The 57,671-nt window shown below is 41.6% G+C and carries 42 protein-coding genes (1 of these 42 cut by a window edge); 18 read left to right on the top strand and 24 right to left on the bottom strand.

Annotation, left to right across the window (positions count from 1 at the left end; genetic code table 11):
- A protein-coding gene (locus tag GSQ74_RS22555; RefSeq protein ID WP_158996444.1) for a vitamin B12-dependent ribonucleotide reductase crosses the window boundary here: on the top strand, positions 1-2,330 show its 3' portion. 988 nt of this gene lie to the left of the window's left edge; only the last 2,330 of its 3,318 coding nucleotides appear in the window; its start codon lies beyond the left edge, outside the window; the stop codon is at positions 2,328-2,330.
- A 122-nt stretch (positions 2,331-2,452) separates the two neighbouring features.
- Here the strand turns inward: GSQ74_RS22555 and GSQ74_RS22550 are convergent, their stop codons facing one another.
- The gene (locus tag GSQ74_RS22550; protein ID WP_158996443.1) at positions 2,453-3,166 is read right to left on the bottom strand and encodes a hypothetical protein; all 714 of its coding nucleotides are present in this window, start codon (positions 3,164-3,166) and stop codon (positions 2,453-2,455) included.
- A 130-nt stretch (positions 3,167-3,296) separates the two neighbouring features.
- Between GSQ74_RS22550 and GSQ74_RS22545 the strand changes: the two genes are divergently transcribed.
- Positions 3,297-4,484: a class I SAM-dependent rRNA methyltransferase gene (locus tag GSQ74_RS22545; RefSeq protein WP_158996442.1), complete on the top strand. Its 1,188-nt coding sequence runs from the start codon at positions 3,297-3,299 to the stop codon at positions 4,482-4,484.
- Between the two features lie 85 nt (positions 4,485-4,569).
- Here the strand turns inward: GSQ74_RS22545 and GSQ74_RS22540 are convergent, their stop codons facing one another.
- The 6 genes from GSQ74_RS22540 to GSQ74_RS22515 all read right to left on the bottom strand — a co-directional run bounded on the left by GSQ74_RS22540 (position 4,570) and on the right by GSQ74_RS22515 (position 11,419).
- Positions 4,570-5,868: a hypothetical protein gene (locus GSQ74_RS22540; protein WP_158996441.1), complete on the bottom strand. Its 1,299-nt coding sequence runs from the start codon at positions 5,866-5,868 to the stop codon at positions 4,570-4,572.
- Positions 5,849-6,403 (bottom strand): hypothetical protein, encoded by a 555-nt coding sequence (locus GSQ74_RS22535; RefSeq protein WP_158996440.1) that lies wholly within the window; start codon positions 6,401-6,403, stop codon positions 5,849-5,851. The genes GSQ74_RS22540 and GSQ74_RS22535 overlap by 20 nt, the downstream gene beginning before the upstream one ends.
- Positions 6,400-6,960 (bottom strand): RNA polymerase sigma factor, encoded by a 561-nt coding sequence (locus GSQ74_RS22530; RefSeq protein WP_158996439.1) that lies wholly within the window; start codon positions 6,958-6,960, stop codon positions 6,400-6,402. The genes GSQ74_RS22535 and GSQ74_RS22530 overlap by 4 nt, the downstream gene beginning before the upstream one ends.
- 347 nt (positions 6,961-7,307) lie before the next feature.
- Positions 7,308-7,826 (bottom strand): AAA family ATPase, encoded by a 519-nt coding sequence (locus tag GSQ74_RS22525; RefSeq protein WP_158996438.1) that lies wholly within the window; start codon positions 7,824-7,826, stop codon positions 7,308-7,310.
- Positions 7,826-9,694 carry a M61 family metallopeptidase gene (locus GSQ74_RS22520; RefSeq protein WP_158996437.1) on the bottom strand — a complete coding sequence of 623 codons (1,869 nt, stop codon included), beginning with the start codon at positions 9,692-9,694 and terminating at the stop codon, positions 7,826-7,828. The genes GSQ74_RS22525 and GSQ74_RS22520 overlap by 1 nt, the downstream gene beginning before the upstream one ends.
- Positions 9,695-9,787: 93 nt before the next feature.
- Complete coding sequence (locus GSQ74_RS22515; RefSeq protein ID WP_158996436.1) at positions 9,788-11,419, bottom strand: ABC transporter substrate-binding protein; 1,632 nt, start codon at positions 11,417-11,419, stop codon at positions 9,788-9,790.
- Positions 11,420-11,609: 190 nt separating this feature from the next.
- Between GSQ74_RS22515 and GSQ74_RS22510 the strand changes: the two genes are divergently transcribed.
- The 3 genes from GSQ74_RS22510 to GSQ74_RS22500 all read left to right on the top strand — a co-directional run bounded on the left by GSQ74_RS22510 (position 11,610) and on the right by GSQ74_RS22500 (position 15,070).
- Positions 11,610-12,239: a hypothetical protein gene (locus GSQ74_RS22510; protein WP_158996435.1), complete on the top strand. Its 630-nt coding sequence runs from the start codon at positions 11,610-11,612 to the stop codon at positions 12,237-12,239.
- A gap of 204 nt (positions 12,240-12,443) precedes the next feature.
- Entirely contained in the window at positions 12,444-14,336 is a 1,893-nt protein-coding gene (locus GSQ74_RS22505; RefSeq protein ID WP_158996434.1) for a DNA topoisomerase IV subunit B, read from the top strand.
- Between the two features lie 242 nt (positions 14,337-14,578).
- Positions 14,579-15,070 (top strand): cytidine deaminase, encoded by a 492-nt coding sequence (locus GSQ74_RS22500; protein ID WP_158996433.1) that lies wholly within the window; start codon positions 14,579-14,581, stop codon positions 15,068-15,070.
- A 337-nt stretch (positions 15,071-15,407) separates the two neighbouring features.
- Here GSQ74_RS22500 and GSQ74_RS22495 read toward each other — a convergent pair whose 3' ends face one another.
- Positions 15,408-17,888, bottom strand: coding sequence for an OstA-like protein (locus tag GSQ74_RS22495; RefSeq protein ID WP_158996432.1), 2,481 nt, complete (start codon positions 17,886-17,888; stop codon positions 15,408-15,410).
- 51 nt (positions 17,889-17,939) lie between these two features.
- Between GSQ74_RS22495 and tilS the strand changes: the two genes are divergently transcribed.
- The 7 genes from tilS (at position 17,940) to GSQ74_RS22460 (ending at position 25,610) form a co-directional block, all read left to right on the top strand.
- Complete coding sequence (tilS, locus tag GSQ74_RS22490; protein ID WP_158996431.1) at positions 17,940-19,271, top strand: tRNA lysidine(34) synthetase TilS; 1,332 nt, start codon at positions 17,940-17,942, stop codon at positions 19,269-19,271.
- A complete protein-coding gene (locus GSQ74_RS22485; RefSeq protein WP_158996430.1) occupies positions 19,268-19,750 on the top strand; it encodes a hypothetical protein in 483 nt (160 codons plus the stop codon). Before tilS ends, GSQ74_RS22485 begins: the two co-directional genes overlap by 4 nt.
- A 75-nt stretch (positions 19,751-19,825) precedes the next feature.
- Positions 19,826-20,083, top strand: a complete 258-nt coding sequence (locus tag GSQ74_RS22480) for a helix-turn-helix domain-containing protein (RefSeq protein WP_158996429.1) — start codon at positions 19,826-19,828, stop codon at positions 20,081-20,083.
- 27 nt (positions 20,084-20,110) lie between these two features.
- Entirely contained in the window at positions 20,111-20,767 is a 657-nt protein-coding gene (locus GSQ74_RS22475) for an HD domain-containing protein (protein ID WP_371724814.1), read from the top strand.
- 52 nt (positions 20,768-20,819) lie between these two features.
- Positions 20,820-21,254, top strand: a complete 435-nt coding sequence (locus GSQ74_RS22470) for a Fur family transcriptional regulator (protein ID WP_254060953.1) — start codon at positions 20,820-20,822, stop codon at positions 21,252-21,254.
- A gap of 162 nt (positions 21,255-21,416) precedes the next feature.
- Positions 21,417-24,122, top strand: coding sequence for a magnesium-translocating P-type ATPase (mgtA, locus tag GSQ74_RS22465; RefSeq protein WP_158996428.1), 2,706 nt, complete (start codon positions 21,417-21,419; stop codon positions 24,120-24,122).
- A gap of 177 nt (positions 24,123-24,299) precedes the next feature.
- Positions 24,300-25,610, top strand: a complete 1,311-nt coding sequence (locus GSQ74_RS22460) for a carbohydrate porin (RefSeq protein ID WP_158996427.1) — start codon at positions 24,300-24,302, stop codon at positions 25,608-25,610.
- Here GSQ74_RS22460 and GSQ74_RS22455 read toward each other — a convergent pair.
- Both GSQ74_RS22455 and GSQ74_RS22450 read right to left on the bottom strand, forming a co-directional pair.
- Positions 25,607-26,185 (bottom strand): non-canonical purine NTP diphosphatase, encoded by a 579-nt coding sequence (locus GSQ74_RS22455; protein ID WP_158996426.1) that lies wholly within the window; start codon positions 26,183-26,185, stop codon positions 25,607-25,609. The genes GSQ74_RS22460 and GSQ74_RS22455 overlap by 4 nt on opposite strands.
- A 43-nt stretch (positions 26,186-26,228) precedes the next feature.
- Positions 26,229-26,762, bottom strand: a complete 534-nt coding sequence (locus tag GSQ74_RS22450; RefSeq protein ID WP_158996425.1) for a hypothetical protein — start codon at positions 26,760-26,762, stop codon at positions 26,229-26,231.
- 166 nt (positions 26,763-26,928) lie between these two features.
- Here GSQ74_RS22450 and GSQ74_RS22445 point away from each other — a divergent pair, with 166 nt between their 5' ends.
- Together GSQ74_RS22445 and GSQ74_RS22440 are read left to right on the top strand one after the other, a co-directional pair.
- Positions 26,929-28,344: a peptidylprolyl isomerase gene (locus GSQ74_RS22445; RefSeq protein WP_158996424.1), complete on the top strand. Its 1,416-nt coding sequence runs from the start codon at positions 26,929-26,931 to the stop codon at positions 28,342-28,344.
- A 5-nt stretch (positions 28,345-28,349) separates the two neighbouring features.
- Positions 28,350-29,312 (top strand): MoxR family ATPase, encoded by a 963-nt coding sequence (locus tag GSQ74_RS22440; protein WP_158996423.1) that lies wholly within the window; start codon positions 28,350-28,352, stop codon positions 29,310-29,312.
- A gap of 195 nt (positions 29,313-29,507) precedes the next feature.
- On the opposite strand, the gene GSQ74_RS22435 is transcribed toward GSQ74_RS22440, so the two are convergent.
- From GSQ74_RS22435 to mutL, 6 genes are all read right to left on the bottom strand, one after another.
- Entirely contained in the window at positions 29,508-30,380 is an 873-nt protein-coding gene (locus tag GSQ74_RS22435) for a hypothetical protein (RefSeq protein WP_158996422.1), read from the bottom strand.
- Between the two features lie 71 nt (positions 30,381-30,451).
- Positions 30,452-31,912, bottom strand: coding sequence for a cysteine--tRNA ligase (cysS, locus tag GSQ74_RS22430; RefSeq protein WP_158996421.1), 1,461 nt, complete (start codon positions 31,910-31,912; stop codon positions 30,452-30,454).
- Positions 31,913-32,043: 131 nt separating this feature from the next.
- On the bottom strand, positions 32,044-33,156 hold the full coding sequence (locus GSQ74_RS22425; RefSeq protein ID WP_158996420.1) for an endonuclease/exonuclease/phosphatase family protein: 1,113 nt from the start codon (positions 33,154-33,156) through the stop codon (positions 32,044-32,046).
- Positions 33,146-34,021, bottom strand: coding sequence for a rhomboid family intramembrane serine protease (locus tag GSQ74_RS22420; protein WP_158996419.1), 876 nt, complete (start codon positions 34,019-34,021; stop codon positions 33,146-33,148). The genes GSQ74_RS22425 and GSQ74_RS22420 overlap by 11 nt, the downstream gene beginning before the upstream one ends.
- 26 nt (positions 34,022-34,047) lie before the next feature.
- Entirely contained in the window at positions 34,048-34,776 is a 729-nt protein-coding gene (locus tag GSQ74_RS22415) for a rhomboid family intramembrane serine protease (RefSeq protein ID WP_158996418.1), read from the bottom strand.
- A 32-nt stretch (positions 34,777-34,808) separates the two neighbouring features.
- Positions 34,809-36,668 (bottom strand): DNA mismatch repair endonuclease MutL, encoded by a 1,860-nt coding sequence (gene mutL, locus GSQ74_RS22410; protein ID WP_158996417.1) that lies wholly within the window; start codon positions 36,666-36,668, stop codon positions 34,809-34,811.
- A gap of 150 nt (positions 36,669-36,818) precedes the next feature.
- Here mutL and GSQ74_RS22405 point away from each other — a divergent pair, with 150 nt between their 5' ends.
- Together GSQ74_RS22405 and GSQ74_RS22400 are read left to right on the top strand one after the other, a co-directional pair.
- Positions 36,819-38,453: an amidohydrolase gene (locus GSQ74_RS22405; RefSeq protein WP_158996416.1), complete on the top strand. Its 1,635-nt coding sequence runs from the start codon at positions 36,819-36,821 to the stop codon at positions 38,451-38,453.
- Positions 38,440-40,254 (top strand): serine hydrolase, encoded by a 1,815-nt coding sequence (locus tag GSQ74_RS22400; protein WP_158996415.1) that lies wholly within the window; start codon positions 38,440-38,442, stop codon positions 40,252-40,254. Before GSQ74_RS22405 ends, GSQ74_RS22400 begins: the two co-directional genes overlap by 14 nt.
- Positions 40,255-40,276: 22 nt before the next feature.
- Here the strand turns inward: GSQ74_RS22400 and GSQ74_RS22395 are convergent, their stop codons facing one another.
- Both GSQ74_RS22395 and GSQ74_RS22390 read right to left on the bottom strand, forming a co-directional pair.
- Positions 40,277-41,506: a peroxiredoxin gene (locus GSQ74_RS22395; protein WP_158996414.1), complete on the bottom strand. Its 1,230-nt coding sequence runs from the start codon at positions 41,504-41,506 to the stop codon at positions 40,277-40,279.
- Between the two features lie 141 nt (positions 41,507-41,647).
- Positions 41,648-42,787, bottom strand: a complete 1,140-nt coding sequence (locus GSQ74_RS22390) for an acyl-CoA dehydrogenase (RefSeq protein ID WP_158996413.1) — start codon at positions 42,785-42,787, stop codon at positions 41,648-41,650.
- A 529-nt stretch (positions 42,788-43,316) separates the two neighbouring features.
- Here GSQ74_RS22390 and pnuC point away from each other — a divergent pair.
- Entirely contained in the window at positions 43,317-43,946 is a 630-nt protein-coding gene (gene pnuC, locus GSQ74_RS22385) for a nicotinamide riboside transporter PnuC (RefSeq protein WP_158996412.1), read from the top strand.
- A 54-nt stretch (positions 43,947-44,000) separates the two neighbouring features.
- Here pnuC and GSQ74_RS22380 read toward each other — a convergent pair whose 3' ends face one another.
- The 6 genes from GSQ74_RS22380 to GSQ74_RS22355 form a co-directional block, all read right to left on the bottom strand.
- Positions 44,001-46,559 carry a hypothetical protein gene (locus GSQ74_RS22380; protein WP_158996411.1) on the bottom strand — a complete coding sequence of 853 codons (2,559 nt, stop codon included), beginning with the start codon at positions 46,557-46,559 and terminating at the stop codon, positions 44,001-44,003.
- Between the two features lie 222 nt (positions 46,560-46,781).
- Positions 46,782-47,042 (bottom strand): hypothetical protein, encoded by a 261-nt coding sequence (locus tag GSQ74_RS22375; protein WP_158996410.1) that lies wholly within the window; start codon positions 47,040-47,042, stop codon positions 46,782-46,784.
- A gap of 261 nt (positions 47,043-47,303) precedes the next feature.
- A complete protein-coding gene (locus tag GSQ74_RS22370) occupies positions 47,304-47,975 on the bottom strand; it encodes a response regulator transcription factor (RefSeq protein WP_158996409.1) in 672 nt (223 codons plus the stop codon).
- A 3-nt stretch (positions 47,976-47,978) separates the two neighbouring features.
- Positions 47,979-48,770 carry a sensor histidine kinase gene (locus GSQ74_RS22365; RefSeq protein WP_158996408.1) on the bottom strand — a complete coding sequence of 264 codons (792 nt, stop codon included), beginning with the start codon at positions 48,768-48,770 and terminating at the stop codon, positions 47,979-47,981.
- A complete protein-coding gene (locus tag GSQ74_RS22360) occupies positions 48,758-49,396 on the bottom strand; it encodes a hypothetical protein (RefSeq protein WP_158996407.1) in 639 nt (212 codons plus the stop codon). Before GSQ74_RS22360 ends, GSQ74_RS22365 begins: the two co-directional genes overlap by 13 nt.
- A gap of 67 nt (positions 49,397-49,463) precedes the next feature.
- Positions 49,464-49,859 carry a hypothetical protein gene (locus GSQ74_RS22355; RefSeq protein ID WP_158996406.1) on the bottom strand — a complete coding sequence of 132 codons (396 nt, stop codon included), beginning with the start codon at positions 49,857-49,859 and terminating at the stop codon, positions 49,464-49,466.
- 285 nt (positions 49,860-50,144) lie between these two features.
- On the opposite strand from GSQ74_RS22355, the gene GSQ74_RS22350 reads away from it, so the two are divergent.
- Positions 50,145-57,671 (top strand): hypothetical protein (locus GSQ74_RS22350; RefSeq protein ID WP_216846800.1); only part of this gene is annotated, 7,527 nt, incomplete at its 3' end.

Below are 57,671 nucleotides of genomic sequence, written 5' to 3'. Positions count from 1 at the left end.
CCTTGAAAGAAGGCAAAAATTGGGAGTTGACCAGCCGAATGACTGGCAAACCTATCAAATCTATCTCTTCACAAAAATTATGGGATGATATCGCTTTCGCGGCATGGGCTTGCGCCGATCCGGGTGTGCAATATGATAGCACCATCAACGAGTGGCATACCTGCCCCGAAGGCGGCCGAATCAATGCCTCAAATCCTTGCTCAGAATATATGTTCCTGGATAATACGGCTTGTAATTTAGCATCCATCAACCTGGCACATTACTTCGATCCAAAAACACGTGCGTTTGATGTAAAGGGTTTTGAACACACTTGCCGTATCTGGACCATCGTTCTGGAAATATCTGTTTTGATGGCACAATTCCCTTCAAAAGAAGTTGCTCAGCTGTCCTACGATTACCGCACCCTTGGTTTAGGCTACGCCAACTTAGGTTCTGCCTTAATGGTGAACGGTATCCCATACGATAGCGATAAAGCCCGCGCAATTGGCGGCGCTATCACCGCGATCATGACTGGTACTGCCTATGCAGCATCCGCCGAGATGGCACGTGAGTTAGGCGCATTTAGCGAATACAAAAATAATAAGCAACATATGCTGCGTGTAATGCGCAATCACCGTTACGCTGCATATAACTCTACCGGAAACTACGAAGGCTTAGAAATTTTCCCTCCGGGAATCGATCAAAAACAATGTCCGGATTACCTGCTTTCTGCCGCTTGCAATGCGTGGGACAAAGCAGTTGAAATGGGCGAACAGTATGGTTACCGCAATGCCCAAACCACCGTTATTGCGCCAACCGGCACCATTGGTTTGGTAATGGATTGCGATACTACCGGTATCGAGCCTGACTTTGCTTTAGTGAAATTTAAAAAGCTATCAGGTGGTGGTTACTTCAAGATTATTAACCAGGCAGTTCCTGAGGCCTTAAGCAACCTGGGCTACCAGGATCATGAAGTTAAGGCTATTGTAAATTACGCCAAAGGAGCAGCTACCTTAGCAGGAGCTCCGCACATTAACGTAGATACCCTAAAAGCAAAAGGCTTTACCCAAGATGAGTTAGAGAAATTAGATAAAGGATTAGTTTCCGCATTCGAGATTAGCTTCGCGTTCAACATCTGGAGCCTCGGCGAAGAATGCTTAAAACGCTTAGGTATCACTGCCGAGCAATACAATGCACCTGACTTTAACGTACTGCGTACTTTAGGCTTTAGCCGCAAACAGATCAACGAAGCCAATGAGTATATCTGCGGCACGATGACGCTTGAAGGCGCCCCATATTTAAAAGAAGAACATTATCCGATATTCGATTGCGCCAATAAATGCGGTGCAAAAGGCGAGCGTTATATCCACGCACATGGCCACATTAAAATGATGGCAGCTGCACAGCCGTTTTTGTCAGGCGCTATCTCAAAAACAATCAATTTGCCAAATGAGGCTAAGGTTGATGAGATAAAAGATTGTTACGAATTATCATGGCAATTAGGCTTAAAGGCCAATGCACTTTACCGTGATGGTTGTAAATTATCACAGCCATTATCTACCAAATCCGACGCTAAAGAAGAAGCCGAAGAAAAGCTGGATACCGTTGAAGAAGTTTTAGGAGAAGCTGCTAATGTAAAACTAAGCGACTTAACGCCCGAGCAAGTATTAGAAGCCGCCATGGCCATTATGGAGCGCTCAAAAGACACCAGCTTTATGCGCCAGCTATCTCGCGTGGTACAAAAGAAGAGCCTGCCATACAAACGCCGTGGATTTACCCAAAAAGCAACTATTGACGGCCAAACGGTGTTTGTTCGCACAGGTGAATATGAGGACGGAACTTTAGGCGAAATATTTGTGGATATGCACAAAGAGGGCGCGACCTTCCGCTCGTTGATGAACTGCTTCGCTATCGCGGTATCAGTAGGTCTGCAATACGGTGTTCCTTTAGAAGAATATGTGGAAAAATTCACCTTTACTCGCTTTGAACCGGCAGGTATGGTGATGGGGCACCCGAATATTAAAAGCTCAACATCAATCATCGACTTTATATTCAGACTATTAGGCTACGAATACCAAAACCGCACCGATCTGGTACATATAATTACCGAGCAAAACGCGGTAACCGGTAATCCTCAAATGCAGGATAGCGATGTTAACCCTGATGAAACCAACGTTTATGCCCCGGTAAAAAACGATAGTGGCGTAACCAAAAAACAAGCCATGACAGTGGATCTAAGCATGGGTGTACAAAGCGATGCGCCGAGTTGTAATGTTTGCGGACATACTACGATAAGATCGGGTACCTGCTACAAATGTTTAAACTGCGGTAACTCTATGGGTTGCAGTTAATCACGAATTTATACAACTAATATTCAGGTTCTCAACCACCTGGATATAGTGTTCAGTTTATATGTTAATTATTTGAGCCCTGCCCGGTTGCCATCGGAGCAGGGCTTTTTTGTGAAGATGATCTAATTCCCTATTCCTGCAAATATACCGGCTTCCATAAAAAAGCGGTTCAGCGGCGGGATGCTATTAATAGTTACACTTTTATATGGAACGGTTGTAGTGCCATCGCTATTAATGGTAGTATGCGCATTATCATTGTATCCATAAGTCCATTGCCGGTCGTTAAACGGATCATAACCTGCGCTTAAATAGAACCCAGCGTTAAACGATGTTTTTTTATGCTTGCCGAAATGAAAATGCAAATTGTTAAGATAGTTTTTACTGGTTAAGCCAATATAATACGAACTATATTCCAGCTTTAACTTTTTACCTTGTTGGTCGGGTGTTGGCGTATAATCGATTGGTGCCATATCTGTCCGTTTAATGTATAACTGGCCAAAATCAAAATCTACCCATGATGACAGCCTGCTTTGTGCCGTCGTTAATTGCAGGCCCAGGTGCGCTGTGGTAAACGCAAATGAATTTGCACTATACTGAAGCCCCACATCATAGGTTTTTATAAAGAAAGTAAGGTCGCCTTCGATATTTATGGGGTTATTTATTTTTCTGTGATAGTTTGTTAATGTCCAGTTGTTAAAGCCGGGGTTGTTCATAAATGTTTGATGCGCTCCGAGTGATAGAACAAAAACGTTTTTAATAGAGTCGTTAGCGGCAAGCTGTGCAAATGATCCTCCCGCTGCTGTTAATAAAAAAAGCAGCAAAACTATCTTCTTCATGCGGATAGAAATTGGTTAGTATAAATCTACAAAAAGATATAATTTATTGATTTTTAGTTGAGTAAAATTGGAGTTACACGAGACGATAAACCAGTGAAATGATAGTTACAAACTTTCTTACCTTTGCACAATGTTCGAAGTAATTCTTAAAAAAGGTAAGGAAAAAGCGGTACTACAGCGCCATCCATGGGTGTTTTCCGGCGCTATTGAGCGTGTAAAGGGCAGCCCGGAAAATGGTGATATTGTAAAATTATTAAATGCCAAAGGCGATTTTATGGCTTATGGTTTTTATAACGATCAATCGCGCGTGGCCTTACGCTTGCTGGAATGGGACGAGAACACTGTGGTAGATGATACTTGGTTCCGCGAGAAAGTAGGTGTTGCTGTAAAAAGCCGTGCCAATATTTTGGCAGATGGTACTACAAACACCTGTCGCTTGATTTTCAGCGAATCGGATTATTTGCCGGGATTAATCGTAGATAAATACAATAACCATTTGGCTGTACAGATCCTTACCTCGGGTATTGAAAAGGTAATGCCCGTTATTATTGATGAACTGAATAATCTATTAAAACCCGAAAGCATTTTCGATAAAAGCGACGCTTCATCGCGCGAGCACGAAGGTTTACAAACCTCAAACGTGGCGCTTACTTTAAACAGTCCGCCGGAAAATGTGGAAGTTAAGGAAAACGGCATCGTTTACAACATCAACATCGCCGAAGGCCAAAAATCAGGTTTTTACTGTGATCAGCGCGATAATCGTAAAATAGTGGCAAGCCACGCCAAAGGCAAAAAGGTATTGGATTGCTTTAGCTATACCGGTGGTTTCACTTTAAACAGTTTACACAACGGCGCATCATCAGTTACCAGTGTGGACAGTTCAGCCTTAGCTATTGAGACGCTGCGCGAAAACATCAAGCTAAACAACCTCGATGCAGCAAAACACATCGCCATACAATCCGACGTTAACAAACAATTAAGGGCTTTCAGGGAACAGGAAGAAAAGTTTGACATCATTGTGCTTGATCCACCTAAATACGCCCCATCGCGCTCGGCGTTAGATAGGGCATCCCGTGCTTATAAAGATCTGAATAGATTAGCGATGCTATTGCTTAACAATGGCGGCTTATTAGCCACCTACTCCTGCTCAGGTGCCATGAACATGGAAACCTTTAAGCAAGTACTAGCCTGGGCTGCACTGGATGCAGGAAAGCAGGTACAATTTATCTATCAATTTTGCCAACCCGAAGATCATCCTGTAAGGGCATCATTCCCAGAAGGAGAATATTTGAAGGGACTATTGTGCCGGGTCTGGTAAGAATCAAGATAGCTGCGAAAAAGATATTATAAAAAAGAGCCGGTAAATTAGTTACCGGCTCTTTTTTGTCTTGATTCTTGACTCTCTAATTAAACTTCACATTACCATAGTTCGAATTAATGGCAATCGTTTTACCACTATTGGCTCTGCCTATATACCCTTTATAGCTTTTGGTTGAGTGGAAGCCTTTTTCACCATCATCGGGTGTTTTAGCGGTTACGGTAAATGCATGCTCGCCGTAATTAAAATCACCGTAGCGGGTTACTATCGCAAAGTCGGCATTTTCGTCGCCGCTAAGACCAATGTCTATATTGGAGTAGGATGAAGATATGTCTAAACTCTTTACTGTTCTATCCAGATCGCCAATTTGTAAACCACCGCCATATCTTAAGTTTATAGTTGCCGAAGTATGCAATTTGCCTATTTTAACCGGGCTATAACTTACATCTGCCGTAAGCGCATTTACCGATCCAACAGTAAGATCACCGTAAGAAAGCTGGATAGTGGAATTGTTTAAATTGTCTATGTTGGCATTGCCATATTTTACTCTTAGCGTGCTTTCATTGGTTAATGACCTGGCCTTAAGACTGCCGTAAGAGCTATTTATAGTAACTTTCCCGTCCAGATCCGGTAAATAAATGCCGCCGTAACGATTATCAATTACCAGTTCGTTTTTTGCAGGCATATAAACAATGTAGTTAATCTCCATTTTCCTGCTTGAGCCACCCTGAAATACCGAATACCATGAACTTTTTACTTCGCCTATAATCGTTCTGAAGCTGATTAACGATCCATTTTTAGCATCGCTTATGTTAACATTATCCAGTAGTTTCTGTGTGGCATCGTCACTTCCGGCCGAAACCTTTATTTGAACATCTACTTTAACCTCATTCCTGTTCCAGGTGTTAACTGTAACATTACCATATTTATTTTCTATCGATATTATATCATTTGCGTCAGCAGGATAGGTTTTGCTATAATTTTTAACCCTGTCGTCATCATCATTGGTAGTAGTTGTTGTGATAGTATTAACACCTGCATTGCTAACAATAACATTTACCTGCGGGGCAATATCATCTATATCAGCATCTACATTGATGTTTTTTACTGCAGCCATTACCTGTGCATTGGCTTGTACGCTTAATTTTTTTAGCTGTGCATTTAACTTATGCAGCTTTACTTTAATAACTCTTGTATTTATAGTGGTTGATGTATTGGTTGATACAATTACCGGTTCCACATTAATATCCGCTGGAGCAACAGGCTCTACTACTGAATCTGTTGGCGCGATTGCCTTAACCGGAGTTTGGGCAAGGCTTGTTAAGCTTATGGCGAAGCAAGCGGCAACTATTATAATTGCGGAATTAAATATCTTTGGTTTCATTTTTTTGATCTTTTTTATCATGGTTGTATTGCTCAATCGCATTCAATTGCTGGTTAAGCACCTCTGTTTGTATCTGTAAATTCTGTATCATCGCCCGCAAAACAAGCTCCTGGTTGGGGCTGTTGGCTAAATCGCTATTCAGTTTTTTATAAGTCGAATCCATTTGCGCTATTTCCTTACTAAACTCCTGGTACAAAGCCGGGTCGCTTTTAGCAATTTGTTTAAGCTCAGTACGCTTAGTTTCCACAAGCGATGCATAGTGCATTTGTTGTTTGGCATATTCCGGGTTAATATCCGCTAGGTCAACACCTCTCTTTTCTATACTCTTTAAAAATACTATAAAGCTTATCCCCATTACCAATATTACGGTAGCCGCCACACGCAGCACAAAGCCTATGGTGAATGTTTTGGCTTCACGCTTTTTTGGCTCTTCGGGTAATTGTTTTTCAATCTCCGCCCATAAGCCCGCTCTTGGTTCAAGGTCATCAAATTCCTCTCGGTTCGCCCTGATAAAATCTTCTAATCGCTTGCTCATTGTGTTATCCCTTTCCTTTTTAATATCTCTGCTAATTTTCTTTTTGCCCTTAAAAACTGTGTTCTCGAGGTGTTTTCTGTAATGTTTAAAACCTGCCCTATTTCTTCATGGTCGTAACCCTCTAATAAATACAAGGATAATACCACCCGGTAACCATCCGGCAACTCTTTCATAGCATCCTTAACCTGTGCTACTTTAAATAACGTTTCTTCGTCACTTTCAAACTCTTCATCCGGTATATTGTCCAGTTGTTCGCCGTCAATATCAACCAGGTCCATTTTACGCTTCCGTAAAAGATTGATGGAACGGTTTACCACAATTTGTTTAAGCCAAAGGCCAAATGTGGTTTCCTGCCTAAAATCTTTCAGTTTATTAAAAGCATCTAAAAACGATTCCTGTAATACATCTTCAGCCTCGGCAATATTGCCCACTATCCTAAAGGCGACGTTTAACATCGCTTTAGAATATAACTTGTACAGCTCGTAGCAGGCTTTTTTACTACCCTGCTTACACTCAACCACCAGGTTGTAATGCTTATCAATGTATACAGATTCCAAATTTTGCAGCTTTCATATAACAAGACACAGCGTTTTTTAGAACGTTGCATGAAGATAAGATTATTTTATTTTGATGGAGGAGGAGTGTTTAACAAGAGAAGTGGATTTGGGCGTTCCCGCTGATAGAAGCGGGCAGGCTATTCGCTCATACTACATAGGCCTTAACTATGGGCCGGTATCCGCTACTATCCTTAACGTGAGGAGCACCTCCCGATAGCTCTACAGATTTGTCATTCTGTGCATAGCGAAGAATCTGTACGATGTAAACTACTTTACAGATTCTTCGCTATGCACAGAATGACAAAGTTTAATACTTTCAACATATTCTTTCACATCGAGGCAGATACCTACCCAATAAACTCATCAATAGCTTTAATCGCGTTATCATAACGGTCATCGCCTGTTCCGGAAATAAGCACATAACGGGCATCCAAAGCCTGCAGCTCTTTCAACCAAATGCCCATAAAATGCTCACGCATATGCGGGAAATCGCGTAACGGGTCTTCCTCCCAGGGTAAGTCAATATCTAATAACAGGTAAAGGTCATAAGGGTGCTTGGGCAATTCGTCCAAAACCTCCTGTGGCGTACGACCAAAGGTATAATCGCTCCATATTTTTACCGTAATAAACGTGGTATCGCAAATAAGCAACCCATTGGCCAGCGGTAGCATAGCGGCTTCCAAATCCAGCTGGCCATAAAACATATTGCGTTCATCCTGCCATGTGCAGGGCTCGGTTAGCTTTGCGCAATAATCGCGGGCGTATTCAGGTACCCAAATGGTATTATAATACTTCGCCAAATAAGCCGACATGGTTGATTTACCCGTCGACTCCGGCCCTACAATAGCAATTTTTGGTATAGCCATTATTTAACTTTTGAGGATAACCAGCTATTGCGGAAATCCTGTTGTTCCTTAGTTAATGTTTTGCCCGCTTTTTCAAAAGTAACCACTTCAAAGTATGGGTTTTCTTCTAAAGTTACCGTAGCAGTATGCGCGCCGGTACGGTTTTTATAATCAACCACTATTTTATCGCCAATGTTTTTTGAAGCAACAACATCATTAAATGATTTTGCATCGGTAATCACTTTACCATCTGCCTTTAAAATAATATCACCTGCATCTAAACCTGCTTTATAAATAGGTGAGCCAGCCAAGGTTGTCGACTGCAATGCAAGCCCTTCGGTAGCCGTTACATTTGCTGAACCAGCTCTTCTCCGTCCATAGCCATAACCCAGTGGACCAGCCCAGGCTTTACCCGGAGCGGCTTTTTGTAATATTAAACCCGCTTTAGCCAGCAATGCTTCATAGTTGTTTTTTTCTACTCCGTAGATGTAACGGGTAAAAAAGTCATCAGCGAATTTAGGATTGGTAAGCTTGCCCAGTATTTTTTGCAGATCGGGGATGGTATAAGGCCTTTGTACCTTGCCTACAGCAAGCCAAACAGCTTTCATATAATCGTCAAGTGTCAGGTTAAACTCGCTGCGTAAACGCAGGTCAAGCGCTACGGCGGTAGCGCCTCCGTAGTAATAATAAGACAGATAAGTATTGTTGCTGTTAACCGGATCTATAGATACCCCGTTATCGGCATACACCGCGTAACGGCTCATTTGTGTTTGCGGATATTTAGCCGCCGCCGGTGAGTTTAATACAGAATTGATTAAGCCCGACAATGTTTGCGTATAATCATCCACACTATGAAAGCCTGCACGCACTAATAGCATTTCGCCATAGTATTGGGTAAACCCTTCGGCAAACCAAAGTTCGCTGCTCATGTTGGCATGTGAAAAGTCAAACGGTTCTAATGATTTTGGGCGGATGCGTTTCACATTCCAGCAATGGAAATACTCGTGCGCGAATGTGCTTAGTTCGTCAATTTCGTTACCGGCAATTTGCTTGTCCGTTTCCACAATACAGGTGGAGTTACGGTGCTCCATGCCATCGCCGGAATTTGACGGATAAACGTCATCTAAAAAGGTGTATTCGCCATAGTCATATGAAGGTAGCTCGCCATAAACAGCCTTTTCTTCCAGTACAACTTTTTGTACCATTTTACCAAAGTTGTCTATCGTTTCCTGGCTATCGTCGGAGTGAGCTACCAAGTTTATTTTTTCTGTTTTGCCGTCAGTATTTACAACAGGCCAGCTGGTTTCTTTAAAGTTGGAAAGCTCGGTAGGGCTATCAAACAAATATTGCAGGTTTGGCGCCGAGTAAATATTATCGCCAACATGCGGTAATTGCGTAGCTACTTTCCATCCATAAGTATCCAGATCATTAAATTCAACTTTTATCGGGCGGGCATCCTGACCTACGGTCCACAGAAAAACAGCAGGAAAATTTAGGTGGGCGTGACTTGGGTCGATGCAGGCATAAGTGCCGTCTGTCCAATCAGCAAAAAGGGTATAGCTTACTTTTACTATTTCGGGATGTACCTTTAATTCATATAAATCGCCTTCAAGTTGTATCAGATCAAGCACATTGCCATCAACATCCGTAGCCTTAACATTATAGATGTTTTTCCCAAATTCGTGAGTTGCATATCGCCCGGCGGATGAGCGGCTCATTCTGAATTTTATAGGGCCATCAGTAGTTTGCGGCAGGGTCATTACAATTTCAGCCTCGTGGTGGGCCGCATTAGGGAATGATATGGAATAAAATATTGGTTTTAGGGCAGTTTGAGCAAAAGCACCAATGGCAAATGCCGTTGCAACGAGTATTAAAAACAGCTTTTTCATATTCAGTTAAAATAAAGCTGAAATTAATATAAAATCACTAAACGGAAGCTATCAATTTCATTACAGATTGGATTCAATCAACAATCAGCCCAATCACCTTTTTCTAACATATTTCAACGTCAGCAAATTCATCCCGTTAACACAGTAGCCACTAATATTATTCTGATAAAGGTTTACCAAATTGTCATAATACAAAACCACCACCGGCGATTGCTGCATCATTAAATTGTCCATTTGCTGATAAAGCGCATAACGGGCGCTATCATTTTTTTCGAGATAGCTTTGGTTATACAGCGCATCAAATCGTTTACTACTAAACACGGTATAATTTGGGCCGATAGGCGCTCTATTCTTCGAGTAAAAAACCGACAAATAATTCTCGCCATCAGGGTAATCCGCATTCCACGATGCCCGAAAAAAGTTCACCCCGTTTTTGGCGATCAGTTCTCGCAGGCTTGCACCTTCCATCACTTCCACACGGGTTTTAATTCCTATTTGGTTAAGTTCGCCTTGTATATATTCTATCAGGTCGCGGTAACTGCTTACAGTGGTCAATGTAATTTCGGGCAAACCGTTGCCATTCGGGAAACCAGCCTCTGCAAGTAACCTCCTTGCTTTTTCAGGATCATAATTATAGCCCGTAACCTTTTTGTCATCAAAGCCAGGCATGCCCTTAGGTATAAACCCTGCATTACCCGGCGTACACATGCTGTTGCGCAAATATTTTATCATGCTTTGCCTGTCGATAGCATAATTAATGGCCTGCCGTATCTTCAAAAACCTTAATGGAGAATGCTTTAATATCGAAAGATTAGTATCTACTATTATCCCTAAATATTCCGTGTTTAAATAAGGGTGGGTAACAATAATAAACTTGCCTTTATATTTTTGTGTGATATGGCCGCTTTTTGTCAGAATATCATCGCGGTAGCTACCATTTATCCCGTTAAAAAAATCCAGGTCTTTTTTAATGAAAGCCATAAAAGCCGTTTGCTTATCAGGGATAAAGCTGGCCCGCACCGCATCTAAGTAAGGCAATTTGTTACCTATACTATCCCTTTCCCAATATCTTTCATTCTTTAAAAACACCAAAACCTCACCCTCTTTCCAGTACTTAAATTTAAACGGACCTGTACCCACTGGATGGCTTCTGAAATCCTTACCATAAAAATCGACTACTTCATACGGCACTACCGAGCAATATGCCGAACTCAACAAACTTAGTAAAGGAGGGAATGGTTGTTTTAATTGTATGCTAAAAGTGCTGTCGTTCAGCGCCACGAAGTTGTGCATCCCCGCAACCTTATCACTAAATATCCATGATCCGGATGAACCGACCTTGGCATCTATTAATCGCCCAAAGCTGTAAACAAAATCGGCTGCGGTAACCTTTCGCCCCAATCCATTTTTAAATCGGTCATCATCCTGAAAAAACACATCATTCCTTAAATGAAAAGTATATTGTAGCCCATCTGCGTTTATTTCCCAGCTTTTGGCAATACAGGGCTTCACCTTTAGGTTATCATCCAACTGTACTAATCCATTATAAAGCTGGTTATCCATCCAAATGGCATTTTGGTTCCGCGCAAAAGCAGGATCGAGCGAGGTAAGGTCATCATCAAGGTTAATATTGAAAATAGTTTTATGATAATCGCTACTATTAGTACCACAGGCGGCAACTAATAGCAACGAAATAGCCAAAAACCAATTAACCATTTTGTTCATATACTGCTAATATCGTTAAAATGTGGTTGTTCATCTTAACTTAGTAACACGCTCTATTTATTATTTTACAATAAGTGGTTTATTAAAATCATATTGTTTAATATTTATTAATAAATATTCTATAGTTAAAAAAAATTCGCATAACTTAGATTATTAAGTTTTTTGTTTTCCCTAAGAAATAAAAACTATTGTGAAACAGTCTAAACCTCTATTATTTATAGTATCCTTTGCAATATTTTTTTATTGCAGTTCATATACTTTTGCCCAAACTAAACCTCTGCGGGCAAATAGCCAACGCAAAGATTTTTATCTTTTATTAAAAGAAGCTGATCTTCAGTTTGCCTTCCCAACAGGATTTAATGAAGTTAAAGCAATAAACAACGACTACTTCTCTTTTGATTTCGCACTGGAAGAACCTCAACATAATTGCGAAATCTGGGTAATGGTTCGATCACAAAAGCAAAATTGGTTGAGCTATGAAAACGCCCGGAATAACAAAAAAGCGGAACTTGCTAATCCCGATTCTATGTATGTGGATATTGGCAAAGCCTATGCGATAGGGTTAACCGGCAACAACAACTATATGGTTCGTAATATACCCGCGGATGTACTCGCTGAGTATAACGCGGATGCGGGTAAATCATATTTATTAAACCTGCGCGATATGCCGGTAATTCATCATTACAAATATGCGCTGATTGTTTCCCTGCAAAAAAATCATACCGGAACACTGGTCGCCATCTTTTTTACCAATTATAAAGACCCTGATTTTTACCGCGATGTAAACAGTGTTAGCCATTCTTTTAAATTCACCCCCTGAAACCCCCGATTTTGTTAATAAGTTAACATAATTGCATTCGCATTTCAGCCCCAATATTTTATTTTTGTAAGAACACATTGCCGAAAATGTGTTTCACCCTCTTTCCGCCGCAGGCGAAGAGAGGGTCGACCAGCGCAGCGCAGTCGGGGTGAGTCAACTCAACGACTTTGCAGGCAATCTGATACTAAATACTTGATAATAAAAATGGCAGAAGTAAATTACGATGATGATAGTATACGGTCGTTAGACTGGAAAGAGCATATCCGTTTACGCCCCGGCATGTATATTGGCAAGCTGGGCGATGGATCGGCTTATGATGACGGCGTTTACGTTTTGCTGAAAGAAATTGTAGATAACTCTATTGATGAGTTTGTGATGGGCGCGGGCCGTTCTATCGAGATCAGCATGAGCGATCATAAAGTGGCTGTGCGCGATTATGGCCGTGGCATCCCTCTGGGAAAAGTGATTGATTGCGTATCTAAAATAAATACCGGTGGTAAATACGATAGCAAAGCTTTCCAAAAATCGGTAGGACTAAATGGCGTAGGTACCAAAGCGGTAAACGCTTTATCCAATAGCTTTACCGTACAATCTTATCGTGATGGGCGTACCAAAATTGCTGAATTTGCTAAAGGTGAGCTGATTCGCGAAGAAGCCGAAAAAGAAACGTCCCAACGCAATGGTACCGCCATTAACTTTTTACCGGATGATACCATCTTCAGGCATTACCGCTTTATACCGGAGTTTGTAGAAAACATGATCTGGAACTACGTATTTCTGAACGCCGGGCTAACCATCAACTTTAATGGTCAGAAGTATTTATCGGAACGTGGCCTCTATGACCTCCTGAATAAAAACACCGATGTGGAAAACATCCGCTACCCAATTATCCACCTAAAAGGTGAGGATATTGAGATAGCCATGACCCACGGCCAGCAATACGGCGAAGAATATTATTCATTCGTTAACGGGCAGCACACTACTCAGGGCGGTACACACCAGGCGGCTTTCCGCGAAGCGGTGGTAAAAACCATCCGTGAGTTTTATAAAAAAGAGTTTGATGCTTCGGATGTACGTGCGTCTATTGTTGCCGCCATAGCCATCAAAGTTCAGGAACCGGTATTTGAGTCGCAGACCAAAACCAAATTAGGCTCGCAAAACGTTGGACCAGACGGGCCATCTGTCCGTGGGTTTATCAATGACTTTCTTAAGAAAGAACTTGACAACTATCTGCATAAAAACCCTGCTGTCGCCGATGCTTTGCTTAAACGCATTATGCAATCAGAGCGGGAGCGCAAGGATATTGCCGGCATTAAAAAACTGGCTAACGAGCGCGCCAAAAAAGCATCATTGCACAACCGTAAACTCCGCGACTGCAAATTGCATTTTGAAGACACCCACGAACGCAAGCAAGATACCACCCTATTCATCACCGAAGGTGACTCGGCCAGCGGATCAATCACCAAATCACGTGATGTACAAACTCAGGCGGTATTCAGTCTAAAAGGAAAACCGCTAAACTGCTATGGGCTAACCAAAAAAGTGGTTTATGAAAACGAGGAATTTAACCTGCTGCAACACGCTTTAAATATTGAGGATGGTTTGGATGGATTACGCTACAACAATATTGTAATAGCTACCGATGCCGATGTTGATGGCATGCACATACGCTTGCTGTTAATGACCTTCTTCCTGCAATTTTTCCCGGATTTGGTAAAAGCAGGACACGTATTTATCCTGCAAACGCCATTATTCCGTGTGCGTAATAAAAAGGAAACCATTTATTGTTACAGCGACGAAGAGCGCCGCAATGCCATAGCCAAGCTAGGCACCAAGCCCGAAATAACCCGATTTAAAGGTTTGGGAGAAATCTCGCCTGAAGAATTCGGTTTATTCATCGGTAAAGACATCCGCCTCGACCCGGTTATACTGAAAGATGCCAACATCAAAGGCTTACTGGAGTACTTCATGGGCAAAAATACCCCAACCCGCCAGCAACACATTGTAAACAACCTGCGCGTTGAAAAGGATGATGAAAGCATTAACCCATTAGTAGCTGAGGATTTGGAAAGTGTTACGCTGGATGTAGCGGTGTAATATTTTCAGGTATCTGCTTTAAGTTCCCCTCCTTGGAGGGGGTGAAGTGGGTACGTGAACTGGCAGGGGTGGGTTCGTCGCTATGTATTAAGGCACTCTCCACTCCTCTCTCAAGAGAGGAGGCGCCAGCCCATAGTTTATCTATGAAAAGATAGATTTGACAATAAATAAATACTCCAGTTAGTTTCTTAATTAAATTTTTATCTATCTTGTATCCCCCCACAATTTTACGGGGATACATAATGGTAAATCACGAAATAAAAATAGCTTTTCAGGAGTACGATAACTTACACGAACTTAATACATCCGACAAACACCTGTGTCTTGAAAGCGTTAAATCGCTAAAAAACTCACATTCACCATATTCAAAATTCAGGGTGGGTGTGGCTATGGAATTACAAAGCGGTAAAATAATACATGCCAGTAACCAGGAAAACGTAGCATATCCATCAGGCCTATGTGCGGAGCGTGTAGCGCTATTTTACTGGGGAGCTAATCACCCCGATGATCCTATCGTTACGATGGCTATTACAGCACATTCTGATGAGTTTACGATCACTAAGCCAATTACCTCATGCGGCTCATGCCTGCAAGTTTTAGCCGAATACGAAAAAAAGCAGGATCAGCAGATCAATATTATCCTTTATTGCCAGCAAGGCCCCATCTGGAAAATAAAGGGCATACAAAACCAGCTGCCTTTTTTATTTTTTGAAGACAGGTTGATTACGCAGTAAACGCCCGGTTAAAAAAAAGCGGGCCCTCGGTCGCTGCCAAACGCAAATTTAGACCGGCCATGCGAATGATCGCATAGTGAGTGCGTTGAATGGTTAATTTGAATGTGGTTTTGAGGCATTAACACTTCTGGCTTGATAGCTTCAGTCTTATCCGGCTGATTAACTACAGTAGATTTCTTTTTCATAGCGATTTCTCCTGGTTTATCTTTTTATTGCAATTGGGGTTTGCAAATTGGTTACACTAAGTTAAGTACAAAGTCGCTAATTTCCAAGTGTTTTGTGAAAGTTTTTTTAACAGTACAAAACACCTTTACCTGGTGTGTTTCGAGGCCAAAATCTAATTTATCGTATCCTTTTTCGCATTAACCGGCGGTCCCAAACTAATTGGTTTAACGCTGGTTGAGTCCTTCCTGGTATTTATTACAGCAGGCTTAATAACCGGTGTTTTTTTAGTGGTGCTATCAGTTTTACTATTGGCTCCTGGTGAACTACTTGGTAAGCCTCCGGGTTGCTTATTCAATACACTATCTGCCGCGGCCTTTACACCCGGCAAAGCCTTGCCGTCTTTACCTGAATACATCTTCTTAGGGCGGGGAGCCCCGGCAGCATGTTTGGTAGTGGTATCGCGCAACTTATTGTATGATGGCAGCACCGACTCTTTGGATATTGGCCTGTCCTTCGGTTTCCATAAAAAGCCTTTTAATATCTTTTCATCCTCCTTAACCTTGTCAATAGGTATATAACGATGGTCTGGTTTGGTTAAAAATGCAAGGTCGGTTACCTCGTTATTCTTTAAGTTTAACCGCATCCTGCTCGCAAATGACCGCTGCATATCTGTAACTAAATGGGTTGTACTGTCGTGTACAAAGTATATACACTCCACATTCCCATCAAAAAACACACGGCCTAATTTATTATCTTTAAAAAAGCCCCGCATTTTCTTGCCGCCAACCTGGTTAAAATGCGTAGAATCATTTTTCTCTATATTTACAATAAAAGCATTGGGATACATATCCATCTTATCCAGCTTTTTGTTTTTCATGATGAGGTTAATAGTATCGCCGGATAATTGCGAGCCCTGCGTCCATATCATTGGCTTGGTATAACATCGTATGGTGGAGTCGCTATTACTATAAAACATCGAATCTGCCTTAGCCTGCAAGTCCGATTTAAATATTTTCGCGCTATGGAAAGCATACAATATCCTTATCCTTGCGGTATCCTTCAACACTATTTTCCGGTCTAAAAATGTGGAATCAATTTTAACAACCTTTTTACTCTTAGCTATGATCTGGTCCTTCTTAGGCTTTACGTGTACGGGTTTAGGTTTTGGGTGCCCAAAATAATCCCGGTGATGATAGCTGGTATCCCTTGCAAACTTTGGTGCTTCTATGCTCAAAAACTTAGGGGCAACCTTATAAATAATAGATGGTGTTTTTTTAATCGTAGTGTCTCTAATATGCGATAATCGTTCCTGCTCCTGTAGTACAATAAGTTCTTTATATGTCAGTATTCGCGTCTCAATTGTATCAGCCGACATATAGACCGAATCCTTTTTAACTTTGCTTGTATCTTTGGGTATAATCAGTGGCTTACTCGTTACAATTTCGTTAGTATCAAGCTTGTTTTTTTGCAATTTCTTTATGCCCGATTTTATTTTACCCAGATCAGGCATACTTATTTTTTTGCTTTGTGCCGATAGTATTTTCCCGGCTGAGTCCGCACTCATTTTGTTCGGAATCTTTTTACGGAATGAATCGATAACCGGCATAGTCAACTTCCTGCTTACTGAATCAATTAATTGCTGTTGGCCGCCAGTCAGTTTCTTGCTATCTATCTTAGTCTTGTTATTCGCTAATGCTTTTTTAAGTTCTTTTTTTGTGGGAATTGACAAAGGATGTACTTTTGAAGTATCCTTTTTAGTCGAATCTGAGTTTTCAGTAACCAAAATCACGTATGGGTCGCGGGTAACTATCGCCAGGTCGTTCTTCTTAAAATATGTTCCCAAACCGCCCCTAATGGTTATTTTTTGCTCATCATCATTAAAGATTACGTGTTTAACAGATCGCCCGTAGCCCTTCAACCTATCATAAAACAAGGTATCGCCGGTTAATGACTTGGTACCCTGTTTATATAAGTTATTTTTGGTGAACAGCGCCTGTTCAACTATGGTATTGTAAGTGCCGTTATCTGTTAAAAGCGTATCCTTATCCTTGGTGCCATAAATACGTGTTGGTCCATAAAAATAATTTATACGTGTTTGCGAGTTATAGCGCATAGTATCGGTATAAATCATCGCGTCATTTGTAGTACAAACCACATTATACCTGAAATAGGCATCGTGTGTACCTGCAAAATAATAACCGTTCTGGCTTACCAGTGTATTGGTTTTACTCACCAGCTTACCACCGTTTGTATAAGTACCAATGCGGGTAGCGGTGTTATAATTAAAAAAGTTGGTGGTTAGGGTCGCTTCTTTATCAACCATTTTTACATTATCGGTTAATATGGCAACTTTGGTATTACCGTTGTAATTCAGTTTATCTGAGTAAATATTTAGTGTATCTCCCTGGTTTATGGCTACATGGCCAAAGGCATCAAAAGCGTTGGCGCTTTGGTAAAAGTAGGCGCTATCCGAACTCATGCGGGTGCGGTCCTGGCTCCAGATACCATTATATACCTTAATTACATCCAGGCCATTGATCTTAACACCCTGGCTTTTACTAGATGAAATTAAATTTACTTTTGACGCTTTTTTTTGGGCGATAACATTACCCGCCGTCAGCAGTAATAAAAAAATTATAAGGTATTTACTCACAATGGCAAAATTAGTTTTTTGTTGGGGTTATTAAATTAATAATTTTGATGAATGCTGCCGGTTAAACAATTTACTGATTTTATTGAACAAAACAAACTGTTCAAACCTGCCGGCAAAGTGCTTGCCGCGGTTAGCGGTGGCATGGATTCTGTTTTAATGGCGCACCTGTTAAAAGCGGCCGGGTATAATTTTAGCATTGCTCATTGTAACTTTCAGTTGCGCGGCGATGATGCCATTGCTGATCAGGAATTTTGCAAAAACCTTGCTCAACAATTCGGCGTACCATTTTACACCATCAACTTTGATACCACCGACTATGCCGCCAACCACAAGATCTCCATCCAGATGGCAGCCCGCGATTTACGCTATCAGTGGTTTCAACAACTTAAACAACAGCATGGTTATGATGCTATTGCACTCGCGCATCATCAAAACGATACGATTGAAACTATATTGTTAAATCTTACACGTGGCACGGGGATAGCGGGTTTACATGGCATCTTGACTAAAAATGGTGACCTGGTGAGGCCATTGTTATTTTTGAACCGTGAGGATATTAAGCTGTTGATTAAGCAAAACAGCCTGCAATATGTGGAAGACAGCTCCAATTTATCCGTAAAATATGCCCGTAACAAAATACGCCACGAAGTTATTCCCAAGCTTAAGGAACTAAACCCCAGTTTGGAAAAAACATTCGAAAACAATTTGCAGCATTTCAGGGATATGGAAACGCTGCTGGAATTAAAGTTGTCAGAATTAAAGAAAGAGCTGCTTATCCAACAGGACGATGAAATTCATGTGCCATTGGAAGCGGTAAGAAAGTTAGAACCCAAACGGCTGCTACTATTTAACCTGCTGCAACCTTATGGTTTTAATGAAACGGCCGTTGATGATCTGATCGCTTCGCTGGATAAACATTCGGGCAGGATTTTTGAAAGTTTAGGTTACAGGCTGATACTCGACAGGGAGAACATCATCATCACCCTAAAAAAGGATCATCCTACTGAAATAACCATCAACCCCAATGAGCATATGGTTAATTATAACAACTACAAAATAACCTTGCTACATGATGAGAGCCCGCTGATTGTAAAAGACAATCCCTTAGCCGTAAGTATTGATGCTGATTTGCTGGTTTATCCATTAACTATGCGTGCCTGGCAGCAAAGTGATTATTTTTACCCGTTGGGGATGAAAACCAGGAAGAAACTGAGTGATTATTTCATCGACCAGAAAATACCCGTGCATCAAAAAACACAGGTGCCATTATTGGTAAACGGTAATGGCGACATCATTTGGCTTGCCGGTTACCGAAGCAGCGAACATTACAAAGTGAGCAAAAACACTAAAAAAGTTACTATATTCAAATTAATTAAAACATGAGCGATAAACCCGATTTTATTGAAAAACAATACCTGGGCAGGGAGTTTATTCCCATTACCATACGCCTGGTAATGTCAATGTTCTGTTTTGCTGCCTACTTTTTTACCGATCAGCGGTCTAATGCTTTATTGGTGGTGGTAGGTTTTGCCATTTTGGTTATTTCTATCATTATGGGCTTTCTGCTGCATTTCCGCACACGCGTTATTAATAAAAGTATTTTGCTTGACGGTTTGTGGACTACCCGCCTGGTAAAAATTGATTTAAACAGCATTGTTAAAGCAGAAAAAGGCGAGTATAGCCGCTACCTGTTTAACAATCCGGTTTATAACTTGCATAGTAAAGGAACCATCCGTTTTTACACTGGCGGCAAAGAGGCTATACACTTAACAGACCGGGATGGTTTGGTATATATTATTGGCTCACAACAGCCTAATGAATTTTTAAGAGCCATACTTGCTGAAATGAAAAACCGCCCCTAAGCATTAAATTATCCTAATTCAAAAACCGTGTAAGTAATCATCTCGTAAGTACACACAATAACAATTGTAGTATTTATGAACGAGGGATTAAATCTCAAGATAAAAGCTATTGCAGCTAATATCCGGAACAAAAGAGAATACCGTAATTACACACAAGAGTATTTGGCCGCAAAGCTGGCTATCTCGCAAAATGCATACAGTAAAATTGAACTTGGTTATACTAAAATAACCGTTGAGCGACTTTTTCAGATAGCGGAAGTTTTAGGTTTCGAAGTAGCCGACTTGATTGATACCAAGCCCCAAGGTGCGCCTCATATGGCTAAAGTAAGCTAACAATAATATCTTTGCAGATATTATTGAATGATGAATAAACCTGAAATAATTAATAAAACCGTTCAGTTTGTACGTACAACTCTCCAAAATGCTGAAGGCGGCCACGATTGGTGGCACATACACCGCGTACATGCCAATGCGAAACTAATTGCCGATACTGAAGATTGCGATCTGCTTACGGTTGAACTCGCTGCCCTTTTGCATGATATTGCCGATAGTAAATTTCACAATGGAGATGAGGAAATTGGCCCCATTACTGCCGGAAACTTTCTTTATAGTATCAATGTAGATGAGCATATCATTGTTCATGTTCAACAAATCATACGCCACATCTCCTTCAAATCAGGTTTTGATAAATTAAGCTTTCAATCACCCGAACTCAGTATTGTACAGGATGCCGACCGACTTGATGCCATTGGTGCAATTGGCGTTGCCCGCGTATTTAACTACGGTGGTTTTAAGGGTCGTGAAATATATAACCCTGAAATAAAGCCTAACCTTAATATGAGCAAGGAGGAATATAAAAATACTACCGCACCCAGCATCAACCATTTTTATGAAAAATTGCTTTTGCTGAAAGATAAGATGAACACCGCTACCGGTAAAAAACTTGCCGAACAACGCCACGCGTTTATGGAAACTTATTTGCAACAGTTTTTTATGGAATGTGGCAGCATGAGTTAAACAAAACTTTACACTGTGTTTAAATTGTAAAACTTAAATTTGCCAATTAATAATGCTAATTGATTTAATTATGAATGTAAGCACCGAACTAAAGCTGACAGATAAAAAAATCAATCCAACTGCAATGCGCATTTTGGTACTGGAATCGCTATTGAAACAAAAAGCTGCCGCCAGTTTAACTGATATTGAAAAAAGCCTGCAACCTGCCGATAGAATTACCATATACCGCACATTAAAAACTTTTGTTGAAAAGGGATTAATACATGTAATAGATGATGGCACAGGTTCGCCTAAATATGCCATATGCGCCCCCGGCTGTGATGAAGGGCAGCACCATGATTTGCATGTGCATTTCAATTGCATCGTTTGTAAAGAAACTTTTTGCCTTCCAAACAGTAAAATCCCGGAAGTATTATTACCCGATGATTTTACATCAATAGAAATGAATTTAGTGGTAAAAGGCATTTGCAAACAATGTAAAAAATAATGCAATCCCATTGCACAATTAAAAAGCGTATCTTCGCAGAAATATTAAAAAACAAACAAAATGGATACTGGTCCGAGTCGAAGCTCATATCATCTATTACAAAACTCCCGCTAACCAGGTCTGCTCTTTTAAGCTGCCCGGCCACGGGTAATTATTATTACTATGCTTAAGAGAGAAAAATTAAAAGCCGCTTTAGGTAAAAACAACGGTCATCAATCTACAGAGTTCAGCACCGCATCAGCATTAAAAATTAAAGAAGTTGCTGCACAGGACAAAGCGACATTCTTATATACCCTAAAAAGTCACGAGCTTGGCCTTTCGTCGTCGGAGGTAAAAGATCGTTTTCACACTTATGGCTTAAACGAGGTTGCGCATGAAAAAGCACCCAAATGGTATGTGCAGTTTTTTGAGGCTTTTTTAAACCCTTTCATTGGTGTATTAATAGTGTTGTCTATCATCTCCCTGATTACCGACGTAATTATACAGGCGCCTGCCGATAGGGATTATACCACGGTTGCTGTAATATCTATTATGGTGATGCTAAGCGCCATGCTGCGTTTTGTACAGGAGTTCCGCAGTAACCAGGCGGCTGAAAAGCTAAAGTCGATGGTTAAAACCACTGCTACTGTTTTACGCGAGCAAACCGGCAGAGAAGAAATTGATATTAAACAACTGGTTCCCGGCGATATTATTTTGCTTTCAGCGGGGGATATGATCCCTGCGGATGTGCGTATTATGCAGTCGAAGGATTTGTTTGTGAGCCAGGCTATATTAACCGGCGAGGCATTGCCTGTTGAAAAAACAGACGCTGCTAATAAAAAGGCCGACAAAATTTCGCCGCTTGATCTGGATAATGTTTGCTTTATGGGGACCAACGTTGTAAGTGGTACTGCCCATGCCATCGTGGTAAATACCGGCAGCGAAACTTATTTCGGCTCACTATCAAAATCATTAGTGGGTAAACGTGCCGAAACCAGTTTTGACAAAGGTGTAAACAGTGTAAGCTGGTTACTGATCAGGTTTATGCTGGTGATGGTTCCGTTGGTGTTTTTAATTAACGGATTTACCAAACACGATTGGTTGCAGGCATTGCTTTTCGGCATATCCATAGCGGTTGGCTTAACCCCTGAAATGTTGCCGATGATTGTTACCGCCAACCTGGCTAAAGGCGCGGTAAACATGTCGAAACGCAAGGTGGTGGTAAAACGCCTTAACGCTATACAAAACATTGGCGCCATGGATATTTTATGTACTGATAAAACAGGTACATTAACCATGGACAAGATTGTTCTGGAGCGCCATTTAAATGTTTTCGGCCACGAAGATAACGAGGTAATGAAATGGGCCTACCTGAATAGCTATCATCAAACAGGATTAAAAAACTTGCTTGATTTGGCGGTACTGGAGCATGTGGAACTGCATGACTGCCTTAAAGAAGGCGAAGCTTTTGAAAAAGTAGATGAGATCCCGTTTGATTTTCAGCGCAGGCGGATGTCGGTTATCCTCGAAGAAAAAAACCATAAGCACCTGCTGATCTGTAAAGGCGCGGTTGAAGAAGTGCTTGATTTGTGTACCCATGCCTTTGATCCGGGTGAAGACAACCAACTACAAATAAAAAGCGATGCTATCATCCCAATGGATGAAAAAACTAGGGACGCCATCCTTAAAACATCCCGTAAATTAAATGAGGAAGGTTTAAGGGTATTATTGGTTGCCATTAAGCAATATGATGAAAGGCCGCTTACCTACACCGTTGCCGACGAAAGCAACATGATATTAACCGGCTTTGTGGGGTTCCTTGACCCGGCAAAACCATCTGCAAAACCGTCTATCGAAGCATTGCACAAGTTGGGTATTACCATAAAAGTGTTAACCGGCGATAACGAGGTGGTTACTAAAAAAATCTGTAAAGATGTAGGTATCCCGGTTGTTAATATTTTGCTGGGTAAAGACCTGGAAAACATGAGCGATGAGGAGCTTACCGCCCGTATCGACGACATCAGTATATTGGCTAAGTTAAGTCCGCTACAAAAATCAAGGGTAGTAAAAGTATTACAGGCCAAAGGCCATACCGTTGGTTTTATGGGCGATGGTATTAATGATGCCGCAGCCTTGAGGGATGCCGACGTAGGTATCTCTGTTGATACCGCGGTAGATATTGCTAAAGAGAGTGCCGATATTATTTTGTTGGAGAAAGACCTGATGGTATTGCGTAAAGGTGTTATTTATGGCCGCCGCACGTTTGGTAACATCATCAAATACATTAAAATGACGGCCAGCAGCAACTTTGGCAATATGTTCAGTATGCTGGGTGCCAGTGCGCTGTTGCCATTTTTACCGATGCTGCCTATCCAAATTTTGATCAATAATTTACTGTACGATATTTCGCAGATCTCTATCCCATGGGATAAAATGGACGATGACTATATTATTAAACCCCGTAAATGGGATGCCAGCGGTATCAGTAAGTTCATGATTTATATTGGCCCTATCAGTTCCATATTTGATTATGCCACCTTTGCGGTATTGTGGTATGTATTTAAGGCAAACTCTACAGCGCATGCAGATTTCTTTCAAACCGGTTGGTTTGTGGAGAGCTTACTATCGCAAACGCTGATTGTGCACATGATACGTACCCGTAAAATACCATTTATACAAAGCTGGGCGGCTACCCCGGTAGTAGCACTTACATCGCTGATTATGCTGATAGGTATTGCGCTGCCATTTTCACCTATCGCATCGGCCTTTAAGCTGGTGGCGTTGCCTTTAAGCTTTTTCCCATGGTTAATAGGTATCTTATTTTGCTATTGCCTGCTAACGCAAGTGATAAAAAATTGGTTCATTAATAAATTCAGCCAGTGGCTATAAGCTAAAAATCATACACAATATTTTAACCTTAATATTTAGCTTGTTTTTTGTAAGGCTGTAATTATAGAACAAACAAGAAATTTATTTACACAGTTTTTTATGAAAAATAATAAATTTAGACAAGCCTAAAAAAATTGTTAGCTTTGTTTAAATTAATTATTCTTTTAAACACTCATTATGAAAAAATATTTAACCTTTATAATAATCTCATTATTATCAGGACACTATGCGCTTGCACAGGACACTGTTAAACAACAGCGTTACAGCCTTCACTTCCAGGAAACTACTATTACGCAGGACAAACCACCATTCAGCGCTTCTTATTCAGGGCTGAATAGTTTATCAACCCTAGGCGAAACACAAACATCCATAACCAGCACCTTATTTGGGGATGCTAGATTATGGAAAGGTGCCGACATTGTTTTTAACCCGGAAATATCCGGTGGCAGCGGCTTAAGTAAAACTACCGGTATCGCGGCTTTTCCAAACGGCGAAGTTTATAGGGTTGGTAGTACACAACCAGCCATTTATATAGCGCGGCTTTACCTGCGCCAAACATTTGAGTGGGGGAAAGAAAAAGACACCATTACCGATGACCAAAACCAGATAGCCGGTTTAAAAAGCAAGCGTTACTTTTCTATAGCCGCCGGTAAGTATGCTTTGGCAGATTTTTTTGATAACAATCAATTCAGTCACGACCCACGCATGCAATTTATGAACTGGGCATTGATGGATAACGGTGCCTGGGACTATGCCGCTAACACCCGTGGTTATGTATTAGGACTATATACCGAATTAGGTCAGCCAGACTGGACCCTGCGTTTTTCGTTTACAATGGTGGTAACACAGGCAAACGGTTCGGTTTGGGATGCTAAAGTTTTGCACGCAAATACGCAGAATATTGAGTATGAAAGGCGTTATACTATCGGCGGACAAAAAGGTACCGTGCGGTTATTGGGTTATTTAAATAATGGAAAATTTGGCAACTACGACCAGGCCATCGCCCAAAATCCGAAAGCACCAAATGTAGATTCAACCGAGGCTTATGGCAGGCACAAAGTTGGGTTTGGTATTAGTGCCGATCAGTACCTAACCAGTGATTTTGGTGTATTTGCCAGGGCAAGCTGGAATGACGGCCATACTGAAACCTGGTTTTTTACCGAGATCGACCGCTCAATAAGCTTTGGTGCTGAGTTAAAAGGCACATCATGGAAACGCCCGGATGATGAAATAGGATTAGCTTTTATAGGTGATGGCTTATCGTCAGAACACCGCAATTATTTAGCTGACGGCGGCTATGGATTTATTATTGGTGATGGAAAACTAAATTATGCACCCGAAATGGTAGCCGAAATTTATTACAAGATCAACGCTTACCAAAAGAAATTGTGGATAACACCTGATTACCAGTTTATCCTAAACCCGGCTTATAATGCAAGCAGGGGCCCGGTAAATGTGTTTTCCTTAAGGATGCACGTGGAGTTTTAAACCTTCTTTAAAAAATCAAGTAAATCAGCCATGGCAATAGCGCGGTGGCTGATTTTGTTTTTCTCTGCTAAACTCATCTCTGCAAATGTCTTGGTATAACCATCCGGCTGAAAAATGGGATCATAACCAAAACCCGCAGTTCCGACGCGCTCGTTTCGAATGGTGCCGTTTACTACACCTTCAAAAAAATACTCGTCGCCATTCCATATCAGCGATATAACCGTGCGAAAGTTTGCCTTACGGTTAGTAATGTTTTTTAGAGCGGCAAGTGTTTTATCAATATTTGCAGCATGATTGCCATGCTCGCCTGCATAACGGGCAGAGAATACGCCCGGTTCGCCGTTCAGCGCTTCAATTTCAAGGCCGCTGTCATCGCCAAAGCAATTGATGTGGTATTTATCGTAAATAAACCGGCTCTTTAGTGAGGCGTTCTCGCGAAATGTGTTGCCGGTTTCGTCAATATCTTCAATACAGCCAATATCGGTCAGGGTTAATAATTTTATTTTGCCTTCAATTTTGGCGGCTACTTCTTCCTGCTTGTGGGTATTATTGGTTGCAAAAACTAACTGTTGCATATCGAGTCAAGATATAAGATTCAAGAATAAAGATAAGCTCCGATTACAGCAATTTCATTTGCTCCCAAAAAGCTTTTTTATAATCGTTGCGGTCCATCATCTCATCAAAGCTAAAACTGAATAACATTGCGCAGTTACCTTGTGTTTGCTGTTCGTTCAATTTAAGGGAAGAAACATTTTTCGGCCATGCGCTTTTACCCATCAAGAGCATTTTTTTAGGGTTGAAAAAGCTTGATATAGTGTCATGATCCACTTCGATGTGATTTGCTATATTTAAGATCGCTACATCATCGAGCTCAAAACCCAGACGTTTTAGAGTGTTTTGCAGGGCCGTTAAATGCGCATCAGCCATAAAATCAATACCGGGATAGTGAACCGTAATCAGGAAGTTTTTTTTGTTGCCGCCTAAATAATTAAACTCAACTTGTTTCGTTTCTACAGCAACTAATGGGGCAGCCTGTGGTACAGGTTGTTCCGTGGGTAAAGCCGTGTGGCTATACGCTTCCCGGTCCTGGTTTAATAAAAAAATATCATCCTGCAATATAAAATGCAGCGCTGCTGGATTTTCGGTTTTCACTTTAACAAATTTTAACCAAAAGTAGTTAAACAGTTTCAAGCTTTATCAGCATATTCGCATAATTATAGCTGGCTAAAATTTAAACCCACTATTTTTAATAAATTTTACCGAAATTTGATTTTTTAAGCGGATACTGTCCGCATACTATTTAGCATCAGAAATATACATGAGAAAAATTGGGTTAGCCATTCTGGGGATATGTTTATCAGTATCAATAGCCAGCGCACAAAATAAAGACAGCCTGGCAATGGCAAGTGCTCCAAAGCACACACTTGATAAAATAGCCGCGGTTGTAGGCAATAATATTATTTTACAATCTGATATTGAATTATCATACGCCAATTACCTGGCGCAGGGCGGTGCCCCTAATCAGGATATCAAATGCCAGATATTACACGGACTATTAGCACAAAAAATATTAGCGCAACAAGCCATAATTGATAGTATTGAGGTTAAGGATGATGAGGTTGATAATGAAGTTGACCGCCGTATGCGTACCATGACCCAAAGAGCCGGTGGCCAGGACAGGCTTGAGCAATTCCTGGGCCGTTCAGTTATCCAATATAAGGATGAGATTCGCCCGGATATTAAAGAAGCATTGGTTGCCGATAAAATGAGGGCCAAAATAACTGAAAAGTTAAACGTTACCCCTCAGGACGTTGAAAACTATTACAAAAAAATACCCACAGACAGTTTGCCTACATACAATAAAGAGGTTGAAGTTGGCGTAATCGTTTTTCAGCCAAAATTGAACAAAGATGAAAAATCTTTTTACCGACAAAAGGCCGAGGACTTACGCACACGTGTAAAAGCTGGTGAAGATTTTGGCACGCTGGCGCGTTTATATTCGCAGGATCCGGGTTCAGCGCCCGATGGTGGTGATTTAGGTTTTGCTGATCGTAACTCGTACGTTAAGGACTTTGCCGGATGGGCGTTTAAACTAAAAGCGGGTGAGATTTCGCCAGTATTTGAAACTGACTTCGGTTTTCACTTTTTACAAGTTATTGAACGCCGCGGAGAGCAAGTACATGTTAGGCATATCTTAATTATCCCGGCCATTACACAAGCCAGCCTAAACCGGGCAAAGGCCAAAGCCGATAGTGTTTACAATGATTTAATGACAAACAATAAAATAAACTTTTCAAGTGCTGCTGCCTTTTATTCGGATGACAAGGAAACCAAATTTAATGGTGGTATGTTGCTGAATGCTGAGGATGTACAAAACAGAAGTACCATTATTCCAAGTGATAAACTCGACCCACAAATCGCATTGGTTATTGATACTATGAAAGTTGGTGGTTATTCAAAACCACAATTGTTTACAGATAACGCAGGCAAGAAAACCTACAAAATTTTATATCTAAAATCAGTTACCGATGCGCATAAGGCTAATTTAGGCCAGGATTATCCTAAGCTACAGGCGGCTGCCTTAAATGATAAAACCAATCGCACGGTAAGCCAGTGGTTTGAAAAAAGAAGGAAAGAAACTTATATCAAGATCGATCCGGAATTTAATACTTGCTCTGATTTAAAAGGTTGGGCTACTCCACCAGCACCGGTACAAGCTAACGCCACTAAATAATATCTATGCAATACCCATCGGATGTTGAAGCCGCCGACGCTTTAAACAAGGCCTACAAGCAATTGCGCGCCGAGATAGGTAAAGTTATTATCGGCCAGGACGAAGTGGTTAAATTCGTCCTGATTTCCATCTTCAGTAATGGGCATTGCTTATTGGTTGGTGTACCCGGTTTGGCTAAAACCTTGCTGGTACAAACCGTTGCTCAAGTACTCGATCTGGATTTTAAAAGAATACAGTTCACACCGGATTTGATGCCATCAGATATTATTGGCTCAGAGATTTTGGGAGAGGACAGGAATTTTAAATTTATACCCGGTCCGGTTTTTTCCAATATTATACTGGCTGATGAGATTAACCGTACACCACCAAAAACACAAGCAGCTTTATTAGAAGCCATGCAGGAAAAGGCCGTTACCGCAGCCGGTGTAACTCACCAACTTTCGAAACCGTTTTTTGTACTGGCAACCCAAAACCCAATAGAGCAGGAAGGTACATATCCTTTGCCGGAAGCCCAATTAGACAGGTTTATGTTTAATGTGTCGTTAGATTACCCATCATTTGCAGAAGAACTACAAGTAGTTAAAAATACAACCAGCTCAAATCAAGCAAAGGTTAATCATATCTTAAACGCCGAGCAGATCACTTATTTTCAGCAATTGGTGCGAAATATCCCCGTTACGGATAACGTATTGGAGTATGCTGTTAAGCTGGTAGCTAAAACCCGCCCCAATGGCGAATTTGCAGCCCCTCAGGTAAAACGTTTGCTAAACTGGGGCGCTGGCCCGCGCGCATCACAATATTTAATCCTGGGCGCTAAATGCCACGCTGTGCTTAACGGTAAATATTCGCCGGACATTGAAGATGTGCGGGCTATTGCCAAACCCATCCTTCGCCACCGTATTGTGCGCAGTTATCATGCCGAGGCGGATGGCTTATCAACTGATGATATTATAGAGGGGTTGTTCTAGAAAATATATTTCCTATTTGTCATTCTGAGCGCAGCGAAGAATCTTCTTCGATCTGCAAGGCGAGCTATGCATGATTTAGAAGATTCTTCGCTGCGCTCAGAATGACAAAGGTTCAATACGGCAAAATTTCGCCCCTAAAAAAGAAGAGGGATGATTCGCAAGAATCATCCCTCTTCTTTTTTAATTCTACAGTTGTTAATCGTTTTCAACTGCTGAAAATACTTCCAGCAAAATATCCCATTTGTGATTCTTGTCAATTTCCCAAATACGAACATAGTTGTAGTTGCTAACAACCTGTCCTTTGGTTATACGAGCAGTTCCGTAGCTATAAGCAAGGTCATTACTGGTTGAGCGGCCTGCATCTGTAGTTTCAGCTGTGATAGAGATGGCTTCGTTATCAATAAATTTCATAATCCTGTCCTGGCCAACCATTGGTTCAAAGCCCGGGAAATAATAACGGCCTTCGGGGCTTAAAAACTCTTTATAGCTTGCTAAAGTTGATATGGATAATGAATGATTAAATATTTTATCGGTAGCCAATATTACGCTTTTGCCGTTAAATGGATCTTTACTTGGCGCAACCAGCTTTGATGAATCAGGCTCTTGAAAGTCGGTAATAGCATCCTGCTCAGGTTCCGGGTGTTGGATACCCAAATCCATCAGCAATTTTAATTTGTTGTTCTCATCTACGCGCCATATGGATACATAATCGCCGTATACTTTATCGTCATCAGTTTTACCATTTTGGTAAACGTACGGGCCTGCTGTAAAAGCCAAATCGCCATTGGCTGATATACGCGCAAATTTAGGCTCCCAGGTTAAAGTGCCCGGTTGCTTATCAATGTTGGTATAAAAATCGGTTATTTTAACCGGGTTCGGTTTAAAAACTATTCCTTCTATGTCTGCAACTTCTAAAAAAGCATCTTTAATTCCTTTACGGGCAAGTAACTTGTTAAAGTTATCCTCTGCTTTGATAACTTTATCTACATGTGCCAGATCGGGCTTTTGGGCCATGGCTAAATTTGCAAAGCAAGTTAATATAACAGCGGCTGAAAATATTTTTCTCATATGATAATGAATTGTGAGGGGGAAATTTAGTGATAACATGGGAATTAATCCTGTATCGATTTGTAATTTTTTTAAATTTTAGTCCAGTTTGTTCCTTCTTTGGTGTCTTTTAGCTGAAAGCCTATCTGTTGCAAGCCATTCCTTATCTTGTCTGACGTTGCATAGTCCTGACTGCTTTTTGCTTCGTTGCGCAGGTTAACAATAAAGCTTAATACCTGTGGCAAATCATCGCCTGCTGCCTGTTCATCTTTCAAACCCAAGACATCAAGTACAAAACTATTCATCAATTGTTTTAACAATTCCAGATTTTCGGCATCAATTTTTAGTTTACCGTCATAAACTGAATTGATAATCCGGGATGCCTCGAACAACTCTGCGATAAGCACAGGGCTGTTAAAATCATCATTCATAGCCTCATAACAACGATCAGAAAGTGATTTTATTTCAACCTCAGTAGTAGAAGATGTTTTTAAATCTTTTAGTAAACCGAATGAATTCATCAGGCGTTTAAATCCTTTTTCTGATGCTTCCATGGCATCATTACTAAAATCAAGCGTACTGCGGTAATGCGCCTGTAGCATAAAAAAGCGTACCGTCATCGGGCTGTAGCCTTTATTCAGGATGGAGTTTTCTCCGCTGAATAACTCATGCGGTAAAAAGCTATTGCCTAATGATTTCGACATTTTTTGCCCGTTAACCGTCAGCATATTGGTATGCACCCAGTAATTGGCAGGTGTTTTACCGCAAGCTGCCATGTTTTGAGCGATCTCGTTAGTATGATGCGTCGGGATCAAATCGATACCGCCGCCGTGTATATCAAAATGTTCGCCAAGGTATTTCTCGCTCATGGCAGAACACTCGAGATGCCAGCCCGGCAAGCCAACACTCCACGGCGAAGGCCATTTCATTAAAGTTTCTGGTTTGGCTTTTATCCAAAGCGCGAAGTCTAGTTTGCCCCGCTTTTCCTGTTGCCCGCCTAATGAACGTGTATTCGTCAACAGGTCATCCAGGTTACGGCCGCTTAAAACGCCGTAATCATTGGTGCTGTTGTATTTCTCTACATCAAAATAAACAGAGCCATCTACCTCATAGGCGTAGCCTTTTTCCAATATGGTTTTAACCAGTTCTATCTGCTCAATAACGTGGCCGGTAGCTAGTGGTTCAATACTTGGCGGCAGGATATTCAGTATCTGCATCACATCATGAAATCCTACGGTATACTTTTGTGCGATCTCCATTGGCTCCAATTTAGCCAATTTCGCTTTCTTTGATATTTTATCCTCGCCCTCGTCCGCATCGCCTTCAAGGTGACCGGCATCAGTAATATTGCGTACATACCTTACCTTATAACCCAAATGGTTTAGATACCTGAAAATAATATCAAACGAAATATAGGTACGGCAATTGCCCAAGTGTGCATCACTGTATACGGTGGGGCCGCAAACGTACATGCCTACATGCGGCGCATTTATTGCTTTAAATTTCTCTTTTTTGCGTGTTAAAGTATTGTAAACAAACAAATCCTGCTTCATGGTGGCAAACTTACAATTTTTTCGGCTTTGGTTGTTGTTTAGAATCAAGAGTTAAGAATCAAGATTCAGGACAAAAGTAATAACAGCGTAAATTTTTCATTGTCTTGAATCTTGATTCTTAACTCTTGATTCTATTTTAGTTGCAGATCACTGATTACCGGGTAGTGGTCGGATAAGCGCTTTTCTACAATATCGTAATTCAGCACGTTGAAACCAGGCCCCGCCATAATATAATCTATCTGAAAATTGGGAAAATCACCGTTATAAGTTTTACCAAAACCCGAGCCTTTTTCGCAGAAAGCGTTTGTCATACCCTTGCTCATTTGGTTTACGGCAAAAGAGCTTGGCGTATCATTAAAATCGCCGGATATGATATAGGGATAAGGGCAGGCTGCGGCACTCTCCTTAATTTTAAAAACCTGATTAGCACGTTTAATAAAAGCTGCTTTTAATTTAACCGCTAGCCTTTTAGTGGCGTGTACATTAGGTTTCCCTTGCGATACACCTTTTAGATAGCTGTAATCCTCCGATTGGAAGTGCACGGATTCCAGGTGAACGCTGTAAAAGCGGATAATCTTGTTTGATCTTTTAACATCGATGTAAAGGCACTGGTTTTCATCCGTTCTATCAGCAGACACCATAATTAAACCGTGGGCTACAATTGGATATTTGGAAAATATGGCCATGCCTATTGAATCGGTCGAGTTTGATTCAAAACTTACAAAATAATAGCTGTTTGTTTTTAAAAGCTTTTTTAAAGCATTAACCATGTGATATGGCCCGTAATTACGGGTATAAAACTCTTGAAATCCTAACAAATCAGGATTTTCCTGTTTTATGATAGCCAATATATCATTTCGGGTTGAGGTGTCATTATTCGCGCCATAACGTTTAAAATCATGCACATTGTAAGTCATGATGCGTATAGCGCCTGAATCTTTGGTTATTCCGGGTTTGGTTGCTAAGCGCAAGCCAAAGTTTTTATTTAGCACGCGATAGCCTATACCAATAACTAGTAGCGGTAATAAACCCCATATACTTTTGCGCAGAAGCCAGTAAAAAGCGAATAGTAAAACAAGTACCAATAAAATAGGATAAGCCAGGCCAAAGAAGGCGATGATCCAGTAATTTGAAGGGCTTGTTATAGGGGCGAGGTAACTAAGCAGCAATGCGGCACAACACAAAATGTTTAGCCACAATACAAGCTTATCAAAAAAATTAAGCCCGCTTTTTCTAATTGTCATCTTTACTGGCGCGGAATAATATTTCTTTTTCTTCGTTGCTTAAGTGTTCATAACCCACCTTGGATATTTTATCAAGGATAACATCAACCTCATCCTGCCTTGGGCGGGAGTTGGTTCTTTTATTGCCGTTGCGGGCAACTACTTTCAGTTTGGACAGTTTAGGGCCTGATTTGAAAAGATTGGCGATGTTGCCTACCCAATCGCTGCCTTTTTGCAGGCGTTTAATATAAATGAAACCAAGTACTGCGCCGCCAATGTGGGCGATCTCGCCACCAGCATTTGGCCCTGCAATGCTCAGAAAGTCAAGGATTACATAAAAAATAGCCAGCCATTTAAGTTTAACCGGACCAATGATCATCAGAGGTATAGAATAATCGGGCATCAAAGTGGCGGTAGCCACAATAATAGCCATCACACTAGCCGATGCACCAACAGCCGTGCTAATTGGTAATACGGCTGCAAATACCGGGAAAAAGTTATAGCTGAGTATGTAAAAAAGCGCGCCAGCCAACCCGCCTAAAAGGTATACTCCAACAATACGGTGTTTACCTAGGTACTCCTCGAATATTTGCCCCAGCCAGTACAACCACAACATGTTAAACAGGATGTGGAAGATACCAGCATGCATAAACATGTAGGTAAGCGGCGTCCAAAAGCGTACCGCGAGCTTGGGTAGATATGCCGGTATAGCCAGGTATTCGTTAGAATAGTATGTGATGATTTGCGAACTACCGGTAAACAGCCATTCAAAAACAGACGGGATGCCTATCAGCAAAAAAACAGCAACATTAATGGCAATAAGCAGGTTAAGCTTACTATCCGACTTAAGTACTTTTGATTGTATATTTTGCCAGCTATTACTCATGTTATTATATTAATACTAAACGTAGATCAATAGAAACTGTTTGGCTTTTTAATCCCCCAAAGCTTTATTAAAAGGAAGCCAAATAAAGCTCCGCCTAAATGTGCCAAATGCGCTACATTATCGCCCTGGCTTTGATTTAGGGTTAAATAAAGCTCCAATGCCACATAGCCAATCATGATGTACTTCGCTTTTATCGGCACCGGTATAAACATAATCATCAACTCCATATTGGGGTATAACGTTGCAAAGGCAATCATAATGCCGAATATAGCGCCTGATGCGCCAACCATCCCTCCGGTATAGATGTCATACATCTTTTGCCCATGTACGCCGAATTGGTAAAAATAGCTAACATCGGTAGTAGGATTGGGAATAGTAAAAGCACCCGTTATGGCATGAACTTCTATACCCTGTATAAACATTTGTAAAGCAATGGCGCCCAACCCGCATATAAAATACATGTTAAAAAAGCGCTTTGATCCAAGCGCATACTCCACAATAGGCCCAAACTGAAACAACACGAACATATTAAAAAAAATATGCCACCAACCACCATGAATAAACATATAAGTAAGCACCTGCCACACCCTAAAATTGGCAGAATTAAAGTAATATACACCAAACCAGGTACCCATCGGGTCGAAACCCGGGATGGAGAAATTATGGCTTAGGTATACAGAAGGTAAAAAACAAAGTATGTTGATGATCAACAAGTTTTTTACAACGGGAGGCAAATTTGTAAAAGGCGATTGCATGTCAGTTTTTAAATATTATATGTAGCCAAAGGCTATTTTTCAAATCGTTCAATTAACTCAGTTAATGTAAAGGTACTAATTACAGGCTTTCCATTTAATGCAAGATTAGGCATTTGGCAGGCAAAAAGTTGGTCTATTAGTAAATTCATTTCTTCTAATGACATTTTAGTGCCTGATTTAATCGCCGCGTTGCGCGCCAGCGATCTTGCCAGGTTATCGCGCTTATCCAGTTTCAATATGGCAAGGTTATTTTTAAAGCCTTCCAGCAATTGTTCTAACAACTGTTCTTCGCCAACATTATTCAAATCGGCAGGTATGCCTTCAACCACTACTGTGTTCTTACCAAACTCGCGTATATCGAATCCTAAAGCACGCACATCGGGTAATAGCTCTTTTAATAACTCAAAATCGCTACTGTTTAGTGTGACCGATTGTGGAAACAGGCTTTGCTGACTAACACCTGAGTGGCTTTGCAACTGCTGTAAAAAACGCTCGTACAATACCCGCTCGTGTGCCGCTTGCTGACTTATCAGCATAAAACCTGATTTTATTTGCGATAGTATAAAGCGGTTATGGATCTGAAAAAGTTGGCGTTCGCTTGACTTGGTGATCTCCTGCTCATCTACTTCAATATTGGCCTCTTCATGCAGCGTTTGCTGAACCGGCGAATCCCGCTTGCTGATCTCGTAAAGCGTGTCCCAGTTTTGCGGGATGGGTGTGTTACGATATTCGCCGCTGCTCCTGAAAGCAGGCGGTAGTTCACGATTAACTTTTTTCTCCGCAGCGAAAGGATTAAAATCCGGGTTGAAGGCGATGGTTGGTGCAACAATCTCTTCAAACGGCTTTGGCGTTATCAAATGCTCAATGCTGTTCTCTTGGTCGAAATCCAAACTTGGGGTGATGTTATATCTACCTAAAGAACGTTTTACCGCCGAGCGGATGATAGCGTAGATCGACTTTTCATCCTGATATTTAATCTCTGTTTTGGTGGGATGAACGTTGATGTCAATTTTTGATGGATCTATCTCGATAAATAAAACATACATCGGGTAGCACTCATCGGGCAATAATTCCTGATAGGCAGTAGACACCGCGTGGTTAAGGTATGCATCCTTGATAAAGCGATTATTCACAAAAAAGAATTGCTCGCCACGGGTTTTACGGGCAAACTCGGGTTTACCAACAAAGCCATGCAGTTTAATGATGCTGGTATCCTCTTCAACCGGAACCAAACGCTGGTTATAGTTGTTGCCAAACAGATGAACTATACGCTGCTTTAACAGCGATGCCGGCAAATGATAAACTTCCTGCCCATCGTGGTGAAGCGAGAAAAATATTTGCGGGTTTGCCAGCGATACCCGTTGAAATTCATCAATGATATGACGCATCTCCACCGGGTTGCTCTTTAAAAAGTTGCGCCGGGCAGGAGTATTGTAAAACAGGTTTTTTACCGAGATAGATGTACCGGTATTAGCCGAACATGCTTCCTGGCTTATTACTTCCGATCCTTCAATTAAAATACAGGTGCCTAATTCATCCTCATGCCTGCGGGTTTTTAGCTCCACTTGCGCAATAGCGGCGATAGATGCCATAGCTTCGCCACGGAAACCCATGGTACGAATGGCAAACAAGTCCTCGGCTTTTTTTATTTTGGATGTAGCATGGCGCTCAAAGCTCATGCGCGCATCGGTAAGGCTCATGCCGCAACCGTTGTCGATCACCTGTATCAGTGCTTTGCCTGCATCTTTTAATATAAGCTGTATCTTATCCGCACCCGCGTCTATAGCGTTCTCCACCAATTCTTTTACTGCCGATGCAGGTCGCTGCACTACTTCGCCCGCGGCAATCTGGTTGGCAACGGCATCCGGTAAAAGTTGTATTATATCTGACATTTAAAATTAGTTCTCCCTTATCCGGCTCTCATGAAAACGATACATGGATGCACGAATTGTATTTGGATGCTAAATTAAATATAACTTTTTTATCATTTGTCAGTTGTATATAGTTTATAGTTTTATTTAAACTTGTACCGCTCTACATTTATGAAAAAATTATGGCCCGCCCTCTTCCTTCTTGTTCTATCATGCCAACAAAAAAAGGAATATAATGCAGATCTTTTAGTTAAAAACGCGCTAATTTATACTGTAGATAGCAGTTTTAGTACTGCGCAGGCTTTTGTAGTGAGCGCAGGCAAAATTATTGCCGTTGGCGATAGTGCTACGCTTGATAAAAAATATTCGGCCCGTGAAGTGATTGATGCAGGCGGGCATCCTGTTTATCCCGGCTTTATTGATGCACACACCCATTTTTATGAATATGGCATGGGCCTGCAACAAGCCGATTTAACCAATACTCACAGTTGGGAAGAAATTGTCGACACCATAAACACCTATGCCCGCCATAATCCTGATGGATGGATAATTGGTAATGGATGGGATCAAAATCTTTGGAAAAACAAAACCTTTCCAACAAAAGCAAAACTCGACTCCTTATTCCCGGTTAGGCCGGTGTTGCTAACCCGTGTTGATGAACATGCCGCTATTGCCAACCAGGCAGCATTGAACATTGCCGGAATTAAACCCGGGCAAACCATTACTGGCGGCGAAATTGAAACCATAAAAGGTAAACTCACCGGAATGTTACTGGATAACGCGATAGGTATCATCAGACGAAAAATACCGCCACCCGATGATAGCGTAGTGCAAAACGGCTTATTAGCCGCTCAGCGTAATTGTTTTGCCGATGGATTAACCACTCTTGACGATTGCGGCCTGCCGTATACCATGGTGAATACCATAGCCGACATGCAACATAAAGGCGACTTAAAAATACGCATGTATGTTTTGCTACTGGACAAGCCAGAGAATTACGACTTTTTATTTAAACGCGGAATTATTAAAACACCACGTTTGGATGTGCGTGGATTTAAAATGTTTGCCGATGGAGCTTTAGGTTCTCGTGGGGCTTGTTTATTACAACCTTATTCCGACCAGAAAAACTGGAGAGGCTTTTTGTTGAGCGATCCCAAGCATTTTCAGCAGATAGCGGAAAAGATCATCAAAAGTAATTTTCAATTAGCTACCCACGCCATTGGCGACTCGGCAAACAGAATGATGCTGAAGATATATGCGAGTGTGCTAAAAGGCCAGAATGATCGCCGCTGGCGGATAGAGCATGCGCAGGTATTGGCGCCATCGGATATTGACATGTTCGGGCAATACAATATTATCCCATCGGTACAACCTACCCATGCAACATCTGATATGTATTGGGCTGCTAGCCGTTTAGGTAAACAGCGTTTAAAAACAGCTTATGCCTATAAACAATTGCTGGATCAAAATGGATGGTTGCCATTAGGTACCGATTTTCCGGTTGAAAATATTAACCCCATTTACACTTTTTATGCTGCTGTTGTGCGTAAGGATTTGAAAGGGTTCCCGGCAAATGGCTTTCAACCTGAGAATGCTTTAAGCCGGATGGAAGCCTTACGTGGAATAACCGTATGGGCCGCCAAAGCAAATTTCGAGGAAAAAGAAAAAGGTAGCATAGAGGTTGGCAAGTATGCCGACTTTGTGATACTGGATAATGATATTATGAAAATAAAAGGCGCCGACTTGCCAAAGGTTAAAGTGTTAAAAACGTATGTTAATGGTGAAAAGGTATATGAAAAAAAATAGGGTTAATGGTGTTATAGTGTTTTTGTCGGCGTTTGTATTGTTTAACTCTGCCTGCGCGCAAAACCCACCGACGGGCGTGGCATATGTACAGGAAGAGGCCTTAGTACAAAACGCCACAGTTTTATTAAACAATGCTGATTTTACCATCCCGCTGCAAAACCTGAATACCGCTAAAATTGCCAGCGTACACTTCTCCAATCAATATGCCACCGGCTTTGATAGTTTGTTAAATAAATACACTAAAGTTGACGCTGTAAATGGAAACTTATATAACGGCCCCAAAAACATTAATGATCTTTCTGCTGATCTGAAATGGTATAATATCATCATCGTGCAACTAAACAGCACCGATGCAAACAACCCGCAGATCATCGATTTTATCACTCAAACACAAAAACTAAAAACGGTTATTGTTGCCCTATTCGGCAGCGGCGATTCATTTAATAAACTGAATGGGATTACCGCGCCTATCATTTGGTCGCAACGGGTAACACCGGTATCAGCCTATTTTAGTGCGCAAGCCATATTTGGCGGCGTGGCTATCACCCAAAAGCTTACCGGTACATTTACGCCTCGCTATGCGGCTAATATGGGTTTCCTTACGGCAAAAACACGCCTGCAATATACTGTTCCGGAAGATGCGGGGGTAAATTCCATCAACCTGATTGCTATTGACGATATTGCTCGAGAGGCTGTTGCAGCACACGCTACTCCCGGTTGTGTAGTATTGGTTGCCAAGGATGGTAAAGTAATATTTAATAAATCATACGGCTACCATACCTATGACAATCAACTGCCTGACAAAATAACCGACATATTCGATATTGCCTCCTTAACCAAAGTTACTGCTACCACAATGGAGGTAATGAAGCTTTATGATGAAGGAAGGATCGGTCTGGATTCAACTATCGGCGATTATATACCGGGTGTGCGTAACTCGAATAAAAGCGATATCACCGTTCGCGAATTGATGGAACACCAGGCAGGATTAGTGCCTGATATCCCAACCTACGAAAAGTTAAAACCAAGCGATCACAGCATTGATTCATCCGCCGCATACCCCACAAAGGTTTCCGACAATTATTTTTTGAGGAAGAATTATTTTAAAGACGTAATGTGGCAGGACATATTAAAATCGCCGCTACGCACCCGCGGACAATATGTTTACAGCGATGTAAGTATGGTACTGATGAAGGAAATTGTCGAAACCATTACCTCAATCCCATTAAATGATTATGTATTGCAGCAGTTTTACCTGCCACTGGGCATGAAAACTGCTGGCTTTTTACCGCTTTACCGTTTCCCGGTGTCGCAGATAGTACCTACTGAACAGGATGCGATTTTTCGCCATACTTTACTGGATGGTTATACCGAAGACCAAACCGCGGCATTAATGGGCAATGTATCGGGCAATGCGGGCATATTTGCCAGCGCGAATGATTTGGGTATATTATACCAGATGCTTTTAAACCGTGGAACTTATGGTGGCGTTCAATATATCAAACCTCAAACTGTTGATCTGTTTACGGCAAAGCAGTCGGCAGTTAGTCGCCGTGGCTTAGGTTTTGATCGTTGGGATCCATTGGAAGATCATCATTATCCGTCAAAACTGGCTTCGCCACAAACTTACGGGCATACAGGTTATACAGGTACCTGTGTTTGGGTTGATCCAAAGTATAACCTGGTATATGTATTTCTATCAAATCGTGTAAACCCGACTGTAGGCAGCAAGTTATCCAGCCTGAATATCAGACCACGGATACAGGATGCAGTTTACCAGGCGATACAGAAGGGGTTGTAATACTTAAAAAGTATAATCCAACTTACTCGGCCAGCAATTTATCTGTCAACTTATCAAACTCATCAACAAACTGGGTGTAATAATCACCTGTGCCTGGGCCGCTGAAGCCGGTATGTATCTTACGCACGTTACCCTGTTTGTCGATAATAATGGTAGTTGGGAAGCCTTTAAAATCAGCCAGCATGGGCAAGCTTTTTTGCGGATCGCCATGGCTTGGAGTATAACCGGTTATCAGTATCGGGTACTGAATATTAAAATGTGTTTTTAACTGCTGCAAAGCCTTTTTTGATTGCGCGAAATCAGGTGTGCGCTCATAAGCCAAACCAATAACCTCAACCCCTTTAGGATGATATTTTTGATAGTAACCACCGTTGATAAAGGCTGTTTCATCCATACAATTAGGGCACCACGAGCCTAATATTTGTACAATAACCACTTTGTTTTTATAACGAGCATCGCTTAATGATACCGTGTTTCCTTCCGTATCCTTAAAAGTAAAAGCGATAGTTTTATATCCTGGTTTTAAAAACGTTAAGGAGTAAGCATCGGGCAATTTCGCATTTTCGTTCCTGTAAGCGGTCCAATGGTCTAAACCGGAGTATCCAGCATACATCTTACCATCGGTCAACGTGTTATCAGTATTTACTTTGGCAATGAATATAAAAGCATGCCCGCCATCAAAGCATGATAAGTATAAGCTGTCATCTTTAACTGTACCTTCTAAAAAGCGGTAATCGCCGGTAGTAGTTAAAAAGGTACCGGTAACATCTTCGCCGTTTTGTTTAAATTCACCTACTGTGGTGTCCCTGCTGGCGCCATCACCAAAAATAGCGGTCCATCTGCCTGCTACGTTCAGGTTTGACGGCTGTCCCGGCGCAAAAAAGCGGTAGGTAGTATTAGCAGTAGCTTTAAACGGTAAAAGATATTGCTTATCAGCAGAGTGTTTTATCCAGTTCCCCTGCAAGTTGTCGCTAACCAGCTTTAATTTAAATTCCGAATCAAACAAAGGCATGTGTATAAATACCGAATCGCCAACAAGCTTTACGTCAGTTACCTTTAAACGCTCACCACCATTTATAATAGCTATTTGCTGATGCCCGGCTATATCGCTAACCTCAAAATTAAAAGGAAGATCGTGCCCGGAAGTATTGGTGATCACCCCGCGCCAAACACCAGTAGGCAGTTTACTTTGGGCGAATGCCACATTAATTATTAAGCAGAAGAGAGCTATTAGCAGTGCTTTATTTTTCATTTTACAGGTCAGTTATATACATGTTATTTTTACCCTCTTTTCCGCGCAGCGGAAGAGAGGGTCGCCCAGCGCAGCGACGTCGGGATGAGTCGAAACGCCATGCCCGCTGATACAAACCCAAATGTATATAAACTTAGTGGATTATTTTAACACCTCGCGCGATATGACAATCTTCTGAATTTCTGATGTGCCCTCGTATATCTGCGTGATCTTGGCGTCGCGCATCAACCGCTCTACATGAAACTCCTTTACAAAGCCATAGCCACCGTGTATCTGCACCGCTTCAATGGTGGTGTCCATCGCTACTTTTGATGCGAATAACTTAGCCATAGCGCTCGCTTGCCCGTAAGGCAGGTGATGATCTTTTAACCAGGCAGCTTTTAAACACATTAAACGTGCAGCTTCAATTTCGGTAGCCATATCGGCCAGCTTAAACTGTATGGATTGCAGGTTGGCTATGGTTTTACCAAAGGCCTTGCGTTCCTTGGCATATTGTACCGCCAATTCATAAGCACCTGATGCAATCCCCAGGGCCTGCGATGCAATCCCAATACGCCCGCCTTCCAAAGTAGTCATCGCGAATTTAAAGCCGAAGCCTTCTTCGCCTATGCGGTTTTCCTTGGGTACTTTAACATCAGTAAACATCAGTGAGTGCGTATCCGACCCGCGTATGCCCATTTTGTTTTCTTTTGGGCCGATGGTAAAGCCTTCCATGCCGCGCTCTACAATTAATGCATTAATGCCATGGTGTTTTTTACTCGCATCCGTTTGAGCAATAACAAGATAGGTCGATGCCGAATTACCGTTGGTGATCCAGTTTTTTGTACCATTCAGCAAATAATAGTCGCCCATATCAATGGCAGTAGTTTGTTGTGATGTAGCATCTGATCCCGCTTCGGGTTCTGATAAGCAAAAAGCGCCTATCTTTTCACCTCTGGCCAGGGGGATTAAATATTTTTGTTTTTGTTCCTCAGTACCGAACCTCTCCAGCCCATAACATACCAATGAATTATTTACCGATATAACTACCGAAGCTGAAGCATCAACCTTTGATAATTCTTCCATTACCAATACATAGGATATAGCATCCATGCCGCTGCCGCCATATTGTTCCGATGTCATCAGTCCCATAAAACCCAGTTCGCCTAATTTTTTTATCTGCTCAGCCGGGAATTTTTGGTGTTCATCCCTATCAATAACACCTGGCTTTAATTCATTTTGGGCAAAGTCACGCGCGGCCTGGCGCACCATTAGTTGTTCTTCGGTAAATTCAAAATTCATGTTTGGTTAATTAGCTTGTTGTAAAAATAATATTATGCATGCATAGTAAAAAATTATAGTAAAAAAAAGAGAGCTCTTTTGAAGCTCCCTTTCCCCTAATTAATTTAAACTATTGATTAAACCCAAAACAAAGAACAAAAATTTTCAGCTTGGGTGTCTGAGAATTCATTTTTAATAGGTAGATGTTGTTTTTATTCTACAGGTAAGTGTAGGATCTATACAGTATGTACAAACATGTTGCCATTGTTTTAACGGTAGCAAAAAAACTAACCCAATAATTAATAAATTAAAGGTTAACAACTATAAGTTGTGTGAATTATAGATGATTAGCCTTAAGTATAACTTATTCATTACATTCATAAGATGACTTGTTGAGCCTGACTTCTGTCCCCAAAAAACATCAATTCTGTTTTTCCATACAGGCGATGTATTAAATTTTATACAAGTGTGTTTTTTAAGGAGGTTGCAATTTTTATTTGATGCATCCTATATTATCGTCATCTGTAATACCTAATTATTACCTTTAGCCATGCAAATTATTCATGCCCTACAGCAGTGGTGGGCAAATCAAAGCTTGTTAGAAATTGTAGGTGTAATTACCGGCCTGTTATGTGTTATTTTAGCGGCCCTGAATAATATATGGAACTGGCCTATAGCCATCATCAGTGTAGGTATTTACATCTTTATATTTATGCAATCACGCCTGTATGCCGATATGGGCCTACAGATCTATTTCCTGGTCACCAATATTTACGGCTGGTACTTTTGGAGCAGGAATACCGTTACCGAAATAAAAATACCCGTAAAGCTTATCACGGGTAAGCAAACTATAATTTCTGTATTAATTATCGCGGTAGCAACGCCTTCGCTGGGTTTTTTGCTGATAAAACTATCTCCTATACTTCACTATCAACCGGCATCGTACCCATATCTGGATAGCTTTTGCACGGCTTGCAGCCTGGTAGCGCAGGTTTTTTTAACCCGGAAAATTTTAGAGAATTGGTTGATCTGGATTTTTGTAGATATTATTTACGTAGGTGTTTACATTTTTAAAGGCCTTGATGCTACCGCTTTCATGTACGCTATATATGTACCCATAGCCCTGTTAGGTTACATTGATTGGCGAAAAGACTATAAAAAGCAACCAATATCAGCATAAAAAAAGCCGGCTGCCATAACAGCAACCGGCATAAACTGCCAAACCTAAAACCGGCTATTTAATAGCCATTATTAAATCGTTATTAATAAAGCTATCTTCTCTAAAACCACTCTCGCGCACAACTTTTACAAAATCAAAGTAGGAGCGTTTGTAAAAATCACTATCGTTGGCATACAAAAATTTGCTTTTTAAAATAGAAACCAATGCTTCTATTTTAATTAATTTAAAATCTGCCTCATCGGTTAAACGAACCAAGGGTTTTATTAATTCATGAACGCAAGCCTTGTTATTGGCATATAAATTCATGTTAACTTTAAGCAAATAAAAGGAGGCCAGCATAAACGGTGTATAAGTATGGCTCTCTTTAGCATATAATTTCACAACATCATTATAAATGGTTGTTGCAAGCTCCATATTACCCGATTGCATATTAGCGCCGGTTATCATCATTTTTAAAATAAAATTATAGGCATCAGCATCACCACCCTCTCTTTTATATACTTTGTTAAGTACGTTGGTAAACCGCAGCAGCTTAACCGGGCTTTTGCAAATAGAAAGTGTGTATACAGCTAACAGGTATAAAACATCATTTTCGGTATTTCCTGCCAGTTTATCGCCAGTTTTTGGCGGATTAAAATAAAATGTGGTTAGTTCGGCAAAAGCTTCTTTTTTAATTATTCCGTATTTAAAATAGTAGTATATGGTTTCGAGGCAGCTTAGCGGGTTAATCGCTAATTGCTGTAATTCTTCCTGCGGAAAGCTTTTTAGTCTTAATAAATATTCTTCAAGCTTATTTATATCAAGCTGCATAACCGCAATTACGGCCAGGCCACTATAAACCATTATTCTCTTTTTGGTAGATAAATTAAATGATAGCAATACTTGAAGCGCTTTTTTATAATCGGTATTTATAAATTCAAGTCCAAAAAAGTAATTAAATAAACTATCGGTGCAATCCCCCTGAAAGTATTCAGTTAATGCCTCTGCCCGGGTTAATGATGAATATTCCTTGGCAATAACCTCACCCAGAAAAATAATAATTTCTGATTTTTCTTTAGAGGATAAGCCCATTTCGGTCAAATACTCGCAAACGTTGGTTTGCCCATTTTTAGCCGCGTAAATGATAAGCCATTTTAATATAGATACCTTACGATCATTTTTAAACAGGCTGTTCAGGCTTGATACCAGGCTTGAGTTAATGGTATTGTTGTTATGGTACAGCAAGTGGCGGGCAATGGTGTAATTAAGAAAGTTATGGTTGCCAAACTCAATAACGGTATTGTATTGCATGTCACCGCTTTTATTAAGCTCATATATAAACCCTATGCCCAAAAGTTCAATATACGCATGGTGATATTGTTTAATCAAATCGTTTATCTTGAATTTATCAACCACAAATTTATTATTTGCAAGATCCATGTTTTCCAACATCATTTTCACAAAAAGCGATTTTTCAACGGCGTATGCCCCCAGGTAAATTTTGTTTAATATAAAGGTTGAAACAAGGCCATATATACTTAGTTGGTCGGCCTTTTGAAGCGAAAAATCGAGCTTGTTTTGTTTATAATAATATTGAAAATAGAGTGGATAGCTAAAGTTTTTCAATATCTCAAAATCAGAATTGGTTTTTGAGTCAGGGTTTATATTGTAACTAAGCTCATTTATTTCCTGGTTGCTAAATAAAGGCACGTTAGTCAGGAGGTCTTCGCGGGTAGGGAAACCTAAGAAACATTTTCTATTAAAGTCTTCAAGTTCAGCCCTGTTATTTAGCCAGGTGGCTGCCCGCATTGTTAATATCATTTTAAAACTTTCATGCTGCTCATAAAATGAAAAAATATCCATAACCTGGTTCAATAAAAACTGAAACTGGTCGCTTTTAAACATGTGTTCATCAAGCCCGTCTATTATCAGGTAAAAATTGCCGTTATCGTTTTCCCTGACGTCAAGCAGGGCCGACAAATCATCCCAACTACCATAGCCCAGTAATGATAATAACCAATCGTTAATATCTTTACCGCTTATAAAAGCATTTATAAGCGCGTTACTGCTAAAAAACAGAATAATGTCATTGCTCTTACCGGCGGTATTTATGGCCATCTTTTCCTCAACCCAGTGGCAAAGCGCAATGGTTTTACCATACCCTGCCGGCGCGGTGATAATAGTAGCGGCATAACCATCTTTTAAAAAAGCATCAAAGTGGTCGCCAATAAATTTTCTTTTTATGGTTTGTTGATAGGGGATGCCTGATCGGTTTTTTAATGCCTGTAAGGTAAAGTTGGTTATTTTATCGGCACTTTGTTTAATACTATTCCAACCTATATCGGCACCGGCGGCATTACTGGCTTTAGTGCTGTTACTATCGCAGTATTGGGCCCAGCCTTCGGATCCGCAATACCTGGCCATCGCATCCATTGTAAATAACGAAGGTTTAAATTTGCTGTAGGCAAAGCCATATACGCGTTTTAAAGTGGTTTCACTTACCTGCTGATTGGTTTTTCGGAAAATTAATACGGAAAGTGTTTTACAATCGGATGGTGAAATATTTTTGAATTCCGCGATAGAAAGTACGAGCTTCTTTAGCTTTTCGAAGTGCTGAATTAAAAATGATGTCATGGCGGCTAAGATTAGGTTGACTATAGTACGTTAATAATTATTGCTATCACATAGTGCTGTTATTATTGTTTTTTTAATATTAGCATATATACCGAAATTGTAGAGCTATAAGTTTTGTTAGACGGGGCAATGAACAAAATGAACAAAATTTAGTGTGTTTACAGCTCCGCGGACATTGTACGGGTTAGTTAATAAATATATTAAAAAGTTTAAAAAATGAAACTATGCGAAAACCATTTTTATACACTCGCTAACGGTATGATGTTTAGATACATCGCCGGGCAGTATGATTTTCCCTGTTTGGTATTGAGAGGCTATTTCCTGTAGTTTTTGTTCTAATAAACGGCAAAGCCCCTCGTTTTGGGCGTAACTAAAAAGGTCAAGGGTTAAGTTACCCGGCAAATTATAGGCTTTATGGGTTGGCTGGCCACATATTCTTAATATCTCCAGTTTAATCTGATTACTGATAAATATCTTCTCCATCACACATACGTATTTAATAGTTTAGGTAAATTAAGTACTTTATACGCAAATATTAAACCTATGTTTTATAATGTCGCAAAAGATTAAAAAAAATATAGTATTAAGAAAGGTTTCTGTTTCCTGCAATGAAATATATTGGCAATCGACTAAATAAATTTGTTCAATAGTTAACAATATCAATAACTAATACAAGGCCTAAGCCGAATCAGGTATTTATACGTTATTTAAGATTCAGGTATAAATACGTATGCAAAAAAAGGCTTAAACCGGTAATTGAAACAGCGAATACTTTATAGCAAATAGCACAAGCCCCGCTGTATTTCGACAGCCGGCTTTATTTATAAGGTTATTTCTGTGCCCTTCAATGGTGCGTGTGCTTAAAAAAAGCTGCTCACCAATTTCAGCATTATTATATTCTTTACAAATTAATTCTAATATCTGTTTTTCGCGCGCTGTTAATTTTACCGGTATATTACTGATGTTTTTTTGTGTTTGCGCCCGGTAATTAGCGCTTTCCCTAAGCGCCACTAATGCACCCGCGTTAAAATAAAAGCCGGTTTTGTAAACCGTTTCAATAGCGGTTATTAATTCATTTTTATCGCAATTTTTTGCTAGATAGGCAGCAGCTCCGGCATTTATCATTTGCGTAATAAGCATTGGCTGTACGTGTACCGATAGTACTATTACTTTAATATGGGTGTATTGCTGGTGTAAAATGGTATTCAGCTCAATGCCGTTCATGCCGGGCATATCCATATCTATAATGGCTATGTCTGGTAGTACCGCTCCTTTTGTATTCAGTTTTTCTAAAAATGAATTCCCTTCCTCCGATTCCGAGATCAGCCTAAATTGTTCTACCGAATCAATCAGCAAACCCAGACTTTGCCTAAACAGGTTTTGATCATCAACAATGGCGATTTTTATTTCGTTCATATTTTAGTTAGCCGGTAGCGGGTAATTGATATTCACCCTGAAACCTTGCCCGGCGGCGGTGTCAATTACATAGTCAGCGTTTATTACGGTTAACCTGCTCTCAATGTTTTGCATGCCCATCCCAACAATTATTGCTGATGCATCCATTCCCTTACCGTTATCACTATAGGTAATTAATAAGGCATTGTTGGCTGGCGCTATTTTTATAATGGATTGTGTAGCCCCGGCATGTTTTATAGTATTATTAATTAACTCCTCTAAAACCCGGTACAAAGCAACCGATGCCGGTAATAATATATCTTTAAGCACTTCTTCAGCATCATTAATTAAGGTTATGGTTAACTGCCCTGAATTATTGATGAATGACGCTTTCTCTTCAATAGCGGCAGCCAAACCGTAATAGCTCAAAGCCGGAGGCGATAAATTATGCGATATGTAACGTACATCCCGTATCACCTTATCAATAATTTCCTTACTTAGCTTTACATGCTTGTTATTATTGTCCTCTTCGCTCGCGGGTTTAAACATTTCAATGGTTAGCCTCAGGCTTGATAGCGCGGTGCCAACATCATCATGCAGGTCCTGCCCTATACGCTTGCGTTCTGTCTCCTGCGACTCGATGATCGCCTGCAACAATTCTTTCTGATGCTCGATCTCCTTAAACTGAAGCTGCTGGCGCTGCTTTAAAATTTTGTTCTGGTTTCTGACATATAGTAATATGAATGAGCCCACCATTAAAAATGAGCCCACCATGGCTAGTATTATCAGTATATATATATTATCTACGTTTTGCATTTGTAAAATCCGGTTGCAAATAAAAGAGATTCGACCACTAAAATAGTATCAAAAACCGACCAAACGATAGCATTTACGCTTACACTGGCATGTAAAAGGTAATTAATGGAGATAAACATGAATAACCCGCAGCCGTAGTATATTAAAAGTGCTATGTTAACCCAATTTAATCCGCTCTGCCCCCAGCTATCGTTTGTTTCAATGTTGCTTTGCTGGTTAAGGTACAAAACACTGTATGCTATAATTATAATAGCCTCAACCGTATCGGGATAAGTATCTACCTGAATACCAGGCTGAATAAAAAGGAAATCTACCAGGCAAAATATGCTGAGAACAATCACTAACGCCACCATAATTTTCTGCCATGTTCCCTTAAACAAATAGTTATAAAACAAGGATATACAGGCAAATTCAATAGGGGTATAAATGTGAAACATTATTGTGGTGGGTATATGATGCAAGCTAAGTGTAATATTAACTGCATTTGCAATGGCTGAAAATACCAGGAACCCCAAAAGCACTTTAAACGGAGGGTTAAGTAACTTGTATCTTAATAACGCTACAATAATAGGTATTACAATAGAAGCTGGGCTTAGGTAAAGCATGTAGTAACGTAGAAAAGCCATCAGATATGTTTATTCTGCCTAAATATTGCTATTTAAGCAGAATAAACATAATAAATCCCAATAATTATTATTCAGATAATGGGCTTCCTGTGGCTGCGCACGTTGGCGGACAAACCGAAGTGTAATCATAAATATTACTTGGTGGGTTGCCAACACCACCATCTCCGCCACCATTACCTTGTGGCAAAGAAACAATATCCTGCCCTCCACTTACCGGTGCCAGCAATAGCTGCGCGGTAGTTGGGTCGGTTGGGTCTTCAAGCCCAATATATGCCCGCACGCTATCAGCATCAGGGTTATATTGCAGGATGTTTTGAAAATTGATGATTGGGATTAAAAAAGATTGCGCTACAAAAGCTTGCCCCGATGTGGCAAGATAAACGCGCCAGTTTGCCGCTAATTGTACAGCCTGGTTAACAGGGATAGTTCCTTCCGGATCTTCATTTAGATTGTTTGTGCTCATGTTAAATTGTGATGACGGTTAATTTATTTTATTATTATGCTAAAACGGGTTTAATAACGTTTTAGGTTTTATACCTCGCTCCTAATTTATATCAAATTCTTTTTAAAGGCAATGAATAAACTGAACAAAATATAAGTTTTGTGAACAAAATATTGTGCCCTGACTGGACTGAACAAAGTGCTCGCGGGCAATAATAACTGAACAAAGTGCTTTGGGGATATGCTGAAAGAGCTGTTTAATTTTAGACGACTGAAATAGTTCATCTAAAACTTAAACAACTCAATCATGAAAACCTTTACCTGTGTGGCCAGGTACGTTCTGATATTGTGCCTGCTACTTATTTACTCTTTAACTTCCAGCGCTCAGCGTATCTATGCCTCCAGTCAGGACGTTGGCTCAACTGGCCTGTTGTGCCTTGGTTGTAATGTAACCAACCAGGCAAACGCTGCGGATGGCAATGTGGAAACATATTCAACCCTCAATGTTACTGTTGGTTTAGCGGCTACAACCTACCAGGAGCTTATATTTGGTACCACCCCAGTTGCGGCTAATACACCCGTAACTGTTAAGTTGGGTACAGGTAATAACCTGCTGAGTGCTACTGTACTTGGGGGGATTTCGTTACAAGCCTATAATGGCACAACGGCAATTGGCCAGCCAGTTTCTGTATCAACCCTGGTAAGCATATTAGCTAATAACGACCAGATAGAAGCAAGCATAACCCCTACTGCAGCTTATGATCGTATAAGAGTAACACTCAACGGTGGCTTACTAGGTGCGTTAAGCACTTTATATTTATATGAAGGTTTTTATAATGGTACCGCCGCCGGCGCGTGTAACTCGCCCGTCGACGAACTGTATGGTATTTCATCAGGCTTACTCAACCTGGGCCTGGCGGTTGGTGGGGTGCAAAACCCGCAAAATGCCGATGATGGTAATTTAACCACATATTCAACCCTTAATGCGGGTGTTGGTTTGGTTGGCGCCTACGCGCAGCAAACCATCATCTACGAAGCGCCATCTGTAGTAGGTGATTCCATCAGATTGACAATGTCCGTACCGCAATCGCTGCTTTCCGCGGGTGTATTATCAAATATTTCAGTCTCTACATATGATGACTATAACGGTGCCAACGGTACTGCCGAAACTTATACCATAAACTCATCCTTATTAAACCTGCAATTACTCGGGCTAATAGGCGGGACCCAAAATTTCACGGTCACCTATGCCCCGAAAAATATATTTGACCGGGTACAGGTTACCTTGGGTGGAGGTATAGCCAACGTGCTGTCAACCTTAAACCTGTACGAGGCGCAAAAGCTGATACCTCGACCGGTTATACAATTTAGCAATGTAGTTACAAATAACGCGGCTATATGTAGTGGCACCTCGGCTACCCTAACTGCTGTTGCGCAGCCTAATACTACATTTTTATGGTATGCAACTGCCACAGGCGGCTCACCTGTTTACACAGGTAGTAGTTTTACAACTCCTGCATTAACCGCCAATACAACTTATTATGTTGCCGCCATGCGCTCGGGCTGTACGGATCAATCCGCGCGAACAACCATTGCAGTAAGTGTAAATGCCGTACCGGGAAATGTTACTGTGACCAACGCGGCGGTAACCGTTTGCCCCGGCCAACCGGCCACCTTTACGGCGCAGGCAGTTACGGGTGTAACCGTAAACTGGTATGCTGCCGCTACCGGCGGTACGCCAATTGCTACCGGCAACAGTTTTACTACCCCTGCGTTAACAGCAACTACAAGTTATTATGCCGAGGCGCAATCCGGAGGCACTTGCGTAAGCCCTGGCCGGACCTTGGTTACGGCAACGGTTAGCACGCTACCTGCCGCACCGGGCATAACCACACCAAACGTAACCATCTGCCCAAATAATGTCGCGGTATTTTCAATTACCACGCCTGTAACAGGCGTTACCTATAATTGGTATAGCACCGCTACAAGTGGTACATCATTATATACAGGTACTAACTTTACCACCCCGGCATTAACCGCCACCACAAGTTATTATGCCGAAGCCGAAAATATAACAGGCTGCCCAAGCGCAACCCGTACCCAGGCTACAGCAACCGTTAGTCCCGCCCCTGCCGACCCGGTCTTGGCTGCGAATAACCAAACTATCAGTGCCGGGCAAACAGCTACTATAAATGTAACCAATGCACAAACAGGTATTACCTATAATTGGTATACTTCGGCTACGGCATCATCATCTATTTTTACCGGCACCTCGTTTACCACCCCGGCGCTTTACAGTAATACTACTTATTATGTAGCTGCGGTAAATACCACAGGTTGCCAGTCGGCTGATAGAGTTGCTATTACCATAACTGTCACCATCAATACAAATACACCTTGTGCATTTGCTAATAACCAGGCAAGTAGCGTAAATGGTCTTTGTATTGGATGCAGCATTACCAATAACGCGCTCTCGGTAGATGCTGATACAACCACAGCCTCAACCATCAGTGTTTTGGCTGGTTTAATAGGTGGTTCAGCATCGCAACAACTCATATTCCAGCAACCGGGCTTCGCCGGCGATACGGTGAAATTAGAGTTGGGCTCACCTGCAAATCTACTAAGCGTAGGGGTAGCAGCTAATGTGCAAGTGGCGCTATATAACGGCACCACGCTGGTTGCAAACTATGCTTTAAACAGTTCTTTGATTACAGTAAGCCTCTTATCGGGTAGTAGTCGTTATGCGGTTTATGTACCAGCAACGGGGGCTTATGACAGGGTACAGGTAACGCTAAACTCCGGCATCGCGGGTTTAATAAACTCCTTAAATGTTTATTACGCCGTGCAGGAATATCCAAAACCGGTGTTCACCCCTGCCAGTCCTGAAATTTGTATGGGGAGTACAGCCACAATCAATATTACATCACCAACAAATGGTACTTTCCAATTTTATACCGCACCAACCGGCGGGACATTGGCGGGCACAGGTACTAGTTTTACAACACCTGCTTTAACTGCTAATACTACTTATTATATAGCCTATACCCGTGGTACATGCACAAGCCCTAATCGCTACCCGGTACAAATTTTGGTTGATAGCCCGCCTGCTGCCCCGGTTGTTAACCCATCAACCACGAGTATTTACAGCGGACAAACAGCAACCTTTACGGCAACTGTTCCAAATAATGTAACCGTTAACTGGTATACAGCAACAAGCGGTGGTACCCCGGTTTATACAGGTACAACCTTTACAACACCCGCTTTAACTGCTAATACCACATATTACGCCGAAGCTTCATCAGGCAGTTGTGTATCAACAACACGTACGCCAGCTACAGTAACAGTACAGCCTATTGTAGTGCCAGATGTAACCGTAACCCCGCCAACACAGACCATAAATCCGGGTACTACGGCTACTTTAACCGCATCATCTACCACGCCTGGTACTGTATTTAACTGGTTTACTACCCCAACAGGCGGTACCAGCATTTATACCGGCGCAACATTTACCTCTCCGCCATTATTTGCAGGCACAACATATTATGCGCAAGCTACTGTAACCGCTAGCGGAGCAGTATCTGCCACCCGTGCAGCTGGGGTTATCACTTTAACTTCATCAACAGTAAATCCAACACCATGCGATGCCGCCATTGCGGAAACAACCGCCACTAGCGGATTACTTTGCGTGGGTTGCGCGGTAAATAATGAAGCAGCCGCGGTAGATGGCGACCGGAATACATTCTCTCAGTTAGAAGTACCGGTAGGTTTACTTAACGCTTACGCGGAGCAAACACTTCGTTTCGCCAACACAGGCATCGCGGGAGATACCGTTGTTGTGGAATTGGGTGTACCTGGAACGCTGGCCAGTGTAGGTGTGCTATCCGGCATAAGCCTGGCTACTTATAACGGTACTACTTATAATAATGATAGGTTCGCTATTAATGCATCATTGTTAAGTGTTACAGTACTTAACGGAAGTACTCGTTTCAGATATGCTTTTGTTACTACCGCTCCTTTCGATAGAGTAGAGATCAGGCTGAACTCAGCTGTGAGTGTTTTAAACGCACTAAATATTTATGATGCTTATGAAGAAGTTGCGGCACCGGTTGTAAGTACGTCATCAGTTACTGCCTGCCAGGGAACGCAAGCCACGCTTACCGCTACTGCAACTGCAGACGCGACAGTGCGCTGGTATAGTACAGCAACAGGCGGTACACCATTATATACAGGCAATGTATTTAATACCCCTGCGCTAACAACCACTACAACCTACTATGCCGAAGCAAGCCGCACAGCTGACGGATGTACCCAGGCGGTACGTACCCCTGCAACGGTTAACGTGGTGGCATCGCCTATAGCTCCGGTAGTAACCGCGGCAACACAAAATATATGTTCCGGCTCTACAGCTACCTTTGCGGCTCAGGCGGTAGCGGGTGTTACTTTTAACTGGTATAGCGCTGCAACAGGTGGTACGCTATTATTCACAGGTAATTCATTTACCACTCCTGCTTTAACCACATCAACAACCTATTATGTTGAGGCTGATAACGCTGGATCATGCGCCAGCCCAGCCCGTACATTGGTTACTGCAAATGTTACTACTACGCCATCAGTGCCAATAGTATCATCAACTCCGGTACAAACCTGTTCAGGCTCAACGGCTGTTTTAACGGCTACATCGGCACAATCAGGTGTAACCTTTAACTGGTACACAACAGCAACCGGCGGTACTCCAATTTTTACCGGCGCCCAATATACCACTCCGGCGCTTACCGCAAATACAAGTTATTATGTTGAGGCAGCATCAGGCACTTGCGTTAGCGCTACAAGGGCCGAAGCCGATGTTATTGTAAACCCTACCCCTGCAAATCCGGTTGTCACCACGACCCCTGCAAACGGGCAAGTAACATCCGGCCAAACAGCTACACTTGCCGCAACATCAGCTACTGCAGGTGTAACGTTTAATTGGTACACCACAGCCACAGGTGGTACGCCAGTTTTTACAGGGGCAACCTTTGTTACACCTGCTTTATTTTCAAATACAACCTATTATGTTGAGGCTGCAAACAGCACAACAGGCTGCGTGAGCCCGCAACGTACCGCGGTTACCATAACTGTTAATACTATTTTTAACACTACGTGCGATTTTGCATCATCACAAAGTAATACCACGAGCGGCGTACTTTGCGTAGGATGTGGAGTTATTAATCCTAATAACGCTGTTGATGCCGACACCACAACATATTCTCAGTTAAATTTAACAGTGGCTTTACTGAATGCCTATGTATCACAAACCTTAATGTTTAGTGATCCGGGTATAGTGGGCGATACTGTTGCTCTGAGGTTAAGAATACCTGCCACCCTTCTTTCTGCAGCGGTATTAGGCAACATCCAGATACAATCATATAACGGTGCCACTGCTAATAACGACGCGGTAACGTTAAATAGTGCTGCGATAAAAATTCAGTTGCTATCAGGTAGCCAGGATGTGTTGGTGAAATTTGTTCCCGGCGCGGCTTACAATGCTGTGCAGATAACCTTGGTTGCTAATGTGCTTGGTGCACTTAATACATTGGATGTATTTTATGCTACCAAGCAAGTCGAAAAACCACAACTTGCTGCATCTACCGTAAATATTTGCTCTGGCACTACGGCTACCTTCACCGTAAATAATGCCCGTACAGGTTTAACCTATACATGGTACGATAGCGGGGGTACGGTAGTACATACCGGTACAAGCTATACCACTGGTGCGTTATCAGCTACTACTACATATTATGTGCAAAGCAGCCGTACCGCAACAGGTTGTGCTAACCCTAATAAAGTAGCGGCTACAGTAAACGTAACGCCATCACCGGTTACTCCGGTACTGGCCCAAAGTGCTGTACAAATATGCTCAGGCAGTAACGTTACGCTATCAGTAACCAATGGTACAGGTTTCACCATCAATTGGTACGATGCTGCAACAGCTGGCAACCTATTGTACACAGGTGCAACCTTCCAGGTATCCCCGGTAACAACCACCAGTTACTATGCCGAGCTTACCAACGGTACTTGTACCAGCCCATCGCGTGCAGTGGCTACCGTTACTGTTAACCCATTGCCATTGCAACCGGGTGTGCAGTCAAACAACATAACAGTATGTTCAGGCAGCCCGGCAACTATTACTATAACCAGTCCTCAAACTGGCGTAACCTACAACTATTACGCGGCAGCAACAGGCGGTACTATTTTAGGCAGCGGTGTTACCTATGCCACACCGGCCATCACCGCGAATACAATTTATTATGTTGAGGCTGCAAATACTACAACAGGCTGTATCAATAATGGAGGCAGAACTGTTGTGAATATTAACGTAACCAGCCCGGTTGCTGCGCCAACGCTAAGCGCTACGCAAACCCAGGTTTGTAGCGGCGGTAGTGTATCAATAAGTGTAACCAGCCCGGTTGCAGGCTTAACCTATAATTGGTACGATGCTGCAACAGCAGGAAACTTAGTATTCACCGGTACCACATTCACCGCGAATAATGTTACTGTCGATGCGAAGTACTATGTAGAGGCTGTAAGCAGCATAGGCTGTTTAAGCCCAACCCGTACCGAAACAGATATAAATGTAACACCGATACCAACCCCGCCGCTGGTTCAAACCTCAGCTGGAGGTACATCGGTTTGTTCAGGTTCATCGGCCACGTTAGTTATTGTTAGTCCTGTAGTTGGCAACGTTTACAACTGGTACAATGCAGCATCCGGTGGAACACTACTGTTCACCGGCACAGAGTACGTTACCCCAGCCTTAACAAGCGCTACAACCTATTATGTTGAAGCAGCTACCGCTGGTAATTGTAACCCATCCGCCCCTACAGCGGTAACCATCACCATTAATGCCTTACCAACTGATCCTGTTTTGGTTAATAACGCGGTATCGGTATGTTTGGGCAACACTGCTACATTGGCAATCAGTTCGCCACAAGCAGGGGTTAGCTATAACTGGTATGATTCTCCGGCAGCAACAAACCTGTTGTTCACCGGTACCACTTATATAACCGGGCCTATCACCAATACAACTAATTTTTATGTATCGGGAGTAAATGCCTCAGGCTGTACCAGCAGTAATATGGCTATTGCACAGATAACGGTAGCACCTGCACCTGCTGCGCCCGCCTTAACCAATACTGGAACAGTAACAGCCTGTACAGGCACAGTGGTTACCTTAAGCATTGCTAACCCGCAAACCGGCTACACGTATAACTTTTATACAGCAGCAACCGGCGGTGCATCAGTGGCTACAGGTACTAGCTTTACAACGCCTGTATTAACCGCTACTACCACCTATTATGCCGACGCTACAAATAGCGGTGGTTGTGTTTCAGCAAGCCGTACCGCGGTAACTATAACTATATCTATACCACCGGCAGCGCCAACAGCGGGCACAACTGGCACAAGTATATGTACAGGTAATGCCACCACTATAACCGCTACAAGTGCTGACCCAAGCGCGACCATAAGCTGGTTTGCCGATGCAGCAGGAGGTACAGCGTTAGCCACAGGGAATAGCTTCATCACGCCTGTATTAACCGCTACTACCACCTACTATGCTGAAGCCGATAACAGCAACAGTTGTCCATCAGCAACCCGTACAGCGGTAACCGTAACAGTATCACCATTGCCGACTGCACCAATTGCGGGTACGGGCGGTACATTAATTTGTAATAATAACGTCACCACAATAAGCGCAACAAGTGCTGACCCAAGCGCGACCATAACCTGGTATGCTGCTGCCACAGGTGGTACAGCATTAGCCACAGGCAATAGCTTCACCACGCCTGTATTAACA

This window comes from Mucilaginibacter sp. L196 (assembly GCF_009765905.1).
Classification (GTDB): Bacteria; Bacteroidota; Bacteroidia; order Sphingobacteriales; family Sphingobacteriaceae; genus Mucilaginibacter.
This window is presented reverse-complemented; position numbering and strand designations above follow the sequence as displayed.

Excerpts from the sequence above, each read along its gene's own strand:
- GSQ74_RS22505 (WP_158996434.1), top strand. The coding sequence starts at position 12,444 with ATGGCAGAAGTAAATTACGATGATGATAGTATACGGTCGTTAGACTGG.
- GSQ74_RS22360 (WP_158996407.1), bottom strand. The coding sequence starts at position 49,396 with ATGGCTTTTCTACGTTACTACATGCTTTACCTAAGCCCAGCTTCTATT.
- cysS (WP_158996421.1), bottom strand. The coding sequence starts at position 31,912 with ATGAAGCAGGATTTGTTTGTTTACAATACTTTAACACGCAAAAAAGAG.
- tilS (WP_158996431.1), top strand. The coding sequence starts at position 17,940 with ATGCTGCCGGTTAAACAATTTACTGATTTTATTGAACAAAACAAACTG.
- GSQ74_RS22445 (WP_158996424.1), top strand. The coding sequence starts at position 26,929 with ATGAGAAAAATTGGGTTAGCCATTCTGGGGATATGTTTATCAGTATCA.
- GSQ74_RS22540 (WP_158996441.1), bottom strand. The coding sequence starts at position 5,868 with ATGAAACCAAAGATATTTAATTCCGCAATTATAATAGTTGCCGCTTGC.
- GSQ74_RS22425 (WP_158996420.1), bottom strand. The coding sequence starts at position 33,156 with ATGACAATTAGAAAAAGCGGGCTTAATTTTTTTGATAAGCTTGTATTG.
- GSQ74_RS22535 (WP_158996440.1), bottom strand. The coding sequence starts at position 6,403 with ATGAGCAAGCGATTAGAAGATTTTATCAGGGCGAACCGAGAGGAATTT.
- GSQ74_RS22395 (WP_158996414.1), bottom strand. The coding sequence starts at position 41,506 with ATGAAAAATAAAGCACTGCTAATAGCTCTCTTCTGCTTAATAATTAAT.
- pnuC (WP_158996412.1), top strand. The coding sequence starts at position 43,317 with ATGCAAATTATTCATGCCCTACAGCAGTGGTGGGCAAATCAAAGCTTG.
- GSQ74_RS22460 (WP_158996427.1), top strand. The coding sequence starts at position 24,300 with ATGAAAAAATATTTAACCTTTATAATAATCTCATTATTATCAGGACAC.
- mutL (WP_158996417.1), bottom strand. The coding sequence starts at position 36,668 with ATGTCAGATATAATACAACTTTTACCGGATGCCGTTGCCAACCAGATT.
- GSQ74_RS22415 (WP_158996418.1), bottom strand. The coding sequence starts at position 34,776 with ATGCAATCGCCTTTTACAAATTTGCCTCCCGTTGTAAAAAACTTGTTG.
- GSQ74_RS22520 (WP_158996437.1), bottom strand. The coding sequence starts at position 9,694 with ATGAAAAAGCTGTTTTTAATACTCGTTGCAACGGCATTTGCCATTGGT.
- GSQ74_RS22380 (WP_158996411.1), bottom strand. The coding sequence starts at position 46,559 with ATGACATCATTTTTAATTCAGCACTTCGAAAAGCTAAAGAAGCTCGTA.
- GSQ74_RS22435 (WP_158996422.1), bottom strand. The coding sequence starts at position 30,380 with ATGAGAAAAATATTTTCAGCCGCTGTTATATTAACTTGCTTTGCAAAT.
- GSQ74_RS22500 (WP_158996433.1), top strand. The coding sequence starts at position 14,579 with ATGGTAAATCACGAAATAAAAATAGCTTTTCAGGAGTACGATAACTTA.
- GSQ74_RS22470 (WP_254060953.1), top strand. The coding sequence starts at position 20,820 with ATGCTAATTGATTTAATTATGAATGTAAGCACCGAACTAAAGCTGACA.
- GSQ74_RS22550 (WP_158996443.1), bottom strand. The coding sequence starts at position 3,166 with ATGAAGAAGATAGTTTTGCTGCTTTTTTTATTAACAGCAGCGGGAGGA.
- GSQ74_RS22515 (WP_158996436.1), bottom strand. The coding sequence starts at position 11,419 with ATGAACAAAATGGTTAATTGGTTTTTGGCTATTTCGTTGCTATTAGTT.
- GSQ74_RS22375 (WP_158996410.1), bottom strand. The coding sequence starts at position 47,042 with ATGGAGAAGATATTTATCAGTAATCAGATTAAACTGGAGATATTAAGA.
- GSQ74_RS22365 (WP_158996408.1), bottom strand. The coding sequence starts at position 48,770 with ATGCAAAACGTAGATAATATATATATACTGATAATACTAGCCATGGTG.
- GSQ74_RS22525 (WP_158996438.1), bottom strand. The coding sequence starts at position 7,826 with ATGGCTATACCAAAAATTGCTATTGTAGGGCCGGAGTCGACGGGTAAA.
- GSQ74_RS22485 (WP_158996430.1), top strand. The coding sequence starts at position 19,268 with ATGAGCGATAAACCCGATTTTATTGAAAAACAATACCTGGGCAGGGAG.
- GSQ74_RS22355 (WP_158996406.1), bottom strand. The coding sequence starts at position 49,859 with ATGAGCACAAACAATCTAAATGAAGATCCGGAAGGAACTATCCCTGTT.
- GSQ74_RS22480 (WP_158996429.1), top strand. The coding sequence starts at position 19,826 with ATGAACGAGGGATTAAATCTCAAGATAAAAGCTATTGCAGCTAATATC.
- GSQ74_RS22405 (WP_158996416.1), top strand. The coding sequence starts at position 36,819 with ATGAAAAAATTATGGCCCGCCCTCTTCCTTCTTGTTCTATCATGCCAA.
- GSQ74_RS22420 (WP_158996419.1), bottom strand. The coding sequence starts at position 34,021 with ATGAGTAATAGCTGGCAAAATATACAATCAAAAGTACTTAAGTCGGAT.
- mgtA (WP_158996428.1), top strand. The coding sequence starts at position 21,417 with ATGCTTAAGAGAGAAAAATTAAAAGCCGCTTTAGGTAAAAACAACGGT.
- GSQ74_RS22440 (WP_158996423.1), top strand. The coding sequence starts at position 28,350 with ATGCAATACCCATCGGATGTTGAAGCCGCCGACGCTTTAAACAAGGCC.
- GSQ74_RS22545 (WP_158996442.1), top strand. The coding sequence starts at position 3,297 with ATGTTCGAAGTAATTCTTAAAAAAGGTAAGGAAAAAGCGGTACTACAG.
- GSQ74_RS22370 (WP_158996409.1), bottom strand. The coding sequence starts at position 47,975 with ATGAACGAAATAAAAATCGCCATTGTTGATGATCAAAACCTGTTTAGG.
- GSQ74_RS22390 (WP_158996413.1), bottom strand. The coding sequence starts at position 42,787 with ATGAATTTTGAATTTACCGAAGAACAACTAATGGTGCGCCAGGCCGCG.
- GSQ74_RS22400 (WP_158996415.1), top strand. The coding sequence starts at position 38,440 with ATGAAAAAAAATAGGGTTAATGGTGTTATAGTGTTTTTGTCGGCGTTT.
- GSQ74_RS22475 (WP_371724814.1), top strand. The coding sequence starts at position 20,111 with ATGATGAATAAACCTGAAATAATTAATAAAACCGTTCAGTTTGTACGT.
- GSQ74_RS22455 (WP_158996426.1), bottom strand. The coding sequence starts at position 26,185 with ATGCAACAGTTAGTTTTTGCAACCAATAATACCCACAAGCAGGAAGAA.